The organism is Aurantimonas marina (assembly GCF_017183135.1).
Lineage (GTDB): Bacteria > Pseudomonadota > Alphaproteobacteria > Rhizobiales > Rhizobiaceae > Aurantimonas > Aurantimonas marina.
The window spans coordinates 1-55,796 of the sequence record NZ_JADDXW010000011.1; the positions used below are offsets into that span (position 1 = coordinate 1).

Below are 55,796 nucleotides of genomic sequence, written 5' to 3' on the forward strand. Positions count from 1 at the left end.
TTATCGCCGTTTCCATCCGGCGCCGCGACGATTCCCCGAACCCTCTTGCGCCCCGGCAAGGGCCTGTCCTGACTGGACAAAGAGCCGTCAGAAACCGCCAGCCGGAGGCATCGCATCCATGCCCGCACCAGACCGTATCGTCCGCCTGAACACCGTTCTCTCCCGGACGGGCCTGTCTCGCTCCACCATCTATCGCAAGATCGCCGAAGGGACATTCCCCGTGCAGCTCAGGATCAGCATCAACGGCGCCGGATGGCGGGAGTCCGACATCGATCGCTGGATCGAAGATCCCGTATCGTGGAGGCCGGAGCAGGAGGCCGGTGATGGCCGATGACGAGCGGGGCTTCGGTAGAGAGAGACCGGCAAACGACAATCGCGCGCCGGCCGGTCAGGATACGGAGGGCGATACCGAAGCTCTCGAGCGGCTGGACACGGTGGTACTATCGATTGCTCGGCTGATCGGCAGGCGGATGGGGCGCGAGGACTACGAGAAAGCCATGCGCGCCGCCAATGACAATTCGCCGCCCGAAGCAGGCGACGATGACGGATGACGCTGTGCCCCGTGTTGCTGCGGGATAGCATGACCGGATGTGGCGAACGCAAAATTGACATCTTATGGGATGTCTATAAATTACCTTCCATGAGGCTGGTTCTGGACACCAACGTGATCGTGGCGGCGTTCCGCAGCCGCAACGGGGCAAGCAACCTGCTGTTGCGGTTCGTTGACCGGGGTGTGGTGACGCCGCTTTGTTCTACGGCGCTGTTTCTGGAATATGAGGCGGTGCTGAGCCGGGAGGAAACCCGGGCGGCGACGGGCCAAAGCCTGGAGGATGTCGCGGCGGTCATGAGCGCACTCGCGGCCGTGTCCGCGGGCGTCGACATCTCGTTTCGGACGCGCCCCATGCTGGCTGATGCCGCGGATGAGATGGTGCTTGAGGCTGCCCTGAACGGAGAGGCCGAGGCTATCGTGACGCATAATGTCAGGGATTTCCGCCCGGCGCTTAAGCTGGGCGTGACCATTGCGACACCGGGAGAGATCGTCAGGAGACTGAACACATGACACAGACCCAACGCTACAAATACCCGCTGCAATTGCCGCAATCGCTCAAAGAAACGGCGGTGCGTCTTGCCATGGAGGACGGCGTGTCGCTCAATCAGTGGATTATCTCAGCCGTGGCGCAGAAGATCGGTGCCGTGGAAACGGCTGATGATTTCCTGAAAGCGCGTGCTAGCACGGCAAAACGCGGTGATCTGACGAGACTTCTTGACCGTGCACCGGATGTGCCGCCGGCGCCGGAGGATGCCATCAAGGACTGACTGAACGGAGACCGCGATGACCCGCGCTGCCCTTTACGCCCGCTATTCCTCCGACAATCAGCGGGCAGCCTCGATAGAGGATCAACTGCGACTGTGCCGCGAGCATGCGGAGCGTGAAGGCTGGCAGATCGTAGAAAGCTATACCGACGCCGCAATCTCCGGCGCCAGCATGATCCTTCGACCAGGGATAAAGACGCTTCTCACGGATGCTCAGGATGCACGCTTCGACGTGGTTCTGGCCGAAGCCCTCGACAGGCTGTCCCGTGACCAGGAAGACATTGCGGCACTATTCAAGCGGCTTCGCTTCGCCGGTATTCGCATCGTTACCCTGTCAGAAGGAACGGGGGACGAACTGCATGTCGGCCTGAAAGGCACGATGAACGCTCTCTTCCTGCGTGATATGGCTGCCAAAATCAGGCGTGGCCAGTCCGGTCGCATCATCAGCGGATATTCCGCCGGGGGCCTGTCCTACGGATATCGTGTGGTCAAGAAGCTCGACGAGCGAGGGGAGCCGATCCGAGGCCTCCGTGAAGTGGACGAAGAACAGGCTGGTATCCTCCAGCGCATCTTCCAGGAATTTGCCTCGGGGCGTTCCGCCCGGACCATCGCCGCTGGCCTTAACCGCGACGGCATTCCCTCTCCCTTCGGCCGAGAATGGGGAGCCTCCACGATCAACGGCAATCTCAAGCGTCGCAGCGGCATACTCTACAACGAGGCCTATATCGGACTCCTGGTCTTCAATCGCGTTCAGATGGTCAAGGACCCGGAAACCGGCAAGCGCATCTCCCGCCCGAACCCGCCCGAGCAGTGGCAGGTGGTGGAAGCGCCTCACCTGCGCATCGTCAGCGACGAGCTATGGAACGCCGTCCAGGCACGCAAGAAGCTCTACGGTGGAACCCGGCTGCATAAGCGCAGAAGGCCGAAGCATATGTTCTCCGGTCTGGTGCGGTGCGGTTGCTGTGGCGCGACCTACACCATCAAGTCCCAGGATCAGCTCGCCTGCACAGCGCATCGGGAACGGAGAACCTGCGCGAACAACCGAACTGTTCGTGTGCCCGACCTCGAATGTCGCGTGCTTGAAGGCATCAAGCAACGGCTGCTCGCCCCCGATGCGATTGCCGAATTCCTTGCTGAGTATCATGCCGAGAGGAAGCGGCTGAACGCCATGATGCGGCGGGACCGGCACCAGATCGACAAACACCTAGGCATTCTCGATAGGCAAATCTCGAACATCATCGATTCCATAGCCGATGGTGCTGCAACGTCAGGCATGAAGACCCGGCTGATCGAGATGGAGGCGGAGAAGGAGCGCCTTACCGCCGATCTAGCCGCAATCTTGGATGCCAGCGATGTCGTGGAGCTGCATCCGGCCTCGATTGAGGTTTACCGCCGCAGGATCGCCGAGTTGCAGGAGGCGCTGCACTCCAACGAAGACGACCGCCAGGACGCGCTCAATGCCATTCGTTCGCTCGTCACAAGCATCGAAGTGATACCGCGCGGAGAAGGACGGGGGAAATTTGACCTGAACGTCCACGGTGCTCTAGCAGAGCTTCTCAACCTGCCTCACCGCAAATCGGGCGAACCACCGAACACTGCAATGATGGTAGCGGAGGAGGGACTCGAACCCCCGACACGCGGATTATGATTCCGCTGCTCTAACCAGCTGAGCTACTCCGCCATCTCTCTACGAGACGACCACTTCGGGTCGGCGGGGATATAGGAGGCGCAGGCAATGGCTGTCAATGGTCGGAGAAGCGTCTGCTGCGGCTGATTTGGCCCTCGCCAGTTGAAATCGCCGCAACCCGCCGTCACGCCGCGATTGCTCGCCCTCGGCAAGGAACGCGCCGGGGTCCGCCGCGAACGATGGCGATTGCCGCAGCCCACCCGCGCTGGTGGACATTGTCGGACCGACCCCTCCCCTCTATCCCCCAACCGTACAGACCTCGCAAGCATTGCTATCCAGCGCCGATCCTTGCGGCGAGGCCGCCGCTTCGCTAGGTCCGGTCCGACATCATCAGGAGAGAACGCATCATGTACCCACGAATTGCGGTCGTCGGTTGCGGACAATGGGGCCAGAACCACATCCGGACCCTTGCCGAGATCGGTGCACTGGCAGGCGTGGCCGATCGCCATGACGACCGCGCGGGGGCCTTCGCGGAACGCTACGGCGTCAAGGCGCTGTCTCCCGAGGCGGCGGTCGCGGCGCCCGATATCGACGCGCTGGTGCTGGCGCTGCCGGCATCCGCCCACGGCGCCATGGCCCGCGCCGCCTTCGCGGCCGGCAAGGATGTCCTCATCGAAAAGCCGATCGCGCTCGATCCGGCCGACGCGGAGAAGACGGCCGCGGCGGCGCGCGCGACTGGACGCTTGTTGATGGTCGGGCACGTCATCCGCTTTCACCCGGTGTTTCAGCGCCTTTGCGACATCGTCGCCGAAGGGCGGATCGGCACGGTGCGGCAGATGATCTCGAATCGGATGGGTCTCGGGCGGTTTCCGAGCATGGACGTGGTCTGGGATCTGGCGCCGCACGATCTGTCGCTGGTGCTGCATCTGGCCAACGGACATCCCGATTCGGTCGTTTGCCATCGTCGCACGGTGCTCAGCGACGAGACCGACATTGCCGACATCATGCTGGATTTCCCCGGCGGAATCGGCGCCGAGATTCATGTCTCGCGGGTGTCGCCCTATCGCGACCGACGATTCTCGGTGATCGGGACGGAGGGAATGCTGACTTTCGACGATCTGGCCCCCGAAGGCGAGAAACTAGCCCTTTATGCCCACAAGGTCTGGCGCGCCGGCCCGACATTCGACTTCGATAACGCACCCGCCGAATTTCTTCCGACCGAACCGGGCCTGCCGCTCGACCGCGAACTCAGGCATTTCCTCGACTGCGTCATGACCCGAACCGAGCCGGAAACCGGCGCCAGCGAAGCTGTCGAAACAGTCCGTATCCTGTCGCTGGCCTCACCGCTTTCGTCGCCGAACCTGGCGGCCTGAGGACGCTCGTCTTGGGCCAGCCGATCCATCACGCCGTCCGATCGGATGGCGTCGGACGGGCGAGCCTATCCGGCCGCCGCGACGGTTTCGGCCATGCCGGCTACGGGCGCAGGCCGAACCGTCTCGGCGATGACGCCGCCGCCAAGGACCTCGGCGCCGGCCCCCTCGCCCGCATAAAAGACACAGGCCTGGCCCGGCGCCACGCCATCCTCGCCTTCGGTGAGTTCGACCTGCCAGTCGCTGTCGTCGCCGACGATCCGGGCCGACGCCGGCGGGCGCGTCGAGCGCACCTTGACGAAGAGTTCGCGCCCTGAGGCAGCATGGGCGCCCGGCGTCTCGCGTCCGAGCCAGTTGACGTCGCGCAGACGCAGGCGGCGCGTCGCCAGCGCCTCGCGCGGCCCGACAACGACGCGCGCGGTCGCGGGCTCGAGCGCCACGACATAAAGCGGCTCGCCGGCGGCGACGCCGATGCCGCGCCGCTGACCGATCGTGTAATGCAGGATGCCCGCGTGCCGGCCGAGGAGCCGTCCGTCGACATGGACGATATCGCCGGCCTCGCCCGCGTCGGGCCGCAGCCGCTGGATGACGTCGCTGTAGCGGCCCTTGGTGACGAAGCAGATATCCTGGCTGTCCGGCTTGGCGGCAATCGCGAGGCCATGCTTGTCGGCGAGCGCGCGGGTCTCGGGCTTGGTCAGGCGGCCAAGCGGAAAGCGCAAAAAACCGAGCTGGGCCTGCGTCGTCCCGTAGAGAAAATAGCTCTGGTCGCGATCGAGATCGAGCGGCCGATAGAGACTGCGATGCCCGCCATTGGGTCGGCTGTCGATATAATGGCCGGTCGCCAATGCGTCGGCGCCCAAGTCCTTCGCCGTGGCGAGAAGATCGCGGAACTTGACGGTCTGGTTGCAGGCGACGCAGGGGATTGGCGTCTCGCCCGCCAGATAGCTTTCGGCGAACGGATCGATCACCGCCGCGCGGAACCGCTCCTCGTAGTCGAGCACGTAATGATGGATGCCGAGCGTCTCGGCGACCCGGCGGGCGTCGTGAATGTCCTGGCCGGCGCAACAGGCACCGGCGCGGCGGGCGCCCTCGCCCGCGTCATAGAGCTGCAAGGTAATGCCGACGACGTCGTAGCCCTCTTCATGCAGAATGGCCGCGACGACGGACGAGTCGACGCCGCCCGACATGGCGACGACCACCCGCGTCTCGGCGGGCGGCTTTGGAAGATCGAGGCTGTTCAACATCGGCGCCTCCTGCGGCGTCTCGGCGGTTCTGACGGCGGAGGTCCGTTTCTAGCGGGCTGGCACCGAAAAGCAAAATAATGCGGCAATGACGCTCCCTCTCATTCGGGACCTGACACGCATCGCACTGCGGCACAGGTAGGCTCCCGGCAAGAGCCTCGCAAGTCGTGCCCCGCAAAGGTTTTCGCCGAGACGGTCCGCGAAAGTCGGACGGACCCGCGAGGGTGCTCGGGAGCCGGGTTGCGCCCGGCGATCGTCAGTCCCTCAAACTCTTATCGAAACCTTACGGGAAGCTTGACGCTTTTTTTAGAAGCGCGGCGCTAGGGTGAGGTTCGATTAGGTCTTTGAGTTTTGTAGAGAGTACAATGACCGATCAGGTTAGACCACGCGTGAAATACGTCATCGGCCCGGACGGCAGCCCGTTGACGATTGCAGACTTGCCGCCCACAAATACCCGACGATGGGTCATCCGCCGCAAGGCGGAGGTCGTCGCGGCGGTTCGCGGCGGGCTTCTCAGCCTCGACGAGGCCTGTTCGCGCTACACGCTGACGGTGGAGGAATTCCTCTCCTGGCAGATGTCCATCGACCAGCACGGTCTGGCTGGTTTGCGCACGACACAGATCCAGGAATACCGCAAGAAGGTGGACCTGCACTGAACAGGGACTGCCCCCTTTTTCCGAGCGCCTGAGGAGACCGGCCCTGCCGGCTCGACAGCGATTGAAAGCCCCCGGTGAGAGCCGGGGGCTTTGTTTTTCATGCCCCTCTCAACCGCCCAGGAGGCTGGCAACGTTCAGGCCGGCGGCAATCGGCCTTCCTCCACCGCGAAACAGGCGACCTTGGTCGGGCCGTGTTCGACAAGGACGGGCAGTTCCGAGCGGCAACGGTCGTTGGCATAGGGACAGCGGGGGTGGAATGCGCAGCCCGGCGGCGGCGAGAAGGGCGACGGCAATTCTCCGGTCAGCCGGATGCGCTGCGTCTTCTTGCCCGGATCGGTCGCCGGCGTCGCCGACAGGAGCGCCCGCGTATAGGGGTGCAGCGGGTTCGCATAGAGCGCGTCGACCGGCGCGATTTCGACCGGACGACCGAGATACATCACCATCACCCGGTCCGCGACGTGCCTGACCACCGACAGATCGTGGCTGATAAAGATATAGGTGAGATTCAATCGATCCTGGAGATCGGCCAAGAGATTGAGGATCTGCGCCTGGATCGACACGTCGAGGGCCGACACCGGTTCGTCGAGGACCAGAATCTTCGGCTCCAGGATGATGGCGCGGGCGATCGCGACGCGCTGGCGCTGACCGCCCGAGAACATATGCGGATAGCGATCGTAGTGCTCGGGGCGCAGACCCACCTCGGCCAGCGCCGTCTCGGCCTTTTTGCGGCGCTCGGCGCGCGAAAGCTGGGTGTTGATCTTCAGTGGTTCCTCGATGATCGCCCCGACCTTCTGGCGCGGGTTGAGCGCGCCATAGGGGTTCTGGAAGACGATCTGGACCGTCGAGCGGAGCTTCTTGATGTCGCCGGGGTGATCGCCCGAGACGCGCACGCCATCAACGTCGAGTTCGCCCTCCGAGGGCGTCTCGATCATCGTCAGCATGCGGGCGAGGGTCGACTTGCCGCAGCCGGATTCGCCGACGATTGCCAGCGTTTCGCCTTGCTCGACGACGAAGCTGGCGTCCTTCACCGCCTTGAGATCGAGCGGCTTCTGGAACAGGCCGCGGCGCACCTCGTAGACCTGACTGACATTCTTGGCGGTGACGATCGCGTTCATCGGGCGTCTCCCGCGTTGAGGGGATAGTGGCAGAGCGCTTCCCCCAAAGCCGGCGGCTGGCGCGGCGGCACCACTGTGCGGCAGGTGTCGTCGGCCTTCGGGCAGCGGGGATTGAACAGACACCCGTTCGGCCGATCCCCCTGCCCCGGGACGACGCCGGGAATGGTCGGCAGGCGCGCGCCGGTGGCGCGTTCCGGGATCGCGGCGAGCAGAGCGGCCGTATAGGGATGGTGCGGCGTGTCGAACAGCGTCGCGACCGGCTGGCGCTCGACCTGCTGGCCGGCATATTGCACCACGACCCGCTCGGCGGTCTCGGCGATGACCCCCATGTCGTGGGTGATCAGGATCATCGCCATGCCGTGCTGCTTCTGAAGATCGACCAGGAGATCGAGGATCTGCGCCTGGATGGTCACGTCGAGCGCCGTCGTCGGCTCGTCGGCGATCAGAAGCTTCGGGCTGCAGGCCGTCGCCATGGCGATCATCACCCGCTGGCTCATGCCACCGGAGAGTTGATGCGGGAAGGCCGTCAGCCGGCGCTCCGGCTCGGGCATGCCGACCTGCTGAAGAAGCTCGACCGCGCGGGTCTGGCGTGCCTTGCGGTCGAGATCGGTGTGCGCCTTGAGGGCCTCGCGAATCTGGTAACCCACCGTGAAGCAAGGATTGAGGCTGGCCACCGGCTCCTGAAAGATCATCGCGATGTCGCCGCCGATGATCTTGCGCCGCTCGCGATCCGACATGGCGCGCATGTCGCGCCCCTCGAAAGCCATCTCGTCGGCGGTGACGGTGGCCGATGGCGGCAACAGCCCCATCAGCCCGAGCATGGCGACGGATTTCCCGGAGCCGGACTCGCCGACGATGCCGAGAACCTCACCCGGTTCGACCGTGATATCGACGCCGTCGACCGCCTTGAACGGGCCGGACGCCGTATCGAAGACGACGGAAAGATTGCGGAGCGAGAGAAGGGGCATGGGGCTGTTACGACGTCCGAAGGTCATCTATATGTGGGAGGCGAAGTTTTTGGAGGAATTGACTCATGGTCGGACCGATCAGACCTCTCGTCTGACCTGACTCGGCTGCGAACCGGGATCGCAAGTCCGCATCGGGCAATGAACGTCTCGAGCGACGCGAGCGCGCGTTCATTGCGGCTTCCGTCTAAAAGGCCGATCAGCGCTTCCACCCATCAGCTCCGCTTCATCTTCGGGTCGAGCGCGTCGCGCAGGCCGTCGCCCACCAGATTGATGGCAAGCACGGTGATGAGGATCGCCAGCCCCGGCAGGGTGACCACCCACCATGCCCTGAGGATGAACTCGCGCGCCTCGGCCAGCATCGTGCCCCATTCGGGCGTCGGCGGCTGGGCGCCCATACCGAGAAAGCCGAGCGCGGCAGCATCGAGGATGGCGTTGGAAAAGGACAGCGTCGCCTGGACGATCAACGGGCCCAGACAATTCGGCAAGATGGTCACCACCATCAGCCGCAACGGGCTCGCGCCGACGACACGCGCGGCGGTGACGTATTCGCGCTGCTTTTCCGCCATCACCGATGCCCGCGTCAGCCGAACGAAATGCGGCTGCAGGACCAGGGCGATGGCGATCATTGCGTTGGTGAGGCCCGGCCCGAGCACGGCGACGAGGACGAGCGCCAACAACAGCGAGGGAAATGCGAGGATGATGTCCATCACCCGCATGATGACGGTATCGAGCCAGCCGCCGGCATAGCCGGCGATCAGACCGACAGAGATGCCTGCCGACACGGCGATGACGACCACGACGACACCGATGAACAGCGAATAGCGCGCACCGAAGATCAGCCGGGAAAGAATGTCGCGACCGACGGCGTCGGTGCCGAGAAAATAACTCAGCCTTCCTCCCTCCTGCCAGAAGGGCGGCAGCAGCAGCGCCTCACGATTCTGAAGGACCGCCGAATGGGGCGCCACGAGTGGCGCGGCGAGCGCGATGAGAACGATGACGGCAAACACTGCGAGACCGACGACGGCGCCTTTGTTCGCTGAGAAATAGAACCAGAACTCGGCCAGCATCTGCCGGCGAACGCTCTTTACAGGCTCTCTGTCCGGGACGTCGCTGCCGATGCCCTCAGCTGCTTCCTGGGCTTCGATGTGGCTCATCTTCGGCCTCCTACCGTACCCGGACTCGGGGGTTGATCACGCCATAGGTGAGGTCCACCCCCAGATTGACGACCATGATGACCACGGCAATCAGCAGGAGACCGCCCTGCACCACCGGATAGTCCCGACGAAAGACGCTATCGACCATCCATTTGCCAATACCGGGCCAGGAAAAGATCGTTTCGGTCAGAATGGCGCCGGCCATTAGGACGCCGACCTGCAGACCGATCGTCGTCACCACAGGGATGAGCGCGTTGCGAAGGGCATGGACGCCGACCACCCTCAGTCGCGAAAGGCCTTTGGCGCGAGCGGTTCGCACATAGTCTTCGCCAAGCACTTCCAGCATGGCCGACCGGGTCTGCCGGGCGATTACGGCGAGCGGAATCGTTGCCAGGACGATCGACGGCAGGACAAGGTGAGACAGCGCCGAGGTGAACGCGCCTTTCTGGCCCGACAGCAACGAATCGATCAGCATGAAGCCGGTTTCCGCCGGGAAGTAGTACAAAAGCGAAATGCGGCCGGACACCGGTGTCCACTGCAGGACGCCCGAAAACAGGATAATGAGAAGCAGGCCCCACCAGAAAATCGGCATCGAATAGCCGACCAGCGCCGCGCCCATCGCGGCCTGATCGAACCATGAGCCCCGCTTGACCGCGGCGATCACGCCGGCCGGGACCCCCAGCAACACGGCGATGACGATGGCGCAGAAGGCTAGTTCGAGCGTCGCCGGGAACAGAGTGAAGAACTCGCCTGCGACGCCGCGCTTGGTGACGATCGACGTGCCGAAATCGCCCTGGAACAACCCCAGGAGATAGTCGAAATACTGCACGACCAACGGCCGGTCGTAACCGAGCTCGTGCATGATGGCGGCATGCCGCTCCGGCGCCATCACACGCTCGCCCGACATCAGCGCAACGGGGTCGCCCGGCAGCAGCCGAATGAAGGCAAAGGCGATGATGGAGACGCCGATAAAGGTGGGGATCAGCACCAGGACGCGAGAGAGAAGAAAACGCAGCATAACGATGTGTCGCATGTTTTCCGGCCGCCGGGTAGCGGATTCCGGAGGCTGGTGATCTGGCGGGAGCTACCAAAACGCAACGCGGGGCGGCCATGGCCGCCCCGCGTTGGACGAGCCGGAAAAACGACTACTCGGCGATGTCGACGCCGTCGAAGCGGTGATATCCGAGAGGATCCTGAACGAAGTCCTTCACCGATTTGCGCATCGGCATGAAGACCTTCGAATGGTCGATCGTCAGCCAAGGCGCCTCCTGCTTGAAGACCACCTGCGCCTGTTCGTACAGCTTGGCGCGCTCGGCCTGGTCGGCGACTTCCTTGGCCTTGGTCACAAGATCGTCGAACTCCTTGTTGCACCATTGCGCGCGATTGTTGCCGCCCACCGCATCACACCCCAGCAGCGTGTCGAGAAAATTATCCGGATCGCCGTTGTCGCCGGTCCAGCCCAGCATCGCGGCGCCATCGCGGTCCTTCACCTTGGACTTTTCGAGATACTCCCCCCACTCGTAGGAGACGATCTCGGCCGAGACGCCGACCTTCTGAAGGTCAGCCTGCATCAGCTCCGCCGCGCGGCGAGCGTTCAGCATGTAAGGTCGGCTGACCGGCATCGCCCAAAGCTTCATGGAGAGATTCTCGACCCCCGCATCCAGGAGCATCTTCTTCGACGCTTCGGGGTCGTATTTGTCGTCCTCGACCGCGTCGTTATAGGACCACATCGTCGGGGGGATCGGATTCTTGGCAACCGTGGCGGCGCCTTGGAATACGGCGTCGACGATCGCCTGCTTGTTGATCGCCATATTCAGAGCCTTGCGGACCTCGACCTTGTCGAAGGGCGCTTGCGTGGTGTTGTAGGCAAGGTAGGCGACGTTCAGGCCTTCCTGCTCCAGAACGTTGAGATCGGCGTTACCCTGCATTGAAGCAACATCGGCCGCGTTGGGATACGGCATGATCTGGCATTCGTTCGCCATGAGCTTCTGCGCGCGCACGGAGGCGTCGGTGGTGATGGCGAAGATCAGGTCGTCGATCGGCTGCTTGCCGGCCCAGTAATCGACATGCGCCTTGTAGCGGATGACAGCGTCGGGCTGGTAGGCGACGAAGGCGAAGGGGCCGGTGCCGTAAGGTTGCTGGTTCAGCATCTCCATCTGGCCGTCAGCTTCGAGCTTGTCGGCATACTCCTTCGACATGATCGAAGCGAAATCCATCGCCAGATCTGCCAGGAACGGGGCTTCGGGGCGGTTGAGGGTGAACTTAACAGTCAGATCGTCGACCTTTTCGACCGACTTGATCAGCTCGGGAAAGCCCATGCCTGCGGAATATTCCCAGCTCGTTCCTGCCACGTAGGCATTCCAGGGATTGTCGGATTTCAGCTGGCGCTCGAAGGAAAAGACGACGTCGTCGGCATTGAGGCTGCGCGTCGGGGTGAAGAACTCCGTGGTCTGGAACTTCACGCCGGGGCGTAGCTTGAAGGTGTATTCAAGTCCGTCGTCCGACACCTCCCAGGACTCGGCAAGCCCCGGCTCTGTCTCGGTCGAGCCATGCTTGAATTCGACGAGACGGTTATAGACGGTTCGCGACGCGGCATCGAAGGTCGTGCCCGCCGTATAGAGCGCCGGGTCGAAGCCCTCGGGCGATCCTTCCGAACAGTAGACGAGTGTCTTGGCCGATGCGGCGGAACCGAGCGCCAGCGTCAAGGCAGTCGCGGCAACGAGCCGGGTGAGCAGTTTCATGGATGGCATCTCCCTGATCACAAGGCGGGCAAGACCCGCCGGAAGCCGACATCGGACAGGTTTTGCCAAAACCATGCAAGCGCAATTTTGACCAGATATTCAAAAATGATCCGCCACACCTTGGGGCAGATGGAATGTCCCACGTGAATTTTGGCCAGGATTGCCCCGTCTGTGATGCAAGGGTCGCCCAATCCCGTTTATGGTTCGGTGGATGAGCGAAAACAACGATAACTCCAAGGGCAGATTCCAGCCCCCTGCCGACAGACCGGCCATGCTGCAAACCGTCGACGCGGCCGCGAGGCGGCTCGCCCGGACACTGCTGCGCTCGGCTCGCCACGGCGCCCTGGCGGTGCTGCGCCCCGGCGACGGCCACCCGGCGGCCAGCCGGGTCCTCGTGGCGACCGACTTCCTCGGTCGACCGTTGTTGTTGATGTCCGACCTCACCCTTCACGCCAGGGCCCTTGCGGCCGATTGCCGCTGCTCGCTGCTGGTCGAGGCGACCGGCAAAGGCGATCCCCTTACCCATCCCCGTTTGACGGTATTCGGGGGGGCAAGCGCCGTTGCGGCGGACGATCCGAAGCGGCCGGCGCTGCGGGAGCGGTTCCTCGCACGCCATCCGAAATCGGCCCTCTACGCGGACTTCGGCGATTTCCACTTCGTGCGGCTGCAGCCGCAGTCCGCGTCGTTGAATGGCGGCTTTGGGCGCGCCTTCGAACTCGGACTCGCCGAATTCATCGACAGCCCCGCTAATGAACTCGAAGCGACGGCCATGCAAGCACGCAACCACATGAACGCCGACCATGGCGACGCCATCGACCGTATCGCCATCGACGCCGGCCATGAGGGACATGGATGGCGGATCGCGACGCTCGACCGCCTCGGTTTCGAAATTCTGCGAGGAGATGAACTATATCGATTGGAGTTTGGCGCCGATGCCGTCGCTACCGGCGGGCTCCGGAGCGCATTCGTCGATCTGGCGGCCGACAAGGCATGATCACTGCCCGGAATGACACCCGTGAGAGAGGGCCCTCGGGCACGGGCGAACGCGGCCTCACCGGGTCGCTTCGCGTCTTAAACCTTGTAGCCCTCCGGGCAGGCTGCTCGGAACCGGCGATTGCTCTGCCCGCTCAGATAAATGCACTGGCCCGGATTGTTGGCCGCCAGGCCGAGGACGCGATCGTCGGGTGTGACGACGGTCTCCGGAATTCGCCCGACCCGGAACGGCGCAACCTCGGCCCCGAAGAGACCGAAAACCGCACCAAACACGGGGGGCAAGGCGCCGCCGGTGCAACCGGACAACACCGCCGCCCCGACTAGGGCCGCAAGGAGAGCGCCGGTCTTTCGACGGTCATGGGGCGCCAGCGAACGTCTTTCCTTCACCCGCAGCTTCCCCATCCCACCTTCCGGCGCCGAACCGGATGCGCAGTGCATAGAGTCATATTGGCAGCCGGGTTCATGCATCGGACGCAAATCGCGCCGCGGCGAGGCCTATTTCCCGGATGTGGCTACAAAAAAGCTGCCGAGGCAACCCCGGCAGCTCTCTTATGATGAAAATCGCCGTCGCGCTCGCTCAGTAACCGGCCGGGCAGCGATAGATGTTGCCGTCGGAATAGCGGCAATAGCCCGGACGCTCCTTCGAACGACCGATGACGTTGCCGACTACCGCACCGGTGCCAGCGCCAATGGCGCCGCCGATCAGCGCGCCTTTCGCATCGCCTGTCACCCCCGCTCCGATGGCCGCGCCACCAAGGCCGCCGAGCGCCGCGCCGCCAGCCGTATAGCGGTCTTCCGTCGTACAACCGGCGACCAAGATGGTAACCGCTGCAATCGCGGCAATCGAATATTTCTTGAACATCTTCAACCTCTCACTGGACCTGTCGTCCCCACCAACAACGATAGCCCATCGATTTCGTTCCGTCACCATCTTGCCGACCGACTTCGTTCAGCTTGTCATGCGTGGCCTACGGAAGCCAAACCACCTGAATCTCCGGCGGCTCCCGTCAACGGGACGCGACCATCTGGGGCTCGGCGTCGAACGTGATCAGCAGTTCGCCATTTCGGCTAACAGCCCAGTCGATCGTGGCGGACTGTTCCAAAATGCCCGCGTCAACCGCCTTGCAAGCGCCAAGAACCCGGCGCTCGGTCGAGCCGGACAACCGCATCTCCAAGACTAGATCCCTTCGGCACTCTTCCAGCGACTCATAAGCAGGGACAGGAACCGGAATTTCTCTGCAGACCGAAGCATCACCCGAACAACCGACAAGCAACATAAAAGCAGCGATGTGTTCCATGGAAACTTCTCCTTTGGCCTAACAACGGCAAACTCGGGAAGTCGTTCCATATTCCGCCAGGGCACTCGCAAAAAAACCGTCTCGGATACGGGCGATTCGGGAAAACGCGCCGAGGGCACGCCGTCCCGCAGTGCCGGACGGGAAGACTCAAGCCCCGACGGCAGAGGAGCGCGAGTTGATCTCGTACTGCTCCCGGGGGATGGTCAGCGTATAGCGCAAACCATCGGAAAAATATTCGAGCGAGGCTTCGCCGCCGACCGCGTTCGGTACGATTCGTTCCAGCGTGGATGTGCCGAAACGGGCGTCCCGCTCCGGCCGAACACGCGGGCCATTTCGTTCTTGCCAGTCCAGGATGAGGGTTTCCTCACTTTTCCTGTTCTCAAGTCGCGCGCCGATAGCGACTGTTCCGCCGGGGACCGACAATGATCCGTAGGACGCGGCATTGACCGCCAGTTCGTGGAGCGCAAGCCCTACATGCAGCGAGGCCGTTGGCGAGAGATAGACGTCGGGGGACTCGACCGCGATTTGCGCCATGCCATCCGGCGCATAGCGCTCGACCTGCATCGTCACGAGGCTCATCAGGTCCGCCCCGCGCCAATCGGCATCGGTGACGATATCCTGCGAATAGGCTAGCGACTGGATCCGTCCTCTGAAACGGACAAGAAACTCCGGCACCGTGACCGAGTGGCGCGCCGTCTGGCTCGCCAGGCTCTGGATGATCGCCAACAGGTTCTTGGAACGATGCGACAGCTCGCGCAACAGGGTCTTCAGGGTCTCTTCGCGCCGCTTCTGCTCGGTAATTTCCACCGAAGTGCCGATCACACCGCAAACTTCGCCGGCGTCGTCGTGATCTGCGTCGACGCGCACGCCGTACCACCGCACTGACGAGCCCGACGCGATGGCCAACTCGAAATGAGCCGGTCGTTGCGTCCGGATCACCTCCCGCTTCATCGCTGTCGATCGCTCCGCGCTTTGTGAAGCGAGCAAGTCAGAGTCCGCCATGCCCGCTTCCGCCCCGGCGAGCCAGGAACGGCCGGCGTTACACACCCAGACGTAACGCAGGTCGCAGTCCTGCGCGAACACGGACATTTCCGTGTTTTCGAGAGCACGCAATACTTTGTTCGTCACCATCATACGACGCTCGACCAACATGATCGCCCCGACCTCGACATCGGGGCAATCCCAGGGGTGCCGCTACTATTTCGCCAAGAGAGGAGCGCTTTCGCTTTCGAGGGATCGATGCGCGCACCCGATTGCCAATAGGTGGCCCGGTTCCGCCGGCACTCCTTCGATCCGCGCTGAGGCACCATGAGCATCGTTTGCTCCAAGACCGGCGACGCTTCCCAGTTTCGAACCCCGGCAACTCGCTCCTCTCGCCTGACCTCGCAGCGGCGGACGCCGCTGGGTCTCTTCCGTGAGGCGCGACCATCATCGCGTTCTGGCTGGGAAACAGACACGGCGACAGCCGCTTACGCCGCCGCCTTGTTGTCGGCCTCGAAGAACAGAGCCTGGCTGATCAGCGCCTTCACCATGTCCGGATTGAATGGCTTGGTCACGAGGAAAGTCGGCTCAGGCCGCTCGCCGGTCAACAGCCGCTCGGGAAACGCGGTGATGAAGATGACCGGCACCGAAACCTTCGCAAGGATATCGTTCACCGCATCGATGCCCGAACTGCCATCGGCGAGCTGGATGTCGGCGAGAACCATCCCGGGCTGCTGCTGCTCGAACAGGGACACCGCCTCGGTTTGAGTGCGGGCAATGCCGGTCACTGTATGACCGAGGCTTTCCACCATCTGCTCGATATCCATCGCGATCAGCGGTTCGTCCTCAATGATCATGATATTCGTCGAAACCTGCCGTCCGATGTCGGAGCTGGCCTGGTCGATCAAGCTGGAGAATTCCGCTTCGTCGGCACCGAGAATGTAGCCGGCTTCCTCGGTCGTGAACCCCTCGACCGCGACCAGGAGGAAGGCCTGCCTCGGCAATGGCGAGATGGCGCGAAGGTTCCGGGATGCTCTCTCCTCCCAGGCGGAGGTCGGCGCATCTTCCCGGATGTTGACCTCGACCGACTGCCACATCGAGGAAAACAGCTTGTAGAGGGAAATCCGCGGCGCTTGATCGTCGGGAAACAGGCTGGGATCGGCAATCAACGCTTCCAAAACGGCCGCGACATACGCATCGCCGCTTGCCTGAGAGCCACTGAGCGCCCGTGAATAGCGCCGGAGATATGGAATATGCGGCGCTATGCGGGATGACATCGACATGAAAACTCCCCTCGTGTCGACCGAAACAAAGTCGGTGGGCGTGAAAACGTGGGATGCGCGAAAAAGTTCCCAGCTTCGGAACTTTGTGCGCTTCCAACGATTAGGCAAATGGGAACCGGTTCGCAAAAGTGAAACCTCGCCGCCAAATAATGTGCGGCGACGGGCAAGGGATCTTGATGGGCGAGGGATCGTGGCTACTTGTCCGCTTGCGATCGGCGATGGAATCACTGTGGAGCGAGTTTTCCTGATGATAGATACGCCACGGACCGTCAGCGCGCGGTGCGCAGCAACGCTGCTCAATGCAAAAGTTCGAGACGCATGATGGACGACCCCGAGACGAAGGAAGATATGGTGCACACGGCCCAAGCGAGTAAATCTGCGGGTAAGAGTTCCGATCCGGGCGTCCAGTCGGCGATCGGCAAGCGCCTCAAGGCGTATTACGATGACGTTGCGAGCGAGCCTGTTCCGGATCGATTCCTGTCGCTGCTGGATGCCCTCGACGAGGCCGAGTCCGCCTCCAAGACATCGGGCCGCAAGTAGGTCTCGATGAGCGATCAGCTGGACTTTCGCAGGGAATTGATTGCCATAATTCCCAATCTAAGAGCGTTCGCCGCCTCGCTGTCCGGTTCGTTCGACCGAGCCGATGATCTGGTGCAGGAGACGCTCGTCAAGGCTTGGGACAAGCAGCACACGTTCCAGCCTGGAACCAACCTCAAGGCTTGGCTCTTCACGATCTTGCGAAACGAATTCTACACGCAGATGCGCCGGAAGGGCCGCGAGGTGCAGGATGTCGACGGTATGCATGCCATGCAACTCGCCGGGCATCCCGAGCAGCAAGGGCATGTCGACTTGCAGGATTTCCGCAAGGCGCTGGACATGCTGCCCGACGATCAGCGTGAGGCGTTGATCCTGATCGGCGCATCCGGTTTCTCCTACGAGGAAGCGGCCGACATCTGCCATTGCGCCGTCGGAACGATCAAAAGCCGCGTCTCCCGCGCCCGCACCAGAATTGCTGAAATCCTGGGCATCGAGGGAGACGGCGAGTACGGTCCCGACTCAATTTCCTCCCAGATTATCGGGGTCGCTCCGGCCGCCTGACGTAGTCGCCTTGGGATGCAAAGTGGCGTCATTGGAACCACGCGTCGGCAAGATGGTTTCAGGTAAGAAGATCGCATCGGGAGCCGAGTGCCGTCCGGCTGGGGTTCCCATCGTCAATTCGCACAGAACGAGGTTTCTCATGGCTTCCAACACTTCCTCTAACGAAAGCCCGGCCGCCGGCCAGACGGCTGGTGCCAACGCGGCGAATGGTGGCAACGCCGACTTGGAGGCGCAGGTCGCCAAGTTGCGCGAAGACGTCGCCGGCGTGGCTGACGCATTGAAATCGCTGGCCACAAACCGGGCGGACGATGCGAAACGACAGGCTTTTGCCCTGCGCGACGACGTGCGCGAGCGCGGCGAGCAGTATCTGCGGCAAGCCCAAGACGCTGCCTCGGACCTTGAAGAGCAACTCAGCGAGAAGGTTCGGGCCGAGCCAATCAAGAGTGTGCTTATCGCCGCGGCGGCGGGCTACCTCTACGCCCGTATCTTCCGCCGCTGACAATGGTCCTGCAACTCATCACCAAGCTGATCACTGGCGAAGCCGGTGCCTACATGGCGCGGCTGAAGCGGCTGGCTGGGCTCTATGTCGTCATGGCGCTCTTCGCGGTGGCGATGCTGGCCTCGCTGCTTAGCGCTCTGTCGATTTTTTTGGCCGACCGCTTCGGAGCTTTGGAGACGGCGCTGGGTTTCGCGGTCGTATCGTTCCTGTTGCTCCTCGCGACATGGATCGCTGTGGTAATCGTGCGCAGGCCACCACGCAAACGCGCTGACGATCGCCTGCAACGCGATATTGCAGCGATCGCGGGCGTGACAGCCCTGTCCAATGCGCCTTTGCTCCTGGGTACGGTGAAGAAGCGGAAGTCGCTGTTGCTCGTCCCCGTCATAGCGGCGGGTGGATGGGGCATCTGGCGGGCGATCACCACTTACAGGAGCCGGGGAGACCGCTGGTACTGATGCCCTCGACTGCGGGCATTCTTACGGCACCGGCAGTGAGGTCCGGAGTTTCCAAGGAGTTTTCGATGACCACAATCCCACAGATCGACTACAAGACCTGGATCCTCGTGGCCGACGGCGAGAAGGCGCTTTTTCTGGAAAACATCGGAGACGCCGAACTGCCGAACTTCCAGGTGCGGCGCATCGAGGAACAGGAAAACCCGCCAAGTCGCGAGCAAGGCGCCAATCGCCCCGGGCGGGTATTCGATTCATCAACGGCTCGACGTTCGTCGGTCGCGGACACGGACTGGCACCAGATTGCAAAAGACCGCTTCGCCAAGGAGCTAAGCGCAATCCTCTATGCCATGGCGCATCGTGGTCGTTTCAAGAAAATCGTCATCGTCGCTCCTCCGAAAATCCTCGGAGATCTGCGCGACGAATTGCACAAGGAGGTTGCTGACTTGGTCGTGGGGGAGATCGCCAAGACCCTGACGAACCATCCGATCGATCGTATCGAGCACTTACTCGCCGCCTGAGGGCGGCGATTCGCCTCACCAATCCTCGCATGTCGCCCTCAACAAAGGGATTCCTTCATGTCCGATCTCGAATCCGAAAAAGTCAGGCAAGGCAAGAAGGGCACTCCGGTGCTCCTTATTCTCATTGCCGGGCTTGTTCTCGCCGTCATCGCCTTCCTGGCGATCGGCGCCTATGGCTGGTTCCTGCCGGATTCCGACCTTTCCACCGACCGTCCCGCCGTCGAGGCTCCTCCGGTCGGCTCCGAGCCGACGGGAACAGTCGTCGCGCCCGAAAATTCAGGCTAGTATCCGAGCTTCAGGGAGATTACAGATGTCCGATCCTCATACCCACACCGAGACCGACATCATCGCCGTGGACGAAGAGATCGGCGACGATGACGACCAGCCCGGCATTAGCCAGCCGGTCACCCAGGCTGAGATCGAAGATATTCTCAACAGTCCCGGGATGACGATCGAAGAGCGGCAAAGGCGCCTGGAGGAACTGGCTCGCCAGGTCGGCACGCGGGAAGTCATCGATCAGGGTGACGAGTTCGACCCGTTGCAGCAACAGATCAGCGAAGCGCTGAATATGCTGGCCCAGGGCGGCCATACCTACGGCACGCTCGAGGCGGCGGGCCTCGATCCCGAGGCACGCTCCGATGCGTGGTCGCCAGACGACCTCCCGGATGAGAATGATGAGACCGAACCACGGTAGCGCGACGAGGAGCCCAAAGGATGCCCAGATCAGAGGGAAACCACGATGATCCACGGCTGAAGGACCCGGACCTTTACGAGATCCTGAGTGACAAGGGGAACTCAAAGGAAAAGGCGGCGCGGATATCCACCGCCTAGGCGAACCAGCAGATGCATCCTCTAGAAAGGGAGGCTCGCGGCCGCGCTGTGAGGACTGGTCGAAGAAAGAATTGTACGGACGCGCCCGGGAAATCGGCATAGACGGACGTTCCGAGATGACCAAGACCGGGTTGATCGAGGCCCTGCGCCATCACTGAGCGCGGGGCGCGTCGCAGGCTGTCTCGATCGGATGAGCCGGGGTCCTGCCGGCCCATCAAAGATAGGTGGCCTCCGCCGGCACCAGGACCTTGAGGGCGCGTGGGTGGATCTCCACGATGCTTTCCGCGTCCAACGTGCAGAGTTCGCCATCCAGAACGGCCCGCTTCTTCCGGTTCTTGCCCCGATAGTGAATGTGCACCCGTTGCGCGGTCTGGGAGAGGAGATCGGGATTTTGCCGCCAGGCGCCGGTCAAGATGTCAAACGTCAACTTGGTCACCGCGCCCACCTTGCGTTCCGTGCAGATGTAGACACCCAATTCGCCTCCCCGCGGATCATCGGCATACGGGATATGCCCAACGCCGTAGAGGTTGTTCGACACCGCGACGGCAGGCGACTTGATACGCTTGAGGACGCCGTCGATCTCGAGCTCGAGTTCGATCGCAGGAACCCGCCGTAGCGCCAGAAAAACCGCGCGGGCCGTCGCGACGATTTTACCGAGCCGGGAGCCATACTGGATCTTGGAGCGCATCCGGACCATCCGGGCATGCAACCCGACGGCAAACTGATGCACGAATATCCGGTCATTGACGCTGCTGATGTCAACATTCACCACCACGCCCCCTGCCAGCGCGGCTACGGCTGCGGGCAAATCGAGCGGAATTTGGAGTGTCCGGGCAAACAGGTTCATCGTGCCGGCCGGCAAAATGCCGAGCGCGATGCCGCCGTGGGCGAGCGCCGCAGCTGCGGCCGATACCGTTCCGTCGCCGCCACCTACTAAAAGCACGTCGAGATCGTCACGCCGAGCGGCGGCCTTGATCGCGGCGACGATTTCGTCCCCCGCGCGACTCTCCACAGCTAATTCATGCCCGTGGATCGAAAATTCGTCACGCATGAGCGCCGTGAGTTCCTCGTGGTCCGTCGTTTTCAGCGTTCCGCCGTCTCGGTTGAGGAGGGCGAGAATCTTCATCGGGTCGTTTCCGGCGTTTGAGGTCATCGGTGGGGTTTGCCGCCCCCCGAACTAATTAGGCGGCGAGTTCACAAGCAAATGGGATGGAAGAAAAGAAACGCTCCAAGCCCATGCCAGATAGGCGGGGAAACCTTTTCCACCACATCAACGATGCGAAAAACACGAAAAACAGTTGCTAAGCGGAACCACTGTCCGGGTGGCCCGTTTCCTCGCCATCGTCGAACCCGGCCGCTGTTAGCGTGCCCAGATGTGGGAGCATCTCATGATCGAATGGATCGTCATATTGCTGATCGTTGCGGCGGTCGCCAGCCTGTTGGGATTTCGCGGCGTCGCCGGCGCATCAGCCGGAATCGCCAAGATCCTCATATTTATCGTCCTCGTCGGCCTGCTGTTGATGCTGCTTTTCGGAGTGCTGGTCTTCGCATAACGGGAGTCGCCGCGGGCACAGTCTTCGCGGCCAGCCTCATCACGAAATGTGTGAATAAAACGTGATCGTATGGGAACCGATCGGTTTCCCACCAATTAACCCACTGACGCCACGCGGCACTGCTTTCCACAACACATGCCGCGTGGCGAAGTCTATCGATAACAATAGACCAAGGAGGTCTTACCATGATCCGCAAGCTTCTCGCTACTACCGCGCTTGCCACTGTGATCGCTACCGGCGCCTATGCGCAGGATGCTGCCAAGCCGGGCCAGACCAAGGTGCCGGAAGCAGCTGCAACCGCAGACACGTCCGCGACGACGGCACCGCCTGCCGCTGACGCGAGCGCCCAGACTCAGCAGGCCGCCGACGCCGGCAATTACCTGCAGAATCTGTCCGCTGATCAGTACATGGCTTCCGAGCTCGATGGCGCATCGCTCTATGCCAGCGAAGCTCAGGACGCCGAGACCATCGGCGAGATCCAGAACTTCCTCGTCGGTAGCGACGGGACTGTCGTGGCGGCCATCGTCGATGCGACTGTAGGCGACCAGTCCAAGACCGTCGCCGTTCCATTCGACCAGATCACCTGGACGGTGGACCAGGACAATGAGCCGCGCGCCGTTCTCAACCTGAGCGCCGACCAGCTCGCCCAGGCTCCGGCGTTCACCAAGCCGAATGAGCAGCAGGCTTCGACGCAGGCCGAAGGCAGTGTCACCCCACCCGCCGGGGACATGAGCGCCGACACGGCTGCGAATATCGGAGCGACCACGCAGCCGGCAGCGGACGCGTCGACGCAGACGGCCGCCGCGACCGACACGGCGCCGACGGCTGAGACCCAAACCGAGGCGAAGATTGCCGCGGACACCGCTCAGCCCGACGCGAATGCCGCGGCCACTCAGACAGCCTCGTCCTCAACGGGCGGTGGTGAGTTCCTGGCGAGCGTGGGCGCGGACCAGTATCTGTCCGAGAACATCATCGGCGCCGAGGTCTATTCCGGTCCTGGCGAGGACGCGGATGAGATCGGTGAGATCAACGATCTGGTTCTCGCCTCCTCCGGCAAGATCGAAGCCGGCGTGGTCGGCGTCGGCGGGTTCCTCGGGATTGGTGAAAAGGACGTCGCTGTTCCCTTCGACCAGTTCCAGATGAGCCGCGAAGCTGACGACAACGACGATGTCCGCGTGACGCTGGCCGCGTCGAAGGATCAGCTGGAGAAGGCTCCGTCCTTCGAAGACGAGCGTTCCGACCAGATGGCGGCGACCGCTAACGGGGCTGCTGCTGGTGGCGGAATGACGGCCGGGACGAACGAGTCCGCGGCAAATGTCGAGGCTTCTACGCAGAAGTCGGCCGAGTACACCGAAAAGCTCGCGGCCGACGCTAACACGAACACCAACGAGGCCGCCGACAAGGCCGCGATGGAGACGACGCAGGCTGCGAACAACGCCGAGACCAAGATGGACAACGCGGCTCAGCAGACCCAGCAGGCCGCGGATGCCGCCGCAGCTGGCACGGCGGGTGTTGCCGCCAGTACGGCCGACGCGACGACCACTGCTTCGACGGGCGGCACAGGCCAGCAGGCGCAGATGACTCCGGTCACGGACCAGTCGCAGCTGACCGCCGACAAGTTGATGGGTACGACGGTGTACGGCCCGAACGATCAGACGGTCGGTGAGATCGGCGACATCGCGCTCAGCAAAGACGGCAAGGTCGATGCGGTCATCGTCGACGTTGGTGGCTTCCTCGGGATCGGCGAGAAGGAAGTGGCGGTTGCCATGGACAACCTGCAGTTCATGCAGGATGCCAACGGCTCGCTCTACCTCTACACGCAGTTCTCCGAGGAACAGCTGAAGAGCCAGCCGGAGTACAACGCCGACACCTACGCCGAGAGCCGCGACACCATGCGCCTCCAGAGCGGCGCGATGCCCGCGCAGTCCAGCAACACGGCTCCGGCCCCGGCCGCAGAGCAGCCGGCGACGAAGACCAACTGATCGTCCACAGATCAGCAAAACAGTCGAAAGGGGCTCGCCGAAAGGCGGGCTCTTTTTTCGTTGCCGTCCCGTGATTGTTCCGCGATGCCGTGCTTGTGAAGCCGAAACGACCCGAGTTACAGTTCGTAATCCATCCTTGCGGGTGCCGTCGTCCAAACTCCGCTATAATCGTATCGACGGCCCGACGATCGCGCCGCCATTCGAGATGACACGGTAGCAAATGGCTTTCCTGAAACAGCTGATTGTAACGCTCCTGGTGCTGCTGGGGGCGGGGGCGGCCTATCTGAAGTTCGATCCGGCGGCGGGTCGATGGATCCTGGAATCAGATATTGCCCTCGCCCCGGCGATCCGATCCGCGATCGTCTGGCTTGCGCCCGAGGCGGCGAATCCTGAGGTGGGAACAAGGGCTGAGCGTCCAGGCGGAGGACGCCAGGGCGCAGGCCGGGACAGCAGCGCAACTCCCGTGGTCGCGGGCGCGGTTACGACCGGGGTGACCCGCACGCGGATGCGGGCGATCGGAACCGGCGACGCCGCGCGCTCGATCGTCGTCTATCCCGACAATACCACCGGCATCGTGGCGGAGATCGGCATCGGTTCCGGCGAGAAGGTCGAGGACGGCGACGTTCTCGTGCGGCTTGAGAGGGCGAGCGAGGAAATCGCAGTGGAGCGTGCCCGGATTGCCCTCGATGCGGCGGAAGACAAGGTTACCCGCTTCGAACGGCTGCGGAAGTCCAATACCCTGAGCGCAGTCGAAGTCGATACTATCATCCGCGAGCGCGAGACCGCCAAGCTGGATCTGCGGACCGCTGAAATCGCGCTGGGCAAACGGGACATTCGTGCTCCGATCGCCGGCCGCGTCGGCATCGTCTCTGTCGACAAGGGAGATCTTGTCGGCAGCCAGACGGTCATTGCCACCGTGGATGATCGTGAGCAGTTGAAGGTCATCTTCTACACGCCGGAAAGCTTCGTGCAGGAACTGAAAGTAGGTACGCCTGTCCAAGCCGAATCGACCGCCCGGCCGGACAAAACCTATCAGGGCCACATCAGCGCGATTGACAGCCGTCTGGATGAGACCAGCCGCACCTTGCGCACCGAAGCGACGATCGACAATTCCGACGACGCGCTGCGTCCGGGCATGTCATTCACCGTGACCTTATCGCTGGAGGGCGAAACTTTCCTCTCCCTCGATCCGATCGCCGTTGTTTGGGAGCGCGCCGGACCGATCGTGTGGAAAATCGTCGATGGCAAAGCGAGCAAAGCTCCAGTCCAGATCGTCGAGCGCAATATCGACAGGGTACTGGTCACATCCGACGCTCTCGAGGTGGGCGATCTCATCGTCGTGGAGGGGCTGCAGTCCGTTCGCGCGGGCGGCTCCGTCGAGATCCAGGCAACCGGCGGGCCGGAGCGAAGCGGAGCGCCGGCTTCGCCCGGGTCAGCCGCCCGGACACCGTCGGCCGACAATGCGCCGTCGATGCGCGGACGCCGGAGTTTCCTTGCTCCGCAGGCTGTCGGAAGCGCCGCGGCAGCCGCCTTGCCGACCAGGCTTCCGCTGGCGAGCGACGCCGAGGGCTCGGCCCGATGAGCTTACCATCCAAGCCCGACGGTCTGACCGCGCTGGCGGGTCTCTTCGTGCGCCGGCCGGTTCTGACCATCGTCCTCAACCTTTTGATCGTCGTCGCGGGGCTCGCGGCTTTCAACGCGGTCGAAGTGCGCGAACTACCCAATGTCGACCGGCCGGTGATCAGCGTCAGCATCGACTTCGACGGCGCCTCACCGGAAACGGTCGACCGACAGATCACCAGCGAAATCGAGAGCGCCGTCGCCCGCGTGTCCGGTATCGCCGCGATCTCCTCGCGCTCGCGCTTCGGCGACAGCCGGGTGACCATCGAATTTACCGACTCGACCGACCTCAACGTTGCGGCCAGCGACGTTCGCGACGCGGTCGGCCGTGTCGCGAATGTCCTGCCGGATGGCGCCGGCGAACCCCGGATCGTCAAGGCCGACGCCGACGCCGAGGCGATCATGCGGCTTGCGGTGACGGCGCCAGCGATGGCCATCGAGGATCTGTCGACACTGGTCGAGGACCGCATCGCCGATCAACTGGCGGCCGTCGAAGGGGTCGCGGATCTGCAGACCTACGGCGAGCGCGAAAAGCTGATCTATGTCGACATCGATCCCGACAGATTGGCGACGCGTGGACTGACGCTTGGCGACGTCGCTGACGCGCTGCGAAACGCCGCGCTTGACGTGCCCGCCGGATCGCTGGCGTCGCCGACCCAGAATCTCATCGTGCGCGCCGACGCCAACGTGACCTCGCCCGAAGCGTTCGAGGCCATCTTCCTCGACGCCCGCACGCGCTTGGCCGATGTCGCCAGCGTGCGTTTCGGGCCGGACGACGCGGCCTCCCAGCTCCGGGTGAGCGGCCAGGCAGGCGTCGGCCTCGGTGTCGTGCGCCAGGCCGGATCGAGCACGCTCGACATCTCGTCCGGCATCCGCGCCGAAGTCGCCAATCTCAATCGTACGCTTCCCGATGGCGTCACGGTTCGCGTGACCAGCGACGACGCAACCTTCATCAACGGGGCGATCCACGAGGTGGCGGTGGCCCTGGGACTTGCCGTCGCCATCGTCGTCCTGGTGATTTTCCTGTTTCTCCTCAACGTCCGCGCGACCGTCATTCCAGCGGTGACGATCCCCATCGCCTTGATCGGCGTTATCGCCTTCATCCATCTCGTCGGCTTTTCGATCAATATCCTGACGCTCCTGGCGCTGGTGCTGGCAACCGGCATGGTCGTTGACGACGCGATCATCGTCTTGGAGAATATCGTGCGGCGCCGCGACATGGGGGCCCGGCCCCGCGCCGCGGCTGTCATCGGCACGCGCGAGGTGTTCTTCGCGGTCATCTCGACCACGGCGACGCTGGCCGCGGTCTTCGTGCCGATCTCGTTCCTGCCGGGAACGGCCGGCGGCCTGTTTCGCGAGTTCGGTTTCGTCCTCGCGATCGCGGTGGTCATTTCCTCCTTCATCGCTCTGACGCTCTGCCCGATGCTCGCGGCGCATTTCCTCAAGGCGCGCGAGGACGAGCGAAAGCCGGGTTGGTTCCAGCGAACGACGCGGTGGATCGGCGCACGTCTTGCGGGACTCTACGCCGTCACGCTTCGCGCCTGCCTCGCGCTTCCTCTCCTCGTCGTTGTCGTCGCCGGCCTGTTCTCCTTCGCGGCCTATCTCACCTTTCTCCAGATGCCCCGGGAATTGACGCCGAGCGAGGATCGTGCCCTGGTCCTGATGAGCGTCAGTGCGCCGCAAGGGGCCAGCCTCGACTACACCAATTCTCAGCTGCGCCGGATCGAGGACATCGTTCGTCCCTATGTGGAAAGCGGCGAAGCCGAGAACGTTTTCGCGATCTCGGGTCGCGGCTCGTCGAATTCGGCTTTTCTGGTCGTCACGCTGGCGGACTGGGCGGAACGCGAACGCTCGCAGCAGGCGATCGTCGCCGAGATCAATGGCAAGCTGCGCCAGGTGGCGGGCGTGCGCGCCTTCGCCATCCAGCCAAATTCGCTCGGCATCCGCGGCGGCGGGCGGGGCCTGCAATTCGCCATCGCCGGGCAGAATTACGAAGAGCTAGCAACGAGCGCCGACAGGCTGAAGGAGGCCATGCAGGCCGACGGCCGCTGGGGCAGCATACGGCTCTCCGAAGACGCTACCCAGCCGCAGCTCTCGGTGCTGATCGACCGAGCCCGCGCCTCCGATCTCGGCATCGACATCGATGGCCTCGCCACGGCGATGCAGGCGCTCCTCGACGGCCGAGAAATCGGCCGGACCTACATCGAGGACAAACAGGTGTCGATCAAGCTGATATCGACCAGCGACCCGGTCAACGATCCGGGCGATCTAGCCAACATCTTCCTGAAGGCTCAGGATGGCCGCATCGTGCCGATGTCGACGGTGGCCAGCGTCGAGGAAAAGCCGATCGCGCCCGCGCTCACCCGCGAGGCTCGCTCACGCGCAGTCTCGCTCGCCGCGCAATTGCCGGACGGCATGGCGATCCAGGAGGGCTGGGTTTTGCTGCAGGCTTTCGCCGCCGACATCTTGCCGGCCGACCAGCGGCTGATCCCGCTGGCCGAAGCAGCGGCGCTCGGAGAGGCCAACAGTGGACTTGCGATGGTCTTCGGCTTTGCCATCGTCATCATCCTCCTAGTCCTCGCCGCCCAGTTCGAGAGCTTCGTCTCCGCTTTCATTATCATCGCGACCGTGCCGCTCGGTGTCGCCTGCGCGATCTTCGCGCTCAATTTCTTCGGGACCAGCCTCAATCTCTATAGCCAGATCGGCCTCGTCCTGCTGGTCGGCATCATGGCCAAGAACGGCATCCTCATCGTCGAATTCGCCAATCAGCTGCGCGAGGAGGGGATGGGATTGCGGGAGGCGGCGGAGCAGGCCGCGTTGATCCGGCTGCGCCCGGTTATCATGACCATGATCGCCACCGTCGTCGGCGGCGTGCCGTTGGTACTCGCCTCGGGCGCCGGAGCCGAGGCGCGCGCAGCGCTCGGCACGGTGATCGTCGGCGGTCTCGGCCTCGCCACCTTCTCGACGCTCTACGTCACCCCCGTCGCCTATCTGATCCTCGGCCGCTTCTCGACGCCGAACGCCGAGAAAGCGGCACGGCTGCACCGCGATATCGCCGCAGCGGAGGCTTCGGGGGCGCCGGTGGAATGAGAAACGAACGGGCTGTCACCTTAACCGGAAACCCAGAGCTTTGGACCAAAAGATGAAATACGGTTCTTAGGTCATTCCCCGGCCTCGACCGGCGCCCGCGACAGGAAGCTGCCGCGGAGCGTTGATCTTGCTTTGGGAGGGTCCGATCACGCATGGGCGGCTGCGGCCGCGAACTTCGGGCCAGCCGAATTCTCAAACGATGCTGTTCCGACACCGCCGGGTTTGCCGATCAGATACCCTTGGGCGGCGTCGCAACCCAGGGATTTCAGCAAGCGCAGCTGCTCGACCGTTTCAACGCCCTCTCCCAATGTCGCGATCCCGATATCCCGGCCGAGTTGCGTCACTGCCCGAAGGACCGCCATGGAGCTATTGTCGGTCGCCGCCGTCGCCACGAAACTTCGATCGATCTTAATCCGGTCGAGTGGCAGGTCACGCAGATGGGCGAGCGAAGAATAGCCGGTTCCGAAGTCGTCCATCGCGACCTTGATCCCCAATGCCCGAAGCGCCTTCAACGTCTGGGCGACATGCGTGCCGTGGGAGACGATCGCCGTTTCGGTCAGTTCGACCTCGAGGCGATGCGCCGGCAGTCCACTTTTAGCCAAAGCCTGGGTGACGTGCGCAAATAGCAGCGGCGTTCGAAACTGCACCGCGGAGACATTGACGGCAACGTACATGCCGTCTCGCCATGTCGCGGCCTCGCGGCAGGCTTCGGCGAGAACCCAGCCGCCGATCGTCACAATGCATCCAAGTTCCTCCGCCAACGGGACGAAGTCGGCGGGCGAGACCAAACCGCGCGTCGGGTGGTGCCATCGGATCAACGCCTCGAAACCAACGGTCCGCTCACTCGTCAGATCGCGGATCGGCTGATAGACGAGACGAAACTCGTGGTTTTCCAAGGCCGTCATCAAGTCCGTTTCGAGTTGATGACGGGCGGTGGCTTTCTCGAGCATGCCCTCCTCGTAGGAAAACACGCGGTTGTGGCCGGTGCGCTTGGCCTCGTTGAGCGCAATGTCGGCGCACTGCATCAGCCCTTCGGCGGTCTCGGCCCGCTCGGTCCGGCAAATGCCGATGCTGCATCCCGTGAAAATGACATGGCCCAGAATCTCGAAGGGATCCGCGAGCGCAAGAATGATGTTGTATGCCATGCCGACAGCATCCTCATCAGTGCCGGAGACCAGCACGGCCAATTCGTCCGCGCCGATTCGCGCGACGAAATCGTCCGGCCCAACGACCCGTCGGATGCGATCGGCCACCTCCACCAGAAGGACATCGCCGACGGCATGGCCATACGTGTCGTTCACGATCTTGAACTGGTCGAGATCGACCAGCAGATACCCGGAACGGTTGTCCGAGAGAAAAGCGGTGTCGACCCGCTCCCGCAGCGCCCGACGATTGGCCAGTCCCGTCAGCGGATCGTGAGATGCCATTCGTTGCAACTGCTCATTCGATACCGCGCGCGTGCGGTCGTCGATGAGATAGCTGGATATGCCCGTGCCGAGAATGATCATGGCGCCGATCAGGATTGACAATGCCATGGCGGCGAACGCCGCGCTGTCCACGCCGGCTCCCACTCCCGCTATCGGCGACACCTCGAATGCCGCCATGCCCATGAAGTGGAGAGTGACGATAGAGACCCCCAGCAGTATCGTCGTGACATGCCGCTTCACGCCGCGCACCCAGCGATGGGCGGCGGCGACCGACGCGATGGCCAGGCCGACGGCCATCGCGATCGAACTCATGACATAGGCCTGATTCCACGAGACCAGGCCTTCGACGCGGTACGCAAGCATGCCGACATAGTGCATTGCGGCGATGGACAAGCCGATGACACCGCCACCGACAATCGTCCCGGAGCGGGCTTGCCACTTCGCACAGATAGAGAAGCCGATGCCCGAACCGACGAAGGCGATTAGGATCGATACCAGCGTGAGTACCGGATCGAAGGTCACCGCGGCCGAGGGACGATAACCGAGCATGGCGATGAAGTGGGTCGCCCAGATGGCGGAGCCGGCGCTGACGGCTGTCAGAAAATTCCAGCCATGGCGCCGTAGACCGTCATTGTGCAGCGCGCGCCGAAACAAGCTGATCGTCACAGCGGCGCCGACGACGCACATTAACGCCGCCAGCAGCACAAACGGAATATTGTGGTCAAGAACCACGCGGGAAACGACGCGCATCACGGTTCCAATCTCGTTGAGCCCTCCGGCATAACCTCCTAAGATTAAGGAATTGACTGATTATTCGACGCAATTTTTTCAGTGTGAGGGACGATGGACGCCACATCCGCGGCGGGCCGCCGGTGCTGGTTTTCCGTGGATGTCCATGCACAGGACGGCGTGACGTGAATGAGCGCGCTCGTTTCGGGTGCTGGATGATAGCCAGATCGAGTCCGACCGTTTAGCCGCACCATTTGTTGCCGCTGTTCGGCCATCGCTGCGCCAGACCTTCGGCCATCAGAACCTCGCCCGCATCACGGCCGTTCGCAAGCGTCACCGACACCAGCCGCCGTCCGTAGCGATCCAGTCCGCCGCCATGCAAGGAATACCCGCCGGACATCAGTGCTTGGAGCCTGTGGGTCGCCCGATTGCCTATACTTTTCTCGGCCGCGCAGCCGGGCTTCGAGACCTCGGGGGCGTCGATACCCGTCATCCGCCATTTCGTGCCAGCCTCCCATCCTGTGTCGCCATCGACGACGCAGGTCACGCGGACCGAACCGGAGCAAAGCGGAATGCGGCGTGCGGCGGAGCGAGGCCCGGTCGTTTGCGATGGTGTGGGAACCAAGCGTTCGAGCCGGTCGAACCATCCCTGCTCCCTGGCAAGACCGACACCCACCATGACCGCGAAAACTGTCGCAACCGATACGGCATCCCGGATCATGCGATACGGCAGCCACGAACGCCGCTTCCGTCGGAACCGGATGGGCTGGCGGGAATATCGCTTGCGCGGCGATGAGGAGGTCCAAGGGATCATCGCTCGAGATTAGCTATGGCTCGTAAACGGAAATTTACTTGGATCGCGAATCTTTCAAACAACTTATCCGCAGGTGTTGCACCCGTTTTGGAACGACGCACCAAGGGCTTGCGGCGACTCTGGCACTGCCGCCCTTCCCCCTTCTCCCCATCCCGGCTAGAACGCCGCCATGGCACCCCCTCCCCTTTTGCGCCTCGACGGCGTTCGCCTCACCTTCGGCGGCACGCCGCTTCTGACCGGCGTCGAACTCAACGTCCTTCCCGGCGAGCGCATCGCGCTGGTCGGGCGCAACGGCTCCGGCAAATCGACGCTGCTGAAGATCGCCGCCGGGCAGGTCGAGCCGGATTCCGGCGAGGTCTTCCTGAAGCCCGGCACGACCCTGCGCTACCTGCCGCAGGAGCCGGACTTCGGCAGCTTCAAGACCGTTGGCGCCTATGTCGCCTCGGGCCTTGGCCCGGCCGACGACCCGCACCGCGTGACGCGGTGCCTCGACGCGCTGGGGCTGACCGAGGAGATGAAGCCGGAGAACCTGTCGGGCGGCGAGGCCCGCCGCGCGGCGCTCGCCCGGACGCTGGCACCCGAACCTGATATTGTCCTTCTCGACGAGCCGACCAACCATCTCGACCTGCCGACCATCGAATGGCTGGAGGACGAAGTGCGGCAGATGAAGAGCGCCGTCGTCGTGATCAGCCATGATCGGCGGTTCCTGGAACGGGTCACTCGCGCCACCGTCTGGATTGACCGTGGCGCGGCCAGACGCCTCGATGAAGGCTTTTCCGGCTTCGAGGCCTGGCGCGACAAGGTGCTGGAAGAAGAAGAGCGCGACCTGCAGAAGCTCGACCGCAAGATCGTGCGCGAGGAGCACTGGCTGCGCTACGGCGTCACCGCGCGGCGCACCCGCAACATGCGTCGGCTCGGCGCCCTTCACGATCTGCGCCAGCAGCGCCGCGACACGCGTCGCGCCGTCGGTCAGGTGTCGATGGAGGCCAGCGCGACCCGGGAGAGCGGCAAGCTCGTCATCGAGGCCGTCGGAATCTCGAAGGCCTACGACGGACGCACGCTGATCGACAATTTCTCCACCCGGATCGCCAGGGGCGACCGGGTCGGCTTCGTCGGTCCGAACGGCATCGGCAAGACCACTTTGTTGAAGATGCTGATCGGCGAGCTCAAACCCGATTCCGGCAAGGTCAAGCTCGGCACCAATCTCGATCTCGCCTTCCTCGATCAGAAGCGCGCGGCGCTGGACGACAATCTGTCGGTGCAGAATGCGATCACCGACGGGCGCGGCGACCAGGTGATGGTCAATGGGGAGCCGCGCCACGTCGTGGGCTATCTCAAGGACTTCCTGTTCACCCCCGAGCAGATCCGCACCCCCACAGGCAAGCTCTCCGGCGGCGAACGGGCACGTTTGCTGTTGGCCAAAACTCTGGCGACGCCGGCTAACTTTCTGGTTCTCGACGAGCCGACCAACGACCTCGACATGGAAACGCTGGACCTCCTGGAGGAGTTGATCGCCAACTATCCCGGCACCGTGCTTCTCGTCTCCCACGACCGCGATTTCCTCGATCGCACGGTAACCAGCGTGATTTCGCCGGACGGCAATGGCCGTTGGCTGGAATATGCCGGCGGCTACACGGACATGCTCACCCAGAAGCGCGAGACCCGAAAGACCGAAGCCACCGGCGGCACCGCGGCGGCCAAACCACTGCGCCGCTCAGGTGGCTGGGGTGCCCAGCAGAGCGCGACGAGGTCCGGCCCCAAGCTCTCCTTCAAGCAGAAATTCGCACTCGAAAACCTGCCGAAGGAAATCGCCAGGCTGGAAGCGGCGATCGCCAAGGCGGAGGCCGAGATGGCCGATCCGGCACTCTTCGCCAAGAACGCCAAGCGCTTTGCCGAACTCGCGAGCGCGGTCGACAAGAACCGGGCCGCGCTGTCGAAGGCCGAGGACGAATGGCTGCAGCTGGAAATGCGGCGGGCCGAGATCGAGGGGTGAAGCCGTCTCCAGATTTGCGCCTAGCACTGGCCGTCTCGCAATCGGCATACGCACGATCGCAACCGAACGGAGGGATGGCCACGGGACAGCTTTCACGCTCTTCTTAATCGAAACCGCGTAGGACTGGGTGCATCCTGCATCTCACGACGCCGGTGAGCGGTCGCAGACGAAGTGAAACGGAGAGGCCAATGATCGAAGCCGCAAAGAGACCGGTATCGGATTCCTGTGATCTAGCGATTGAAGCGGGTCGGACACGGGCGGAGCAGATAGTGCAGCGGGCCAGATATCTCCCGACGCTGCTCGTCATGCTTGCCCTCGCCCTTGTCACCGTGCTGCCCCTCCCCGCACTGGCCTTCGAAACCACTGCCCCGACGGCTCTCCTCGTCGATTTTTCCACCGACCGGGTGCTCTACGAGAAGAACGCCGACGAAAGGATCGCGCCGGCGAGCCTGGCCAAGCTGATGACGCTGGCCGTGATCTTCGACGCATTGCGCGAGGGCACCGTCCAGCGCGATGATCGCTTCACGGTCTCGGAAAAGTCGTGGCGTGAGGGCGGCGCGGAATCTGGCGGCTCCACCATGTTCCTGCCGCTCAACTCGGAGGTCACCCTCGATGACCTAATCAAGGGCATCGTCATCCAGTCGGGCAACGACGCCACCATCGTCGTGGCGGAAGGCTTAGCCGGCTCGGTCGCTGCTTTTGCCAAGAAGATGAACGCCGAGGCCAAGAAGATCGGCCTGACAAACTCCCACTTCACGAATCCGCACGGTCTGCCCGATCCGGAGCAATATGTGACGGCGCGCGATATGGTGCGTCTGGCCGCCTATCTGATCCGCGAATTTCCGGACGAATATCCGCTCTTCGCCGAGGAAAGTTTCACCTTCAACGGCATCAAACAACAGAATCGCAATCCGCTGCTGCGCGTCGGCGCCGACGGGCTGAAGACCGGCCATACTGCCAAGGCGGGTTTCGGTCTCGTCGCCTCGGCCGAACGGGACGGGCGGCGCATCGTGCTGGCGATGAGCGGCATGCAATCGGCCGACGAGCGGGCGCGCGAGACGCGGCGGCTGATGGAATACGGTTTGCAGGAATTCGAGGAGGTGGTGCTGATCAAGATCGGCGAAGCCGTCGGCGAGATAGCTGTCCGCGACGGCGACGCCGAAACGGTGCCGCTCATCGCCGATTCCGAACTCCGTTTGCTGGTGCCGCGGGGCAGCCTCGCGGACGTGACGCGGACAATCCTCGACAACGGTCCGGTCGCGGCACCGGTCGCGAAGGGCCAGCGCCTCGGCTGGATACGGTTCTCGCGCGGGGACGAAACCGTGCAAGAGGTGTCACTGCACGCCGCCCAGCAGGTTGCGCGCACAAGCTTCTTGCGCCGGATCGGCCAGACGATTGCGAACCAACTGACCTGGCGCAGCGCGAAAGAGCCTTGACGCGCCGCACTTTAAAGCCGATATGCGTCCTCATCACGCCGTGATCGCGCAGCGCCTGCTTCTTTCTCGACACCATCAGGGTTTCGGGATTTTCGCCAGCGCCAATCGAATCGGCCCGCGGCTTCGGTCGAGGGTTTCGCATTTCGACACGGCCCGTCGATCCGTCCGCATGCGCGAAGACGATCGGCTTCTTCGCGGACGCACCGTCCGCATCCCGTAAGGCATCCATTGACCCATACCGATTTCAAGGCGTTCGGCCTGGCCGACACGCTTCTCGACGCGCTTGCGCGTCTCGACATAACGCAACCCACACCGATCCAGTCACAGGCGATACCCGCCGTGATGCAGGGTCGCGACGTCCTCGGCGTCGCTCAGACCGGCACCGGCAAGACTGCGGCGTTTTCGCTGCCGGTCATCCATGCGCTTCTGGAAAAGGGCGGACGTCCTGCTCCGAAGACGCCGAAGATGCTCGTCCTTACGCCGACACGCGAGCTCGCTTCGCAGATCGCAGGCAACGTCAAGGCCTACACGGCCGGCACGAAGCTAACCCATCATGTCATCTTTGGCGGTGTGTCCATCCGCCCGCAGATCGAGGCCATGCGCCGCGGCGTCGACATCGTCATCGCCACGCCGGGCCGGCTGCTCGATCTCGTCAACCAGCGCGCCATCATCCTGGGCGAGGTCCGCCACGTCGTTCTCGACGAGGCTGACCGCATGCTCGACATGGGCTTCGTGCGCGACGTCATGAAGATCGTCGGGCAGTTGCCGAAGGAGCGCCAGTCGCTGCTGTTTTCGGCGACCATGCCGCGCTCGATCGAGGACCTCGCGGCCAAGATCCTGACCAAGCCGGTCCGGGCCGAGGTCACGCCCGAAGTGATCACGGTCGAGAAGATCGACCAGAGCGTTTATCTCGTGCCTCAGAAGGCCAAAAAGCTGTGGCTGATCGAAAAGCTCGCCCAGCCCGAATTCGCCAAGGTAGTGATCTTCACCCGCACCAAGCACGGCGCCAACCGGTTGTCCGCCGATCTGGAAAAGTCCGGCATCGAGTCAGGCGCGATCCACGGCAACAAGAGCCAGGCGGCGCGGCAGAAGGCGCTCGCGGCCTTCCAGTCCGGCAACATCAACGTGCTCGTCGCCACTGACATCGTCGCACGCGGTATCCATGTGGACGATATCAGCCATGTGGTGAATTTCGACCTGCCGGAAGAGCCAGAAAGCTACGTCCACCGCATTGGCCGCACCGCCCGTGCCGGTAAATCCGGCATCGCCGTGGCGCTGGTCGATCCGTCCGAACGCTCGAAGCTGCGCCAGATCGAAAAGCTCACGGGCCTGACATTCGATCTGCAGAAGACCGATTACGCGGCCCATGTCGATCTGAACGCTCCCGAGGAGAAGCGCCCGCCTCGCGGCGCCAAGCCCCAGGGCCGACGCCCCGGCGGTGGTGGCCAACGCTTCGGCGAGGGTCGCGGCGCGCGTCCGGCGGCCGGCAACAAGGCCAAGCCCAGTGGCGGCAACCGGCGCCGGCGGAGCGGCGGAGGACAGACCCGTTCGGCCACGGTCGGCTGAGGCAGCGGCGCGCTTCTTTTGGTACAAATGCGAAGGGGCGGCCGCGAGGTCGCCCTTTTTTCGTCGTCAGCGACATCCATCGGCGAACCGTGAGTTGCGGAGCCAAAGCGCCGTCGCCATATGCCGGGCTGTTGCAACAAGGAGCCCCTGATGGCCGAAACGATCAAGGTCGACATTCCCCACAAGCTGAGCCGCGAGGCGGCCCGCACGCGGATCGAGGAAGGTTTCGGCAAGCTGCGGCAAGACATGCTCGGCGGCATGGTCAAGTTCGAGGATGTGTGGACGGACGGCCATCTCGACTTCCGGGCGCGGGTGATGGGCCAGTCGGTGACCGGACGTCTCGACGTTCTCGACGATGCCGTTCACGTCGAGGTCGATCTCCCTGCCTTTCTCGCGGCGATCGCCGAAAAGCTCAAGGGCCGCCTCCGCAAGGAAGGTCAGGTGCTGCTGGAGAAAAAATAGCCGAACGGGTCAGACGACAGCGGGCTGGATGTCGTGCGGAGCAACCCTCAGTTGCGGATGCCGGTCAGTGTTGCGTTCTCGGCGCGCACGGTCCCGCCGTTGTCTCCCGGCTCGATCGCGAGAATTTCGCCGAGTCCGGGAACCAGTGATCCCACTCTGACGCGCCAGAGCTCCCCGGGCGAGGCCAGATGGGCTTCCGAGCCGAAGACCATGACGATCTGGAAATCACGGGGCCTCAGCGCGGCCGCGCGAACCAGCTTGGGTACGGGTATGGCCCCCTCGACCAAGCCATCGGGCTTGTCCGTCGACCCTGTGATCATCTGGTCGAGAAGCGGACGGTTGAAATAACTGGGGTCCAGCGCGGATATGATGGTGACGGCTGAGAAGAAGCTGATCGATAGAAATCCCAGCCCTACCAATCCGAGATTCAAGATCCGGTCAGAGCGCGGCGCGGGCGGATACAAATCGTCCGGTGGCCACGCCTTGGCGGCCGGTTGATGGCGAATAGACGCGGACAAGAGAACCTCGAACCCTTGATATTCTCGACGAAAGCCGCTCAACGGCCTTGGCTACGGAACATCGCATTCACAGGTTAAGGCTTTCTGCCAATTTAACGAGATTAGTCGAAACGCCGATGTTTCAGCGTGGTGCCGATGTTTCAGCGTGGTAACGACATCCACCCTGGATAAATGCCGCAAAAGGCAGAGCCACCCGGCCCGCCAGATGTTGAGGATTTGTTTGCCGCCGCCGCGATACAATGCGTTTCATGACGATGCGTTCGACCTCGCCGCGCTCCGAGAACCGTATGGTGCCTCGTCGGCGCACCCGAATCCAGCCGGTCAAGATCGTGACCCTCGAACGGACGTTCCTTGAAGACGGCACGGCGATCGACCGCTCATCGAAGGGCGCGAGGGTCGGGCGATACGCTGCGCGTCGTCTACCGACCCTGATCGCGCTCTATGACGAGGTCGATCGCACGTTCCAGGCCGCCACGCTCGTCTGGACGCGCGGACTCCAGATCGGTCTGCGCTTTACCGGTCCCGTTATCGCCGCCAACCGGGCGGAAATCCTGCGTCTGACCGGCCGCTACTATGCGATCCCCGATTAGAAATCAGCGATAAGGACCCCACCGCGAGAGCGCAGAGCAGGCCCTGCTCCATCTGAACGCGACGAACGGGTCTACTGGACCTCGGGCCGCCCGTTGCGGATGTCTTTCTTGGCGATGTAGTCGAACTGCTCCACCAGGAGTTCGTGCACAAGCTCCTGCCCGTAACGTGCATTGACCGCGTCGCGAATCGAACTGGTCAAAGCGGTCAGATCGAAGCGCTGCGGCTCCTCGAAGTTGAAGCCGTCGGTCGAATAAAGGCGCCGAAATGCTTCGTCAAGGATGAACGGATCAGGCGGAACCTGGAGCTTTTGAGCCACCTTGCCGTCGATCGTGAAGACGAATTGCGCGAGAATATAACCTTGGATCGCCTTGTCCGCGATCATCGGGATCGTGATATTGCCGGTCTTACGGTAGTCGAGCCCTTCGAAATAGGTCGAGTCCGTCCCTTCGGTGGCGGCATCGGCGTTCTTCGAAGCCATGACATAGCTGGACCCGAGCGCCACAACGCAGACCCAAAGACCAACAGCCACCAGTTTGATCACGACCGGGCGGCCTTGCGCCCGAGCTGCAGGCTATAGGTGCCGTCGGATTCGGCGTCGGTAATCGAACGGGCGATCAACGCCGAAATCTCGTGGCTGGCGCGAACGTGCAGTTCAAGCGCGCGGCGGTTCTTCTCGATCGCCTTGGCCAGACCCGTCAATCGTTCCCGGGCGGCCCGGTCTTCCTCCAAAGCCTCGGGTCGACGCGCCAGACGGCTGAGTTCGAGCAGGCTCTGGTTCTTGCGGGCGGTGATCTCCATCAGATCGACGGGCTTACCGATGCCGAGCGCCTCGGTCTCGGTGGAAAGGGCGGCTTCGAGCCGATCAATGGCCTTTGCGAGCATGGTATCCAAGTCGACGTTCCTATTCTGCGGTGTCTTTGCGGATGGTCCCGGCCCGCGCGATGTCGTTTTGCCGGAGCATTTGATTCAGGCTGTCGCTGGCGGTATCGCGGCCGCCGACCGCACCGAAGCTACTGCCGGGCTCGTTGGCGATCGACGCGGCGATCCCGATGCCGCCCCCCTTGGCGAGTTCGTTGCCGATCTCCTCCGCCATCATCGAACGCCAGATCCCGCCCGCGGTCCCCGATCCGAAATAGCTTGAAGCTCCGGACGGCAACATCGATTCCACGAAGCTGCGCAGGACGAAGCCCTCGAACTGCTCAAGCGGCGGCACAGTGCGTGCTTCATGGGCGACAAGCGGGATGATGGGCGCAACCGGCGACGACGACGCGTCGTCAGGGGCCGCCGCATCGAGAAGCGCTGCGAAATCATCCGAAGCCGCATCCTTCACCGTACGAATATCGGGGACCTTCGACGTCGTCTGCGTCGGCTCAGTCTTTGCGGCGGATAGGAGGGGAGAAACGGTCATCGGCGACAGTCGGCTCATAGAGGGGCAAGTTCGCCTCTTGTATCGTGCCGGCCTTATTCGAAGCTTGTCCGCCTACGGGCGAGGAATCCGTCGACGCCGACTTCCAATTCTTTCGCCTCATCCTCGACGACCGTCGATCGTCGCGCCTCGTCACGAATCTTTTCGACGCCCTTCTCGGATCGACGGGCCGACTGAATCTTCTTCTCGATCTCGCTCTGATGCGCCAGATTGGTGCGCCGAGCCGCCTCGTTGCGTCTCAGATTGCGGACCTTGGCCCCTACGAACAGACCATGTAGCTGCGAACCGGTTCCAAGACTTGCGAGGAGTTCGGCGTCCGACCGGTCGATCTCGTCGCGTTCCTTGCGAAGATGTCCCAAGCGCCATTCCTCGAGCAGGCGCTTCTGCCCCTGCACCTTCATCAGGCGCTCCAAGCGTTGGAGTTTGGATCGGTTTTCGCTCATCCGGTCAATACCCACTGCTCGAAGTCCTGCATGAACAGAACCAGAAAATCGCTGATCACATAGCCAAACAGCACCAATCCGCCCGCCAGCACGAACGGCAACGAGATGAAGTAGATTGGAATCGTCGGCGTCAGCTTGTTGGCCAGCCCGATCGCGAAATTGACGATGACGCCATACAGGACGAAAGGGCTCGATATCCGAAGGCACAGGAGGAAAGCTTCGTCGAGGTTGTCAGTGATGTTGACGAGGGAGCCGCGTACCGAGAAACCCGCGGATGCGGGCATCGCGCTGTAGGATGCGACGAGAGCCCTGGCGATTTCGGCATGCAGGTTCAGAACGAAGATGAGCGTCGTGGCAGTCAGCGTCACCAGAGAAGCGACGGCGGGAACGGGACTCTGGTCATCAATTGGAACGCCCATCGCCTGGCCCATCCCGATGGAATTCGCGATGACATATCCGGCAAATTGCAGCGCGATCATGAAGCTGCGCCCGAGCAGCCCGATGAACAAGCCATTGAGGATTTCGGTCACGATCAGCGACAGCCGGGCATTGTCTCCCGACACTGTCACCAGCGGCTGCAGGACCGGCAGCAAGGCCGGGGACAGGGCCAGCGATACCGCGAAAGCCAGAAACAGCCGGACCTGCAACGGAACGCGGGAGGACGAGAAGCCGGGCATGAGAAGCAGGCAGGTGCCGACCCGACAGAAGATCAGGAATAGCGAGAAGACGATATCGGAGAGTTCCGCCGTCACGAGATCGAACCGATGGCCCGGATGTCGACGCCGCGGGCGATCTCGAGGTGCGAGAGAACCGGCAGATTGACGAAAATCCGCTCGATCATCATGCGGACGTAAGGCCGCGCGTCGGGGGCGGCGACGAGGACGAAGATCTCGCCCTGATCCATCTTCTCGCGGATGACCTTGGTGGCTTCCGTGGCGAATTGCTCGACCAGGCGAGGATCGATATCGAATTCCGTGACCTCGCCTTTCGCGTCCCGCTTCAACGCCTGGTGGAAGGCGAGATCCCACTGGTTGCCCAATCGCAGGACACCGAGCTTTCCGTCGTGCAGAAGATCGCCGCAAATCTGCTGCGCCATGCGCATGCGGACGTGCTCGACGATCTGCTCGGAACGGCGCACATGCGGCGCGATCTCGGCGATCGCCTCCAGAATGAGGCTGAGGTTGCGGATCGACACCCGCTCCGCCAGCAGTAGCTTCATAACGGCCTGCAAGCCCGAATACGACATGTGCGAGGGAATGATCTCCTCGATCAGCCGCTTGTATTCTGGCTCCAGACGGTCGAGCAGGGAGCGCATGTCCTTGTAGGATAGAAGCTGGGCGAGGTTGTTGCGGATCGTCTCCGACAAATGCGTCAACATGATCGAAAGCGTGTCGATCGGCTCGAAACCCTGGCGCCGGACTTCGGCGGAAAAACTCTCCGGGACCCAGGCGGCGCGCATGCCGAATGCCGGCTCCTTGGTGAGGTCGTGCGGCACGTCCGGTACAGACGCTTCGCCAAGAACGACCATATGTTCGCCGAGCCGCAATTGCTGCGAGGCGACCGTGGTTCCGTGAACCTTGATTTCGTAGGATTTCGCCTCGATGGCAAGATCGTCGGACAGTTTGATTTCCGGCACCACGAATCCGTAACGTCCGGCAAAACGCCGGCGCATCTTCTGGACCCGGTGGGCGAGTTCGTCCCGCTGCAGCATGAGATGTGCCGACGTCTGCTTGCCGAGAACGAGTTCGATTTCGACGATCTTCAGCGACTCCTTCACCGAGGTGCGTTCGGCCTCCCGCGCCACTTCCTGCTCCTGAGCGCGGTCTGCGTCAGCCTTGCGGATCACCTCCTGGCGGCGCTTCGGCACGAGATAGGCGACCAGTGCGAGCAGTGTGGCCAGGAACATGAATGGCAGGAACGGCAAGCCCGGCATGAACCCGAGCATGGCCATCAACATGGCCGAGACCGCCAGAGCCCGCGGGTAGAAACCGAGCTGGCCGATAACGGCGGTCTGAGCGGCGCCGCGCGTTCCGCCCTTGGACACGAGAAGACCTGCGGCGAGCGAAACGATCAGAGCAGGAATCTGCGAGACCAGTCCATCGCCGACCGACAGCTTGGTGAAGACTTCGGCGGCACTGGCCGCGTCCATATCGTGCCGACTGATGCCAATGATGATCCCGCCGAAAATATTGACGGCGGTGATGATGAGACCGGCGATGGCATCGCCGCGCACGAATTTCGACGCACCGTCCATCGAACCGAAGAAGGCACTCTCCTCCTCAAGCTCCTTGCGGCGCGAATGCGCCTGCTTGTCGTCGATCAGACCCGACGACAGATCCGCGTCGATCGCCATCTGCTTGCCGGGAATCGCGTCCAGGGTAAAGCGCGCACCGACCTCCGCAATACGTGACGCGCCCTTGGTGATGACGAGGAAGTTGACGGTGATCAAAATGAGGAAGACGACGATGCCGATGAAGAAATCGCCCCCCATCACAAACTGCGAAAACCCGCCGATCACATGGCCTGCCGCGTTCACCCCCTCGTGACCCTGCGACAGAATAACGCGCGTGGTCGCGATGTTGAGCGACAGGCGCAGCATGGTTGCCAGCAGGAGGACCGTCGGGAAGGCGGAGAATTCGAGCGGCTTATGGATCCAGAGCGAGACCATCAGGATCAGCACCGACAGGGCGATCGACAGCGCCAGGCCCATGTCGATGAGGAAAGCCGGAATTGGAACGAAGAGGACGGTGAGGACGAACACGACCGCGATCGCGAATCCAATATCGCGGCCGCCTTTGGTTTCGGCGGATACGGGGTCCAGCGTGTCGACAGCCATGGCGCTACTCTCTACGGCAAGCGTTCAGCCGGGAGATGCGTCGCGATCCTCACGACTGCTTTCCACCGTTCCCCCGGCCGTCCTGTTCGTCGCAGACGAAGATTGCTCAAGGCTGGCGTCGGCTATTGGGCGGGAGCCAAGCCAGCAAATTGGTCAGTTGAAGCCGTTTTCGATACGGGAGTAGGACTCCTGCGTGAATGCGTAGACCTGCGCTCCGGTGAAGGAAGCCGTCAGCGCGATCACGACGAAGATCGCCAGGATCTTGGGAACGAAGGTGAGCGTCACTTCCTGGATCTGCGTGAGAGCCTGGAACAAGGCGATCACCACTCCGACGCCCATGGCGGCGGCCACCGCCGGACCTGAGGCCGTGACGATGGTCCAGACGGCGGATTGGACGATGTCGAGAGCGTCGGCTTTGTTCACGTGGTCTACTCCACCATCAGGCCAGGGCCGAGCGGCAACGTCCGGCCGTCTTCGAGCAGAGCTTCGACGCCGCCCTCGACCACTCGCACCGCAGCGACCGTGCCCGAGAGCGAACCGTCGGCCGACGTCGCGGTCCGTCCGATCAGCGAATTCGCCTGCGTCAGAGCCGACACCATCATCAGCGAATCCAGCTTCTTGTTCGTCTGGATCGACTGTTCGACATTGGAGAAACTGGCGAACTGCGCGATGTATTCGGTGGAATCCGTCGGGTTGAGCGGGTCCTGATTCGACATCTCCGCAACCAGGAGCTTCAGGAACGCGTCGTAATCTAGACTGTTCTTGCTGGTCGCGGTGGCAAGGCTCGCGCTGGTCGATGCCGGCGTGGTCGAGGTGACGGCGCCAATACTCATCAAAAGCCTCCCGCGGCAAGCCGCAGTTCGGGTGTCTTGGATGCGGCCGGTCCACGCGGTGCCGTGGTCCCCCGCAGGATACCGTCCTCGATCGGGATGAGCGTGCGCAGACGCTTCAACGCCTCGAAACAACGTTCCCTCTCGACCAGGCCCTGAATATCGGCGAGACCGTCGACGACATCATTGTTTCGATAGGTTCCGAGCATGGTCCCGAGGGTCTTCCCGAACAGCTGGCGGGCGGCGTCGGCACTGTTCGGGTCCATCAGCATCATCTGGACGATGAAATACAGCTGGCGCAGCGGTGTCGTGGCCTGCTCGGCCTGCATAACGTGGCTCTCGAGCAGAAAGGTGACGTCGTTGAGAAACTCCAGCGTGGTCTTGCGATCGACCTTCAGGACGGCGCCGTTGACGAAGATGCGTTCGCCGGCCCGTAGCGTGATGCGAAGCGTCGCCATCCCTAGTTCAGCCCGTTGCGGATCAGCGTGGTGATCTCGATGATGCCCTTGAAATTCTGGGATTTGCCGATCCGGATGTCTTCCGCTTCGCGCATAATCCACAGACCGATCGAGATCAGTTCGGCGCGGAGCGCTTCCGGTAACCCGTTCTCAGCGCTCGCAAGATCCTCCACCAGGATCGCCCACAGGCTCCGGGTCGTGTAGATAGCCTCGATGGCGTCGCGCGAACGTGGGCCGCTGGCCTCGGCGGATTTGAGCAGCGCGATCGAATGATCGAGCGCCTGGCGCTCGCGATCGCGGGCATCGACTTCGACGTCCTGAGCCACTTCCGCGTAAGAGAACTGATACATTCCAACCCCTTGTTGCCCACCCGGATGACGCATTAGCGCCGAGCCGGGTCTTGCGGTCTGTCATTTGTTGCGATCGGAGAGCCGGCAAATTCCGCCCCGCCGGATTTTTACTGCGCCCCGACATCAGCGCCGGACGCCGGCCCCCGTGCCTACAGGTAGTTCAAGATGCTTAGGCGCGAGATCCGCGCAGTCAGCGCATAGGAAGTCTCCAGCAAATTCATCAAGTTGGTCACCCGCGTCGAAGCCTCATACGGATCGACCTCCTCGATCGAGGTGATCGACATGTTCAAAACCGTGCTGCGGCCTTTCAGCGACTGGTCGGCTCGTTCCAGGCGAGCCTGGCTGGCGCCAATCTCGCTCTGCATCATGGTCAACTGGGACAATCCCTGGCTCAGACTTTCGACCGCCCGGCTTGTGAGAAGCTGACGCGACTCCTCGTTCATCCCGAGGGCGCCGAGGTCGCCCAGCATCACGTAAGCTTTGGTGATGTTGCGAAACGCCGCGGCATCGGCCGCATAGCTGACATTGATCTGGCTTTCGCCATTGATGACATTGTAAACGGGCGTGCCGTCAGCGTTCGACCAGTTGGCCCAACCCGAGCCGGCGGTCGGAGCAAGCGCGAACAGATCGTCGAACTCGGTGTCGATGAAATCGCCCAGATCCGCGGCACTGATCGTTTCCACGGCCGGGTCGTTCTGATCAAATCCGAACTTCGCCAGAAACGCGTCAGCGGTCGCCTCCTTGGCCGTCGAATTGTCGTCGTAGGTTCGCGCGAGGCCACCTCCGACCGTCTGGAAGGCGATGGGCGCCTTCTCGGTGGCCGCACCCGAGAAGAGGAAGCGTGATCCGGTCGAACTGTTCAACGCCGCCATCAACTGCTGAAGCCCGGCGGCCGCTTGCTGCACCGTCGCGGAAATGCCGGGCGTACTGGTTCCGTTGCCCACCAACGAATTCATGAACGCGTCCGCCGTCGCGGCCATCGAGGTCATGGCCGTCTGCATGACGTCGAAGCGCTGACTGATCAGCCCGTTGGCTTCGCGCAGGCGGTTCGTGCTCTCGAATTCGGCGCGCAGCGAGATCGCCTGGCTGGTACGAACCCCGAGGGCCAGCCCGACGTCTGCGAAGCGGCCCGTCGTGACCTCCTTCTGTGCGACCTGGAGATCGGCCTGAATATTGGAAATAGCCGTACGCGGGGCTGTCGAGAGCGAAAAGCTGGATACGAGAAAATTCGACATCGGGTCTCCGATCAGGCGATCGCAAGGAGGGCGTCGATCATCTGGCCGACGGTGGAGATCAACTTGCTCGACGCCTGATACGAGCGTTCAAGGTCGAGAAGCCGGGTCATTTCCTCATCGAGATTCACGCCGGTGCGGTTCGACAACGTCTCCCGGGTCTGGCCGAGAAGTACTTTGCCGTAATCTGCGTCCGCCGTCGCTTCGGATCGCCGGCTCTCCAGCCATCCCATCGAGGCGGCGGCGTAGTCGCCCAGCGTTCCCGTCCCACCCGCTCCCAGCGTGACGTCGAAGCTTCGCGACGTCGAGAAATTCGCGACGAGTTCGTTAATTCGGGAGGTAAAGCCGCCGGCGTCCTTCAGATTGTAGACGAAGCGCGCTTCGTCGGCCTGGTCGGCGTGAGAAATACCGCCGTCTCTGAGGCGCATCGGATCGCCGCCAACGGTATTATCCACTCCGACGGCGACCTGGATCAGTCCGGCAAGGCCAACGATCGCCGCGGACGAGCCTGGCACGGTGGTCATGCCCTTGGCGGTGAACAGCCCGGCATAACGGTTTGTGTCCGGAGCGGCGGGGGGCGGAGCGGGATTTTGCTCCGTCTCGGCAAAACTGTCGACCAAGGCGTATGCCAGCGCGTCTAGCTGGCCCTGGAAAAGAATCGCGGTTTCATCACGCAGTTGCAACAGACCGAAAACACTGCCGCTCTTGATCGGCATCGGCGCCGATGGGCCGAAGACGCTGACGCCGTCGATCTTGAACGCGCCGCCACTGACCGTTGCACTGTAGGCTGGCGTCGGCTTGAACTCGACCGGACGCGCCGTCGTTTCGAACAAGGTGATGCCGGAGTCGGTGGTCAGAACAAGATCGTTTCCAGCCCGCATCTGCACGTTGAGGCCGACATAGCCTGACAATTCGGAAACGATCTGGTCCCGGCGATCCACGAAATCGGTGATGTCGGCATTGGTTGCCGTGCCAACCGTCACGCGCTTGTTGACGGTTTCCAGTTCGGAAAGAAGCCGCGTCATGGCCGCCGCCGCCTGGGTCAGCTGCGCATCGGCATCCTGCCGCATGTCCTGCACCGCCGAACTCGCGCGGTTGAGGCTGCCGGCCATGTCTTTCGCGGCGGACACCGCAGCCTCGGCGGAAGACGGACTTTCCGGCGTGACGGCGAGTTGCGACAAGGCGTTCTGAAGCCCGACAAGCGATGCCGCCGGGGAATCCGGCGCGTCGACATCTCCGATGACTTCCCGAACTCGATTGAGCCCATTCGCGGTCACCTCGACGGCGCCGACCGTCGCGGTCGAGGTGACCAGCGAACGAAAGAGTGCCTGATCCCGCGATTGCGCGACCGAAAGGATCTGAATACCGCCCTGTCGGCTGGTGCTCAGACTGGCGTATTTCCGGGTCGCCGACGGGTTGTCGACATTGGAGATATTGCGTGAAACGAGCGCGGACTGCGCCGAGACACTCGCGAGCGAGGCGCGCGCGTTCGAAAATGCTGAAAGAAGCGACATGACGTGGGAAAGTCCTTGGCGGACGCCGGCCGAATGCGGCTCAGCGCTTCAGATTGACGAGTACGTCGAGAATTTCCGAGCCCGTCTGAAACACCTTCGAATTGGCGCTGTAACTTCGCTGGGCCTCGATCATATCCGTCAGTTCGGTGGCGAGATCGACATTCGATTGCTCGACGGCTCCGGAAAGAACACTTCCGAATCCGTTGCCGCCGGGCGTCCCGATCTCCACGGTTCCCGACGTCGACGTCGCGCTGTAGACGTTGCCGGTCGAAGCCGCGAGCTGATCGGGACTCTGGAAGCGGGCGAGGTTCATCTGGTAAAGGGGGATGACGCTGCCGGTGCTCAGAATTCCGTTGATCTGTCCGTCGTCAGTAAAAGCGAACTCGCTGATCACGCCGGCCGGGTTGCCATCGGCATTCATCTTGGCGCCGAAGTCGGTGGCATACTCGGTGAGGTCACTGAAATTGACCGTCACGTCCGTGCCGTCCGACAGCGTAAGTGTACCCGCCGGAGGGGGCGTGAAGGGAAGGCCGCTCGTTCTGTCAAACACGATGTTTTGGGTCAGCGGCGTCCCGGCATAGGGAAAGCCGCCATCCGTCGATTGGGCACGATCGTAGATCGTGACCTCCCACGTACTGTCGGTGGACGCGTCCCCGGCGGTCTTGGTGAAGTACGCGTCGAGCGTCCGCTGTCCGCCAACATTGTCGTAAACGACGAGCGACAGCTTCTTTGTAAAGACGCTATCGGCCACGTTGTTAGCGGGAGATTTCGTCGGGTCTGCGATAGTTGTCGCCGACGTCGGGAACTGCAGGGAAAGCTCCGCCGTCGTCGTCGCCGCCGGCGCGATCAACTTGCCGACCGGCAGCTCGATCGCTTCGGTCCGTGCATTCGCCAACGACGTGCCGGTCAGCCGGTAACCGGCGGCATTCACGAGATAGGTCTTGTTGGTTTCGGCATCGGTGCGCTGAACGAAGGAGCCAGCGCGGGTATAAAAATCGCGCCCGGCTGCGTCTTGAACAACAAAGAAACCATCACCCTGGATCGCCAGGTCGCTCGCCGACGAACTCGCCGAGATGCTGCCCTGCTGGCTGATCATCTGACGAACCTGCGTCTTGACGGCACCGGAGTTGTACTCGTTGCCACTGTTCGCAACCAGCAGCGAGGAAAACTCCGTCGTGCCGCGCTTGTAGCCGTTGGTACTGGCGTTGGCGATGTTCTCGGAGACTACCGACAGGCGGTTTGCCTGAGCGTTCATACCCGAAACACTCGTTCTGAAGACGCCATTTATGCTCATTGTCCGCTACTCCATGTTCACGACTTGCGGCCATGAATAGGTAGCGAAGCTTGCGTCGGCCTGATTGTGAAGTGACTACGTAAATAACATTCGGATAAGAAAAGGCCCCGCCAAATATATTGGCGAGGCCATTTTTTGTTAATACTTTAGTAACCAATTCGCCCTTACTCAACCCCTATCCCGTAGCCGAGATAGCGCTTCGACGAGACGGGATCATAACCAAGGCGCATCTTCAGCTTCTTGCGGAGCTTGGAGATATGGCTCTCGATGACGTTCTCCTCGACGTTCTCGTCAAAGATGCCGTAGATCGCGCTGAACAACTGCTGCTTGGAGACACGACGGCCACGGTTGGCAACCAGATATTCGAGGATGCGACGTTCGCGCCGCGGCAGTGCCATGGGCTTGCCGGCAACGTCGGCGTCTCGCCCATCCTGATAGACGGCGATTTCTCCGACCACCGTGCCCGTATCCTCGGCGCTTTCGCGGCGACGAATGGCGCCTACCCGGGCCAGAATTTCCCGCACATGGACCGGCTTGGCGACAACGTCGTCGACCCCGGCCGCGAACAGATCGAGTGTACCGTCCAGATTGCGGCTTTCGGACAGTGCGATCATCGGCGCATTGGAGCGAGACCGGATCAGGCGCGGGCAGAACTTGCGCTCGTCAAAATCTCCGAGAAGGAAGGCTTCGACACCGGAAATATCCGACTCCGGCGCGGTTTCGACCCACTCGCGGAATTCATCAGCATGGAAACCGGCCGCCGAAACGCCCTCGCGTCCAAACAAGGACTGGTAGCCACTCGTAACAAGCTCACGATTGTCGACTACAACGATCATCTTACCCTCCGGCCTTCGACGTTTATGTCTGTGAACAAAGACCTAACCTGACCCGAGTCTTGCGCCTATCCTCAAATTTAGTAGTCCGTTAACCATCCGCGCGGAATTTCGCCTAAGTATCGAATCCGACTCACGAATTTTTTTCGTAAACAAAGTCTTAACGGCTGCCATTCGCGAAAAATGGCTGCCAGATCGGATATTTGGTCAGCCAACGGTCAGCCGGTCCGATCATGCTGGGATCGAACTGATCGGTTGCCCGTTCGAGTTAGAGATAGGTCGAGGGATCGATATTACGCTGGACCGCCGGCGAGCCGGCTGGCGTCGCTGACGCTTGACCTTGCTCCCGGCCGCCTTCGCGTCTCTCGCGCGAGGATTGGCGATGTTCAAACCGCCCGGCCCCGTCTTCCGCGGTGCCACCGCCTGCACGGCCTTCATTGCCAGTTCCAGCATGAGCGGAGGGCGAGGCCGACGGGGATCGCTGCGTCGCCGGATCACGAACCGCGATGCTGATCGCCGCGTCGTCAACCGCAAAACCCGCCTTGGAAAGCAGCGTCTTCAGCCCCTCGGCGTCGTCTTTCAGGCGAAGCGCCGTCTCGGCCTTGCTCGCGACCAGATGGACCGCCAATTGCCCGTCCACCAGCCGCATTGTGACATCAAGCTTGCCGAGCTGCTCCGGCTGCAACTGAATCTGGATCGTCTTCAACGCAGCGCCGCCAGCGCGCAGATGCAATCGTCCATCGTCCGCGACGGTTCCGGGAGTCGGCCGAATATCCGCCAAGGCACTGGTGACGGCGGAGGCGACCTGACGAGCCGGCCGTCCGCCTGCCGCCGGATCGTTGGCGACCGCCGGATCGATCTTCGGATCCTCGACAGCCCATGTCCGGTTAACGTTGGCCACCTTGCCATCCGGCGAATTCCTGTCGCTTCTTCCGGCGATCTGGGTGTTTCTTTCGCCTATTCCTGCGCCGGGTGCATCGCGACGTCGCATCGCAACGGCGTCGTCTTGGCCGTCCGCCTCACTGGAAGTTTCGCCGGGAGCCTCGGCCCAGTCAGTGCGCTTCATGTCAACCTGCGCATCGGAAGATGCCAGAAAACGCCCGAAACCGGATGCCGTAAGGGTTGGGCCGACCGAGCGCACCTGACCGTCGAGCGCGACCGTATCGGCCGGTTGAAAATCGGTGCGCATCGAGACGAGGTCGACCCGCGTCGGGTTCGGGCGGCCATCGACGCTCCCACCGAGCGCCTTTATTGCCACTTCGGCCTGCTGCGGAACCACGAAGGCTTTGGCGACAAGATTTGGTCGGTCTAGGACCATCGTTGCCCTATTGTCGGGGATCGCCCGAGCACCGTCGGGCATCGCCTGAGCCTGGGCTGAGCCGGTGTCGGCGCTGCTCCGCAACGCATGACGGGTCAAAAGGGGCGTCAGCGTCGACGCGCGTTCGGCTTTTGGCTGGTCGGCGGCTGGAGATTCAGGCCCGGCACCGACTCGTTTCGTCTGGTCGATCCCGGCCAGGAGGGATGCGATATCCGGATCGTATCCAGTCTGACCCAGGTCGTAAGGTCTCTTCACGTTGGCTTCGGATTCCTGCTCGTCCTTGCCCGCAACCTCCGATGAGCCATCGCGCCGGACGTCCGCGTCGCGTCCCTTTTTTCCCATGGCGTCCACCGTCGACTCGAAGCTCTCTCCGGATGGCGTCTGACTTCCCGCCTCCCTGCCGGTGGATCTTGGAGGAGTCAGCGGCTGTGGGTCGGTGTGGGCTGGTATCGGTCCGGTCATGGTACAGCCTTTTTCAGATCGTCGCGTACAGCCTCGAGGATGGCCGCGCCCCGCGCCAGGATCGGCGAGGCGCTCACGGCCTCCTGCCGAGCCTCGGAGCCAGCAATGCCGGCCACCAGGGGTTTGCGCATCTCGCTCAGCACATCCATAGCGGCGTTACGAAGCTCGCGATCCGCCGGGTGCAATGCGTCTGGATCGATCGCCTCGAGCGTCGCCGTCACCTCGGCAAAGTCCCGTAGCGTCAATGTGGAAGCGACCTCGTAAAGCAGCGCCCGCTGGCGCTCGCCCTCCCTAGCCTCGTCATAGGTCAGCGCCTTCGCTGCCGCCTTGGCCGCCAGCGTCAAATTGCCGCCCACCAAAGCCCGCCGCCCGACGGCCAGATAGATACCGAGTTGTTCCAAACGCGGAATCATTGCCGTCGCATCCGCTATCGTCGCGATGACCGCATCCTCCGTTCCCGCCGGACGGGCGGCATAGACCGCGGCGAAGCGAGCACGAAAATTACCCGCGTAGGCCGAGGCGGAAAAACGATCGAAATACTGCCGAGCGTAGCGGTCCGCCGTTTCCTGGTCCCCGGTCTCCTCGGCGAGCAGAACACCCATACGAAGCGCCGCCTCCTCCAGCAAGGTTCCCGGTGCCACCAGCATGACCTGCGCGAGACGCCGCAGCGCTTCTACCGGCTTGTCCACCTGCTGCAATTGGGCGACCGCGAGGTTGACCTGTGCCGCAAGGCCGCTCTCCGCGTGGGTCAGATCGACTATTGATAGGTTTCTCTCGGCCTCCGCGCCGCGGTTCTCCACATAGGCAAGTGCACCTTCGAGCAGCGGACGATCGTCCGGCGAAAGGGTTAGCCGGGCCAGGATACCCCGCAGCACGGACGGTGGTCCACCGCTGAGAACGAACAACGCGGCGGCGCGCCGATTGCGCGCATCCTCCCAAACTTCCGGTTCAAACGCGAGGAAGGTCGGACCGTAACGCTTCAGAAGGATCGACTGCACGCGGATCGCCGGTCCATTGCCCCGTGCGACCTGATCCTGGAGGAACTGAAGCGACCGGACGATCTCGTAGGGCATCGGTCCGCGTTCACGCGGCCATTTCGATGCCATTGGATCGGTGGGTTCCTCCTCTTGAGCCGCAACGGCGGGCTCCGTCTCCTGGCCGGAAGCGACGTTTGCTTCCCGCGCGGCGGCTGCCTGGGCCGCCTCGCCCGCAGCACGGACCCGCGCAGCCGCCGCCGTTTCAACGTCCGGCTGGACCGCGGCCGGCGGTGCCATTTGCTCGGCGAGCGCGGCCGGTCCCGCAGCGATCAGCGCTATCACGACGGCCCCTCCCAGGCATTGAGCAAGCTGCGGGTTCACGTGACCGGCTCGATCAGCAGAATCTCGATCCGCCGATTGCCGGCAGCTTTCGGATCGTCGGGAAATTTCGGGTCGCGGTCCGCCAGACCTTCGATTGACTTCACGCGTGTTTCTTCGAATCCGCCGCGGGTCAGCATGTAGTAGGCCATGTGGGCCCGCGCGGTGGACAGGCGCCAGTTGTCGTACTCTGCACTATGGAACGGGCGCGCATCGGTGTGCCCCCGAATGACTACATCACCCACGCGCCGGGCTAGAACGGCGGCGACCTTCTCCATCATCGCCACGGCTTCCGGCGTCGGCCTGGCCGATCCAATTTGAAACATTCCGGTTGCGAGATCGTCGGCAAGGGAGATTCTGACACCGCCATCCCCCGCGGTCACTTCGACATTGGGGGGCAGGGATTGCCCCGATTTGGCGAGTTCGGCCTCGATTTCCGACCTGACCGCCGTCGCTTGCTCGGATGCCGCATCGACGACATCAACCGGATCAGCTTGTTCGCCGGGGGCGGCCTGTCCATCCAATGCCGCGACGTCGAGGTCCGGCATCGATGAATCGTCGGCCGTCTCCGCCGCAGCGGCCCCATCCGCCACGGGGGTCATCTCCTCGGCGGCCGTCTCGCTCGCTGCCGAATTTTCAGGCGGAAGAACCGCAGTCTGGAATTCGGACGGAGGGGCCACTTCGGACGGCTTGCCGCCTTCCACAGTGTTGGGTGAGAGCTGCCACGATGCGGGGTCGAACGGATCGCGATAGGCGTCGCCGCCATTCAGCCCTGGCAGACCCGATCCGTCAGGCTTACCCTGGAGTTTGTCCGAACTGGTGGAGACGCTCTCCGCTGCAATCTCGGCCAGGACCGCGTAAGGATCGCGGAACAAGGCCTGCTCCTCTCCGCCGAGTTGATCACCGGCCAGCGGTTTGCCATGGGGATCCCCGTTGGTCTCCACCCGGCTTTGTCCCTGCTCGTTGGATTGGCGCGAGGCGCCGTCGTCCTTGCTTTCGACGCCGCGGGTCGCGGGCGCCGCGTCGTTCAGCTTGATCGGATTGAAATACTGCGCGACCTGCCTGCGTGTCGCCATGTCCGAAGCGTTTGTCAGCCACATAACGAGAAAAAACGCCATCATCGCCGTCATGAAGTCGGCGAAGGCGATTTTCCAGACACCGCCGTGATGCGCCTCCTCGGTACTGGCACGGCGACGAACGATGATGATTTCCTGGCGCTCGAGATGCCCCGCTCCGGACTGGTCGCTCACGCGAGGGCCTCTTCCAGTGCCGCGCGCCAGTCTTGCAGACGCGTCTCGATGACGGTCTGGTCGCACTCGATCCGAACATCGACCATGTTTTCGTCGCTCTGCCAGGTCACAAAGTCACCGTCCGTCTTGAGGACGTCGCCGAGAGCCGCGATGAGATCGGCGGGACCGGTCGCGCGGACCGACAGCGCCTTGCCGTCGCCGATCAGCATGCGGGTCGCGTCCGCGAGTTCCAGAACGCTTTGACGCCGGCGGGTATTAACGGCGATCGGTCGCAACACCGAGGCCAAGGTGGTTCGCACAGCCGTCTCGATGCGGTCGAGCCGATCCGAAAGAAGGGCCGCAAGCCGCTCGCCTTCGGCCATCGCCCACTCGGCACGCGCCGCCTCGATCGCGGCGGATTGAGCAGCTTCAGCCTGCTCGCGTTCCTCGGCCCTTGCTGCTTCGATCGCCCCCTCCATTTCCGCCTGCAGGGCGAGCGGCCCCTCATCAAGGGTTTCGGTGCCGTCCGTTTCCGCGTCCGGCAAGGCGTCGGTTCCGTCACCAAAGTCGAGTGATCCCGGCATATCCGTTGCCGGCCAATGCGCCTCGCCCGCCAGATCAGGCATCTCTGCTTCGGGCAGGACGAGATCGACCACCTCATCGATCTCGAGGATCTCCGGAATAGGCGACGAAACGACAGGAACGGCGCCCGCCGTGGCGTCGCGGCTGGCGACGAGGATCGGATGTTCAAAGGTCGGCTTGCGCGGCCGATCCACGGGCGCCAGACTTTCGAATGGCGTTCCGTCGTTCGCGTCGAATTCGGGGAGATAGTGCGCGAGAGGGAGCATGCGTTACGCCGCCTGTGTTTGGTGTATCCACTGCTTGAGAACCTGCGCCGCATGGACCTCGTCGAAATCGACGAGCTTTTCGAGACGCGCCTTTGGCGAGGTCGCCTGATTGCGGTTCAGATCCTCAAGATAAGCCGGGTCCATCCCGACCATCTGAGCTATATCGTCGGAAGCTGGTGCGGCGCCGACGTCGAAATTCAGGCTGTCCAAAAGCTCGGTGTTGGGAGAATCGAAGGGATCGACTTCGTTCTCGTCCTTTGCCGGCGGCGCTGCGACGATCGCCCGAATCGCCGGTTTCAAGCCGAACCAGATGAGCAGCACGGCGACAGCCAGGATCGTCAGCGCGTTGATCAGCGTACCGGACTGCCGCATGAACATCTCGCCGAACCCCGGTGCCGGGATCGGCTCGAGCGCGCTGCCGCTATCGAGGAAGTCGACGGCGGTGACCTTCAGCTGATCGCCGCGCTCGCTGGAAAATCCCGAGGCCGAAGCGACGAGCGCCTCGATCTCGCCGATGCGCGCGGCAACCTGAGCATCGGTCGCGTTTTCGCCGATCGCTTCCATGATGCGCTGGCGATTGATCACAACGGCGATCGACAACCGCTTGACTTCGTAGCCGTCGCTGGTCGTCGAGATCGTCTTCTCGTTGATCTCGTAATTCGTCAGCTCTTCGCGACGATCTTTTTCGTCGACCGATCTTTCGCCCGTCCCCGTCGCCGTGGCATCCGCCGCGCGGACATCCTGCTCGACACCGACGGGGGTCTGGTTGGTCGAATCCTGGCTCTGCGCTGTCTCACGGATAGTGCGCGTGGAGCGTTCCACTCGGCTCTCCGGATCGAAAATCCGCTCGCTCACCTGTCTGCGGTCGGTGTTGAGGCTTGTCGAGACGCTGCTCTGGAAATTGCCGATGCCAAGATAAGGCGCTAGCGTGCGCCGGATCGATTCCTCGACGCTCTTGGAAACCGTGCTCTCGATGCCGAACAGCTTGCCGGGCGCGGCGGAGGCGGCATCGTCTCCCGATGCGAGCAGCGTGCCATCCGCGTTGAGCACCGTTACCTCGCCGGGCGTCATTCCCGGAATAGCCGATGCGACAAGCGAACGAATCGCTTGGGCGGAACCGAAATCCTCCGCGTTGTCGGTACGGATGACCACACTGGCCGAGGGCTTGCGCTGCTCGCGCCGAAACGAACCCTCATCCGACAGCACAATGTGGACACGCGCGGCGCGCACATTTCTCAGCGTCTGGATGGTGCGGGCAATCTCACCCTCCAGCGCCCGGACGCGGGTGATTTCCTGCATGAAGGAGGTCAGGCCGATCGAGCCCAGATTGTCGAAGAGTTCGTAGCCGGCGTTTTCAGAGCGCGGCAACCCCTTCTCGGCCAGCAGCATGCGCGCCGGAGCCGTCTGTGAGAAGGGCGTCAGAATGGCGTCTCCCTTGGCACTGACAT

Annotated in this window: 59 protein-coding genes and 1 tRNA gene (1 of these 60 running past the window's edge); 25 read left to right on the plus strand and 35 right to left on the minus strand. The window is 62.8% G+C overall.

What is annotated here, in order from left to right:
* Positions 1 to 118: 118 nt before the first annotated feature.
* Genes ING15_RS12990 through ING15_RS13010 form a run of 5 tightly spaced genes read left to right on the plus strand, consistent with a single transcriptional unit; the run spans position 119 to position 2,962 of the window.
* Entirely contained in the window at positions 119 to 334 is a 216-nt protein-coding gene (locus tag ING15_RS12990) for a helix-turn-helix transcriptional regulator (protein ID WP_206455383.1), read from the plus strand.
* Positions 324 to 551: a hypothetical protein gene (locus ING15_RS12995; protein WP_206455258.1), complete on the plus strand. Its 228-nt coding sequence runs from the start codon at positions 324 to 326 to the stop codon at positions 549 to 551. The genes ING15_RS12990 and ING15_RS12995 overlap by 11 nt, the downstream gene beginning before the upstream one ends.
* Complete coding sequence (locus tag ING15_RS13000) at positions 548 to 1,060, plus strand: putative toxin-antitoxin system toxin component, PIN family (protein ID WP_232845753.1); 513 nt, start codon at positions 548 to 550, stop codon at positions 1,058 to 1,060. The genes ING15_RS12995 and ING15_RS13000 overlap by 4 nt, the downstream gene beginning before the upstream one ends.
* Complete coding sequence (locus ING15_RS13005; protein ID WP_206455259.1) at positions 1,057 to 1,317, plus strand: type II toxin-antitoxin system HicB family antitoxin; 261 nt, start codon at positions 1,057 to 1,059, stop codon at positions 1,315 to 1,317. Before ING15_RS13000 ends, ING15_RS13005 begins: the two co-directional genes overlap by 4 nt.
* A gap of 16 nt (positions 1,318 to 1,333) precedes the next feature.
* On the plus strand, positions 1,334 to 2,962 hold the full coding sequence (locus tag ING15_RS13010) for a recombinase family protein (RefSeq protein WP_206455385.1): 1,629 nt from the start codon (positions 1,334 to 1,336) through the stop codon (positions 2,960 to 2,962).
* Here the strand turns inward: ING15_RS13010 and ING15_RS13015 are convergent.
* Positions 2,919 to 2,995, minus strand: a tRNA-Met gene (locus tag ING15_RS13015). The genes ING15_RS13010 and ING15_RS13015 overlap by 44 nt on opposite strands.
* A gap of 353 nt (positions 2,996 to 3,348) precedes the next feature.
* On the opposite strand from ING15_RS13015, the gene ING15_RS13020 reads away from it, so the two are divergent.
* Positions 3,349 to 4,314: a Gfo/Idh/MocA family protein gene (locus ING15_RS13020; RefSeq protein WP_206455260.1), complete on the plus strand. Its 966-nt coding sequence runs from the start codon at positions 3,349 to 3,351 to the stop codon at positions 4,312 to 4,314.
* Between the two features lie 65 nt (positions 4,315 to 4,379).
* Here ING15_RS13020 and mnmA read toward each other — a convergent pair whose 3' ends face one another.
* Entirely contained in the window at positions 4,380 to 5,552 is a 1,173-nt protein-coding gene (gene mnmA, locus ING15_RS13025; protein WP_206455386.1) for a tRNA 2-thiouridine(34) synthase MnmA, read from the minus strand.
* Positions 5,553 to 5,917: 365 nt separating this feature from the next.
* On the opposite strand from mnmA, the gene sciP reads away from it, so the two are divergent.
* Positions 5,918 to 6,208, plus strand: coding sequence for a CtrA inhibitor SciP (gene sciP, locus ING15_RS13030; RefSeq protein ID WP_206455261.1), 291 nt, complete (start codon positions 5,918 to 5,920; stop codon positions 6,206 to 6,208).
* A gap of 134 nt (positions 6,209 to 6,342) precedes the next feature.
* Here the strand turns inward: sciP and ING15_RS13035 are convergent, their stop codons facing one another.
* The 5 genes from ING15_RS13035 to ING15_RS13055 all read right to left on the minus strand — a co-directional run bounded on the left by ING15_RS13035 (position 6,343) and on the right by ING15_RS13055 (position 12,186).
* Positions 6,343 to 7,323 (minus strand): ABC transporter ATP-binding protein, encoded by a 981-nt coding sequence (locus tag ING15_RS13035; protein ID WP_206455262.1) that lies wholly within the window; start codon positions 7,321 to 7,323, stop codon positions 6,343 to 6,345.
* Positions 7,320 to 8,291, minus strand: a complete 972-nt coding sequence (locus ING15_RS13040) for an ABC transporter ATP-binding protein (protein WP_206455263.1) — start codon at positions 8,289 to 8,291, stop codon at positions 7,320 to 7,322. Before ING15_RS13040 ends, ING15_RS13035 begins: the two co-directional genes overlap by 4 nt.
* Before the next feature lie 212 nt (positions 8,292 to 8,503).
* Entirely contained in the window at positions 8,504 to 9,445 is a 942-nt protein-coding gene (locus ING15_RS13045; protein WP_206455264.1) for an ABC transporter permease subunit, read from the minus strand.
* Between the two features lie 10 nt (positions 9,446 to 9,455).
* Complete coding sequence (locus ING15_RS13050; protein ID WP_206455387.1) at positions 9,456 to 10,463, minus strand: ABC transporter permease subunit; 1,008 nt, start codon at positions 10,461 to 10,463, stop codon at positions 9,456 to 9,458.
* 127 nt (positions 10,464 to 10,590) lie between these two features.
* Positions 10,591 to 12,186: an ABC transporter substrate-binding protein gene (locus tag ING15_RS13055; RefSeq protein ID WP_206455265.1), complete on the minus strand. Its 1,596-nt coding sequence runs from the start codon at positions 12,184 to 12,186 to the stop codon at positions 10,591 to 10,593.
* Between the two features lie 211 nt (positions 12,187 to 12,397).
* On the opposite strand from ING15_RS13055, the gene ING15_RS13060 reads away from it, so the two are divergent.
* The gene (locus ING15_RS13060) at positions 12,398 to 13,180 is read left to right on the plus strand and encodes a HugZ family pyridoxamine 5'-phosphate oxidase (RefSeq protein ID WP_232845754.1); all 783 of its coding nucleotides are present in this window, start codon (positions 12,398 to 12,400) and stop codon (positions 13,178 to 13,180) included.
* A 77-nt stretch (positions 13,181 to 13,257) separates the two neighbouring features.
* On the opposite strand, the gene ING15_RS13065 is transcribed toward ING15_RS13060, so the two are convergent.
* From ING15_RS13065 to ING15_RS13085, 5 genes are all read right to left on the minus strand, one after another.
* A complete protein-coding gene (locus tag ING15_RS13065; RefSeq protein ID WP_206455266.1) occupies positions 13,258 to 13,581 on the minus strand; it encodes a hypothetical protein in 324 nt (107 codons plus the stop codon).
* 175 nt (positions 13,582 to 13,756) lie between these two features.
* A complete protein-coding gene (locus ING15_RS13070) occupies positions 13,757 to 14,041 on the minus strand; it encodes a glycine zipper domain-containing protein (RefSeq protein WP_206455267.1) in 285 nt (94 codons plus the stop codon).
* Between the two features lie 145 nt (positions 14,042 to 14,186).
* Complete coding sequence (locus ING15_RS13075; protein WP_206455268.1) at positions 14,187 to 14,477, minus strand: hypothetical protein; 291 nt, start codon at positions 14,475 to 14,477, stop codon at positions 14,187 to 14,189.
* A gap of 147 nt (positions 14,478 to 14,624) precedes the next feature.
* Positions 14,625 to 15,629 carry an HWE histidine kinase domain-containing protein gene (locus ING15_RS13080; protein WP_332873821.1) on the minus strand — a complete coding sequence of 335 codons (1,005 nt, stop codon included), beginning with the start codon at positions 15,627 to 15,629 and terminating at the stop codon, positions 14,625 to 14,627.
* Positions 15,630 to 15,946: 317 nt separating this feature from the next.
* On the minus strand, positions 15,947 to 16,741 hold the full coding sequence (locus ING15_RS13085; RefSeq protein ID WP_206455389.1) for a response regulator: 795 nt from the start codon (positions 16,739 to 16,741) through the stop codon (positions 15,947 to 15,949).
* A 351-nt stretch (positions 16,742 to 17,092) separates the two neighbouring features.
* On the opposite strand from ING15_RS13085, the gene ING15_RS13090 reads away from it, so the two are divergent.
* The 8 genes from ING15_RS13090 to ING15_RS20025 all read left to right on the plus strand — a co-directional run bounded on the left by ING15_RS13090 (position 17,093) and on the right by ING15_RS20025 (position 20,139).
* Positions 17,093 to 17,281 (plus strand): NepR family anti-sigma factor, encoded by a 189-nt coding sequence (locus ING15_RS13090; protein ID WP_253964737.1) that lies wholly within the window; start codon positions 17,093 to 17,095, stop codon positions 17,279 to 17,281.
* Positions 17,282 to 17,287: 6 nt separating this feature from the next.
* The gene (locus ING15_RS13095; protein WP_206455271.1) at positions 17,288 to 17,839 is read left to right on the plus strand and encodes a sigma-70 family RNA polymerase sigma factor; all 552 of its coding nucleotides are present in this window, start codon (positions 17,288 to 17,290) and stop codon (positions 17,837 to 17,839) included.
* Positions 17,840 to 17,978: 139 nt separating this feature from the next.
* Entirely contained in the window at positions 17,979 to 18,338 is a 360-nt protein-coding gene (locus ING15_RS13100) for a DUF883 family protein (RefSeq protein WP_206455272.1), read from the plus strand.
* Positions 18,339 to 18,340: 2 nt separating this feature from the next.
* Complete coding sequence (locus ING15_RS13105) at positions 18,341 to 18,793, plus strand: hypothetical protein (RefSeq protein WP_206455273.1); 453 nt, start codon at positions 18,341 to 18,343, stop codon at positions 18,791 to 18,793.
* Positions 18,736 to 19,308 (plus strand): host attachment family protein, encoded by a 573-nt coding sequence (locus ING15_RS13110; protein ID WP_332873822.1) that lies wholly within the window; start codon positions 18,736 to 18,738, stop codon positions 19,306 to 19,308. Before ING15_RS13105 ends, ING15_RS13110 begins: the two co-directional genes overlap by 58 nt.
* Before the next feature lie 57 nt (positions 19,309 to 19,365).
* Positions 19,366 to 19,593, plus strand: coding sequence for a flagellar basal body-associated FliL family protein (locus ING15_RS13115; protein WP_206455274.1), 228 nt, complete (start codon positions 19,366 to 19,368; stop codon positions 19,591 to 19,593).
* Between the two features lie 25 nt (positions 19,594 to 19,618).
* On the plus strand, positions 19,619 to 20,002 hold the full coding sequence (locus ING15_RS13120; RefSeq protein ID WP_206455275.1) for a hypothetical protein: 384 nt from the start codon (positions 19,619 to 19,621) through the stop codon (positions 20,000 to 20,002).
* A 20-nt stretch (positions 20,003 to 20,022) separates the two neighbouring features.
* Positions 20,023 to 20,139, plus strand: a complete 117-nt coding sequence (locus ING15_RS20025) for a DUF7218 family protein (RefSeq protein ID WP_456298355.1) — start codon at positions 20,023 to 20,025, stop codon at positions 20,137 to 20,139.
* Positions 20,140 to 20,353: 214 nt separating this feature from the next.
* Here ING15_RS20025 and ING15_RS13125 read toward each other — a convergent pair whose 3' ends face one another.
* Positions 20,354 to 21,265, minus strand: coding sequence for a diacylglycerol/lipid kinase family protein (locus ING15_RS13125; protein WP_206455276.1), 912 nt, complete (start codon positions 21,263 to 21,265; stop codon positions 20,354 to 20,356).
* Positions 21,266 to 21,527: 262 nt separating this feature from the next.
* Between ING15_RS13125 and ING15_RS13130 the strand changes: the two genes are divergently transcribed.
* The 4 genes from ING15_RS13130 to ING15_RS13145 all read left to right on the plus strand — a co-directional run bounded on the left by ING15_RS13130 (position 21,528) and on the right by ING15_RS13145 (position 28,384).
* Entirely contained in the window at positions 21,528 to 21,692 is a 165-nt protein-coding gene (locus tag ING15_RS13130) for a DUF1328 domain-containing protein (RefSeq protein ID WP_024350361.1), read from the plus strand.
* A 185-nt stretch (positions 21,693 to 21,877) separates the two neighbouring features.
* The gene (locus ING15_RS13135; RefSeq protein WP_206455277.1) at positions 21,878 to 23,674 is read left to right on the plus strand and encodes a PRC-barrel domain-containing protein; all 1,797 of its coding nucleotides are present in this window, start codon (positions 21,878 to 21,880) and stop codon (positions 23,672 to 23,674) included.
* A 220-nt stretch (positions 23,675 to 23,894) separates the two neighbouring features.
* Entirely contained in the window at positions 23,895 to 25,256 is a 1,362-nt protein-coding gene (locus tag ING15_RS13140; protein ID WP_206455278.1) for an efflux RND transporter periplasmic adaptor subunit, read from the plus strand.
* A complete protein-coding gene (locus tag ING15_RS13145) occupies positions 25,253 to 28,384 on the plus strand; it encodes an efflux RND transporter permease subunit (protein ID WP_206455279.1) in 3,132 nt (1,043 codons plus the stop codon). Before ING15_RS13140 ends, ING15_RS13145 begins: the two co-directional genes overlap by 4 nt.
* Before the next feature lie 146 nt (positions 28,385 to 28,530).
* On the opposite strand, the gene ING15_RS13150 is transcribed toward ING15_RS13145, so the two are convergent.
* Entirely contained in the window at positions 28,531 to 30,561 is a 2,031-nt protein-coding gene (locus ING15_RS13150) for a putative bifunctional diguanylate cyclase/phosphodiesterase (protein ID WP_206455280.1), read from the minus strand.
* A gap of 220 nt (positions 30,562 to 30,781) precedes the next feature.
* On the minus strand, positions 30,782 to 31,261 hold the full coding sequence (locus ING15_RS13155; protein WP_206455281.1) for a thermonuclease family protein: 480 nt from the start codon (positions 31,259 to 31,261) through the stop codon (positions 30,782 to 30,784).
* Between the two features lie 262 nt (positions 31,262 to 31,523).
* On the opposite strand from ING15_RS13155, the gene ING15_RS13160 reads away from it, so the two are divergent.
* The 4 genes from ING15_RS13160 to ING15_RS13175 all read left to right on the plus strand — a co-directional run bounded on the left by ING15_RS13160 (position 31,524) and on the right by ING15_RS13175 (position 36,811).
* A complete protein-coding gene (locus tag ING15_RS13160; RefSeq protein WP_206455282.1) occupies positions 31,524 to 33,347 on the plus strand; it encodes an ABC-F family ATP-binding cassette domain-containing protein in 1,824 nt (607 codons plus the stop codon).
* A gap of 269 nt (positions 33,348 to 33,616) precedes the next feature.
* Positions 33,617 to 34,783, plus strand: a complete 1,167-nt coding sequence (locus tag ING15_RS13165; RefSeq protein WP_332873823.1) for a D-alanyl-D-alanine carboxypeptidase family protein — start codon at positions 33,617 to 33,619, stop codon at positions 34,781 to 34,783.
* Between the two features lie 228 nt (positions 34,784 to 35,011).
* On the plus strand, positions 35,012 to 36,349 hold the full coding sequence (locus tag ING15_RS13170) for a DEAD/DEAH box helicase (RefSeq protein ID WP_206455283.1): 1,338 nt from the start codon (positions 35,012 to 35,014) through the stop codon (positions 36,347 to 36,349).
* A 150-nt stretch (positions 36,350 to 36,499) separates the two neighbouring features.
* Positions 36,500 to 36,811: a polyhydroxyalkanoic acid system family protein gene (locus ING15_RS13175; RefSeq protein WP_206455284.1), complete on the plus strand. Its 312-nt coding sequence runs from the start codon at positions 36,500 to 36,502 to the stop codon at positions 36,809 to 36,811.
* Between the two features lie 47 nt (positions 36,812 to 36,858).
* Here the strand turns inward: ING15_RS13175 and ING15_RS13180 are convergent, their stop codons facing one another.
* Positions 36,859 to 37,242 carry a hypothetical protein gene (locus ING15_RS13180; RefSeq protein WP_206455285.1) on the minus strand — a complete coding sequence of 128 codons (384 nt, stop codon included), beginning with the start codon at positions 37,240 to 37,242 and terminating at the stop codon, positions 36,859 to 36,861.
* Positions 37,243 to 37,577: 335 nt separating this feature from the next.
* Here ING15_RS13180 and ING15_RS13185 point away from each other — a divergent pair, with 335 nt between their 5' ends.
* The gene (locus tag ING15_RS13185) at positions 37,578 to 37,919 is read left to right on the plus strand and encodes a hypothetical protein (protein WP_206455286.1); all 342 of its coding nucleotides are present in this window, start codon (positions 37,578 to 37,580) and stop codon (positions 37,917 to 37,919) included.
* 71 nt (positions 37,920 to 37,990) lie between these two features.
* Here ING15_RS13185 and ING15_RS13190 read toward each other — a convergent pair whose 3' ends face one another.
* The 19 genes from ING15_RS13190 to fliF all read right to left on the minus strand — a co-directional run.
* Positions 37,991 to 38,461: a hypothetical protein gene (locus tag ING15_RS13190; protein WP_206455287.1), complete on the minus strand. Its 471-nt coding sequence runs from the start codon at positions 38,459 to 38,461 to the stop codon at positions 37,991 to 37,993.
* Entirely contained in the window at positions 38,458 to 38,811 is a 354-nt protein-coding gene (locus ING15_RS13195) for a flagellar protein FlgN (RefSeq protein ID WP_206455288.1), read from the minus strand. The genes ING15_RS13190 and ING15_RS13195 overlap by 4 nt, the downstream gene beginning before the upstream one ends.
* Before the next feature lie 10 nt (positions 38,812 to 38,821).
* Positions 38,822 to 39,328, minus strand: a complete 507-nt coding sequence (locus ING15_RS13200) for a rod-binding protein (RefSeq protein ID WP_232845756.1) — start codon at positions 39,326 to 39,328, stop codon at positions 38,822 to 38,824.
* A gap of 53 nt (positions 39,329 to 39,381) precedes the next feature.
* Entirely contained in the window at positions 39,382 to 39,789 is a 408-nt protein-coding gene (locus tag ING15_RS13205) for a hypothetical protein (protein ID WP_206455290.1), read from the minus strand.
* Positions 39,786 to 40,541, minus strand: coding sequence for a flagellar biosynthetic protein FliR (locus ING15_RS13210; RefSeq protein ID WP_206455291.1), 756 nt, complete (start codon positions 40,539 to 40,541; stop codon positions 39,786 to 39,788). Before ING15_RS13210 ends, ING15_RS13205 begins: the two co-directional genes overlap by 4 nt.
* Entirely contained in the window at positions 40,538 to 42,625 is a 2,088-nt protein-coding gene (gene flhA, locus ING15_RS13215; protein WP_206455292.1) for a flagellar biosynthesis protein FlhA, read from the minus strand. Before flhA ends, ING15_RS13210 begins: the two co-directional genes overlap by 4 nt.
* 153 nt (positions 42,626 to 42,778) lie before the next feature.
* Entirely contained in the window at positions 42,779 to 43,048 is a 270-nt protein-coding gene (gene fliQ, locus ING15_RS13220; protein WP_206455293.1) for a flagellar biosynthesis protein FliQ, read from the minus strand.
* 5 nt (positions 43,049 to 43,053) lie between these two features.
* Positions 43,054 to 43,458, minus strand: coding sequence for a flagellar hook assembly protein FlgD (gene flgD, locus ING15_RS13225; RefSeq protein ID WP_206455294.1), 405 nt, complete (start codon positions 43,456 to 43,458; stop codon positions 43,054 to 43,056).
* A complete protein-coding gene (flbT, locus tag ING15_RS13230) occupies positions 43,458 to 43,913 on the minus strand; it encodes a flagellar biosynthesis repressor FlbT (RefSeq protein ID WP_206455295.1) in 456 nt (151 codons plus the stop codon). The genes flgD and flbT overlap by 1 nt, the downstream gene beginning before the upstream one ends.
* Before the next feature lie 2 nt (positions 43,914 to 43,915).
* Positions 43,916 to 44,263: a flagellar biosynthesis regulator FlaF gene (flaF, locus tag ING15_RS13235; protein ID WP_206455296.1), complete on the minus strand. Its 348-nt coding sequence runs from the start codon at positions 44,261 to 44,263 to the stop codon at positions 43,916 to 43,918.
* Positions 44,264 to 44,412: 149 nt separating this feature from the next.
* Complete coding sequence (locus tag ING15_RS13240) at positions 44,413 to 45,498, minus strand: flagellar hook-associated family protein (RefSeq protein WP_206455297.1); 1,086 nt, start codon at positions 45,496 to 45,498, stop codon at positions 44,413 to 44,415.
* 11 nt (positions 45,499 to 45,509) lie between these two features.
* Entirely contained in the window at positions 45,510 to 47,009 is a 1,500-nt protein-coding gene (gene flgK / locus ING15_RS13245; RefSeq protein WP_206455298.1) for a flagellar hook-associated protein FlgK, read from the minus strand.
* A 40-nt stretch (positions 47,010 to 47,049) separates the two neighbouring features.
* Positions 47,050 to 48,303 carry a flagellar hook protein FlgE gene (locus tag ING15_RS13250; protein ID WP_206455299.1) on the minus strand — a complete coding sequence of 418 codons (1,254 nt, stop codon included), beginning with the start codon at positions 48,301 to 48,303 and terminating at the stop codon, positions 47,050 to 47,052.
* Positions 48,304 to 48,467: 164 nt separating this feature from the next.
* Complete coding sequence (locus ING15_RS13255) at positions 48,468 to 49,139, minus strand: response regulator transcription factor (protein ID WP_206455300.1); 672 nt, start codon at positions 49,137 to 49,139, stop codon at positions 48,468 to 48,470.
* Between the two features lie 265 nt (positions 49,140 to 49,404).
* On the minus strand, positions 49,405 to 50,916 hold the full coding sequence (fliK, locus tag ING15_RS19945) for a flagellar hook-length control protein FliK (RefSeq protein ID WP_408628696.1): 1,512 nt from the start codon (positions 50,914 to 50,916) through the stop codon (positions 49,405 to 49,407).
* Complete coding sequence (locus tag ING15_RS13265; RefSeq protein ID WP_206455302.1) at positions 50,913 to 52,235, minus strand: hypothetical protein; 1,323 nt, start codon at positions 52,233 to 52,235, stop codon at positions 50,913 to 50,915. Before ING15_RS13265 ends, fliK begins: the two co-directional genes overlap by 4 nt.
* Before the next feature lie 35 nt (positions 52,236 to 52,270).
* The gene (locus ING15_RS13270) at positions 52,271 to 53,521 is read right to left on the minus strand and encodes a MotB family protein (RefSeq protein WP_206455303.1); all 1,251 of its coding nucleotides are present in this window, start codon (positions 53,519 to 53,521) and stop codon (positions 52,271 to 52,273) included.
* On the minus strand, positions 53,518 to 54,348 hold the full coding sequence (locus ING15_RS13275; protein ID WP_206455304.1) for a hypothetical protein: 831 nt from the start codon (positions 54,346 to 54,348) through the stop codon (positions 53,518 to 53,520). The genes ING15_RS13270 and ING15_RS13275 overlap by 4 nt, the downstream gene beginning before the upstream one ends.
* A gap of 3 nt (positions 54,349 to 54,351) precedes the next feature.
* Positions 54,352 to 55,796: the 3' portion of a flagellar basal-body MS-ring/collar protein FliF gene (gene fliF, locus ING15_RS13280; RefSeq protein WP_206455305.1), read on the minus strand. Its footprint extends 229 nt past the window's final position; 1,445 of the gene's 1,674 nt are visible here — the last part of the coding sequence; the start codon falls outside the window, past its right edge; it ends in the stop codon at positions 54,352 to 54,354.

What these genes read in the sequence shown, in the direction of transcription:
- ING15_RS13115 (WP_206455274.1), top strand. Translation starts at nt 19,366, where the DNA reads ATGTCCGATCTCGAATCCGAAAAAGTCAGGCAAGGCAAGAAGGGCACT.
- ING15_RS13060 (WP_232845754.1), top strand. Translation starts at nt 12,398, where the DNA reads ATGAGCGAAAACAACGATAACTCCAAGGGCAGATTCCAGCCCCCTGCC.
- ING15_RS13250 (WP_206455299.1), bottom strand. Translation starts at nt 48,303, where the DNA reads ATGAGCATAAATGGCGTCTTCAGAACGAGTGTTTCGGGTATGAACGCT.
- flbT (WP_206455295.1), bottom strand. Translation starts at nt 43,913, where the DNA reads ATGGCGACGCTTCGCATCACGCTACGGGCCGGCGAACGCATCTTCGTC.
- ING15_RS13140 (WP_206455278.1), top strand. Translation starts at nt 23,895, where the DNA reads ATGGCTTTCCTGAAACAGCTGATTGTAACGCTCCTGGTGCTGCTGGGG.
- ING15_RS13080 (WP_332873821.1), bottom strand. Translation starts at nt 15,629, where the DNA reads ATGTTGGTCGAGCGTCGTATGATGGTGACGAACAAAGTATTGCGTGCT.
- ING15_RS13055 (WP_206455265.1), bottom strand. Translation starts at nt 12,186, where the DNA reads ATGAAACTGCTCACCCGGCTCGTTGCCGCGACTGCCTTGACGCTGGCG.
- ING15_RS13145 (WP_206455279.1), top strand. Translation starts at nt 25,253, where the DNA reads ATGAGCTTACCATCCAAGCCCGACGGTCTGACCGCGCTGGCGGGTCTC.
- ING15_RS13120 (WP_206455275.1), top strand. Translation starts at nt 19,619, where the DNA reads ATGTCCGATCCTCATACCCACACCGAGACCGACATCATCGCCGTGGAC.
- ING15_RS13130 (WP_024350361.1), top strand. Translation starts at nt 21,528, where the DNA reads ATGATCGAATGGATCGTCATATTGCTGATCGTTGCGGCGGTCGCCAGC.
- ING15_RS13155 (WP_206455281.1), bottom strand. Translation starts at nt 31,261, where the DNA reads ATGATCCGGGATGCCGTATCGGTTGCGACAGTTTTCGCGGTCATGGTG.
- ING15_RS13000 (WP_232845753.1), top strand. Translation starts at nt 548, where the DNA reads ATGACGCTGTGCCCCGTGTTGCTGCGGGATAGCATGACCGGATGTGGC.
- ING15_RS13205 (WP_206455290.1), bottom strand. Translation starts at nt 39,789, where the DNA reads ATGAGCGAAAACCGATCCAAACTCCAACGCTTGGAGCGCCTGATGAAG.
- ING15_RS13095 (WP_206455271.1), top strand. Translation starts at nt 17,288, where the DNA reads ATGAGCGATCAGCTGGACTTTCGCAGGGAATTGATTGCCATAATTCCC.
- sciP (WP_206455261.1), top strand. Translation starts at nt 5,918, where the DNA reads ATGACCGATCAGGTTAGACCACGCGTGAAATACGTCATCGGCCCGGAC.
- flgK (WP_206455298.1), bottom strand. Translation starts at nt 47,009, where the DNA reads ATGTCGCTTCTTTCAGCATTTTCGAACGCGCGCGCCTCGCTCGCGAGT.
- ING15_RS13050 (WP_206455387.1), bottom strand. Translation starts at nt 10,463, where the DNA reads ATGCTGCGTTTTCTTCTCTCTCGCGTCCTGGTGCTGATCCCCACCTTT.
- ING15_RS13010 (WP_206455385.1), top strand. Translation starts at nt 1,334, where the DNA reads ATGACCCGCGCTGCCCTTTACGCCCGCTATTCCTCCGACAATCAGCGG.
- ING15_RS13175 (WP_206455284.1), top strand. Translation starts at nt 36,500, where the DNA reads ATGGCCGAAACGATCAAGGTCGACATTCCCCACAAGCTGAGCCGCGAG.
- ING15_RS13255 (WP_206455300.1), bottom strand. Translation starts at nt 49,139, where the DNA reads ATGATCGTTGTAGTCGACAATCGTGAGCTTGTTACGAGTGGCTACCAG.
- fliK (WP_408628696.1), bottom strand. Translation starts at nt 50,916, where the DNA reads ATGACCGGACCGATACCAGCCCACACCGACCCACAGCCGCTGACTCCT.
- ING15_RS13105 (WP_206455273.1), top strand. Translation starts at nt 18,341, where the DNA reads ATGGTCCTGCAACTCATCACCAAGCTGATCACTGGCGAAGCCGGTGCC.
- ING15_RS13240 (WP_206455297.1), bottom strand. Translation starts at nt 45,498, where the DNA reads ATGTCGAATTTTCTCGTATCCAGCTTTTCGCTCTCGACAGCCCCGCGT.
- ING15_RS13035 (WP_206455262.1), bottom strand. Translation starts at nt 7,323, where the DNA reads ATGAACGCGATCGTCACCGCCAAGAATGTCAGTCAGGTCTACGAGGTG.
- ING15_RS13100 (WP_206455272.1), top strand. Translation starts at nt 17,979, where the DNA reads ATGGCTTCCAACACTTCCTCTAACGAAAGCCCGGCCGCCGGCCAGACG.
- ING15_RS13150 (WP_206455280.1), bottom strand. Translation starts at nt 30,561, where the DNA reads ATGCGCGTCGTTTCCCGCGTGGTTCTTGACCACAATATTCCGTTTGTG.
- ING15_RS13075 (WP_206455268.1), bottom strand. Translation starts at nt 14,477, where the DNA reads ATGGAACACATCGCTGCTTTTATGTTGCTTGTCGGTTGTTCGGGTGAT.
- ING15_RS13160 (WP_206455282.1), top strand. Translation starts at nt 31,524, where the DNA reads ATGGCACCCCCTCCCCTTTTGCGCCTCGACGGCGTTCGCCTCACCTTC.
- ING15_RS13185 (WP_206455286.1), top strand. Translation starts at nt 37,578, where the DNA reads ATGACGATGCGTTCGACCTCGCCGCGCTCCGAGAACCGTATGGTGCCT.
- ING15_RS13275 (WP_206455304.1), bottom strand. Translation starts at nt 54,348, where the DNA reads ATGCTCCCTCTCGCGCACTATCTCCCCGAATTCGACGCGAACGACGGA.
- ING15_RS13110 (WP_332873822.1), top strand. Translation starts at nt 18,736, where the DNA reads ATGGGGCATCTGGCGGGCGATCACCACTTACAGGAGCCGGGGAGACCG.
- flhA (WP_206455292.1), bottom strand. Translation starts at nt 42,625, where the DNA reads ATGGCTGTCGACACGCTGGACCCCGTATCCGCCGAAACCAAAGGCGGC.
- ING15_RS13070 (WP_206455267.1), bottom strand. Translation starts at nt 14,041, where the DNA reads ATGTTCAAGAAATATTCGATTGCCGCGATTGCAGCGGTTACCATCTTG.
- ING15_RS13135 (WP_206455277.1), top strand. Translation starts at nt 21,878, where the DNA reads ATGATCCGCAAGCTTCTCGCTACTACCGCGCTTGCCACTGTGATCGCT.
- ING15_RS13005 (WP_206455259.1), top strand. Translation starts at nt 1,057, where the DNA reads ATGACACAGACCCAACGCTACAAATACCCGCTGCAATTGCCGCAATCG.
- flgD (WP_206455294.1), bottom strand. Translation starts at nt 43,458, where the DNA reads ATGAGTATTGGCGCCGTCACCTCGACCACGCCGGCATCGACCAGCGCG.
- ING15_RS13200 (WP_232845756.1), bottom strand. Translation starts at nt 39,328, where the DNA reads ATGACCGTTTCTCCCCTCCTATCCGCCGCAAAGACTGAGCCGACGCAG.
- ING15_RS13125 (WP_206455276.1), bottom strand. Translation starts at nt 21,265, where the DNA reads ATGAAGATTCTCGCCCTCCTCAACCGAGACGGCGGAACGCTGAAAACG.
- ING15_RS13085 (WP_206455389.1), bottom strand. Translation starts at nt 16,741, where the DNA reads ATGTCGATGTCATCCCGCATAGCGCCGCATATTCCATATCTCCGGCGC.
- ING15_RS13020 (WP_206455260.1), top strand. Translation starts at nt 3,349, where the DNA reads ATGTACCCACGAATTGCGGTCGTCGGTTGCGGACAATGGGGCCAGAAC.
- ING15_RS13040 (WP_206455263.1), bottom strand. Translation starts at nt 8,291, where the DNA reads ATGCCCCTTCTCTCGCTCCGCAATCTTTCCGTCGTCTTCGATACGGCG.
- ING15_RS13065 (WP_206455266.1), bottom strand. Translation starts at nt 13,581, where the DNA reads ATGGGGAAGCTGCGGGTGAAGGAAAGACGTTCGCTGGCGCCCCATGAC.
- ING15_RS12995 (WP_206455258.1), top strand. Translation starts at nt 324, where the DNA reads ATGGCCGATGACGAGCGGGGCTTCGGTAGAGAGAGACCGGCAAACGAC.
- ING15_RS12990 (WP_206455383.1), top strand. Translation starts at nt 119, where the DNA reads ATGCCCGCACCAGACCGTATCGTCCGCCTGAACACCGTTCTCTCCCGG.
- ING15_RS20025 (WP_456298355.1), top strand. Translation starts at nt 20,023, where the DNA reads ATGCCCAGATCAGAGGGAAACCACGATGATCCACGGCTGAAGGACCCG.
- ING15_RS13045 (WP_206455264.1), bottom strand. Translation starts at nt 9,445, where the DNA reads ATGAGCCACATCGAAGCCCAGGAAGCAGCTGAGGGCATCGGCAGCGAC.
- flaF (WP_206455296.1), bottom strand. Translation starts at nt 44,263, where the DNA reads ATGTATCAGTTCTCTTACGCGGAAGTGGCTCAGGACGTCGAAGTCGAT.